Genomic DNA, 56,640 nt, shown 5'->3' with positions numbered 1-56,640 from the left:
GGGCAGGGGCTCGGCGACAACTCCAAGGCCTCGGTGATCACCCGCGGTCTCGCAGAGACCTCGCGGCTGGCCCTCGACATGGGTGCCGAGCTCCACACCCTGTCCGGCCTCGCCGGGCTCGGCGACCTCGTCGCGACCTGCGCCTCGCCGCTGTCGCGCAACCGCTCGTTCGGCCGGCTGCTCGGGGAGGGTCTCACCCTCGAGGAGGCCGCTGCCCGCACCCGGCAGACCGCCGAGGGCGTGAAGTCCGCCGCCGCAGTGCTCGAGCTCGGCCGCTCCCGCGGCGTCGAGCTGCCGATCACCCAGGCCGTCGTCGCGGTGCTCGGCGGGCGCCTGCGTGTTGACGAACTCGCCGGATTGCTATTGGCTCGGAAGAGGAAGACCGAAGGACCGACGCACTAGCCGACCGATACCCGAGGAGTCGCCATGACCGAATTCCACAACTCGCCGTTCGCCAACCTCAACGAGGTCCCGCGCTTCGAGCTCACCAGCGAGGACATCACCGAAGGCGGCGAGCTCGCCGCGGCGCAGCGCTCCGGGATCATGGGCGTGCCCGGCGGCGAGGACGTCTCCCCGCAGCTGTCCTGGTCCGGGTTCCCCGCGGAGACCAAGGCCTTCGCGGTGACCTGCTACGACCCCGAGGCGCCCACCGGCTCCGGCTTCTGGCACTGGGTCGTCGCCGACCTCCCCGCCGACGTCACCGCGCTCCCGACGAACGCCGGCGACCCCGACGCCGGGCTCCTGCCCGAGGCCGCGGTCACCATGCGCAACGACGCCGGGGAGCCCCGCTTCGTCGGCGCCGCCCCGCCGGAGGGCCACGGCCCGCACCGCTACTTCTTCATCGTCCACGCGCTGTCCGAGCCGCTCGGCCTCGACGACTCGGCGTCCCCGGCCTTCGTCGGCTTCAACCTGTTCTTCAAGTCCATCGGGCGCGCCTGGATCGAAACCACTTTCGAGGCGAAGTAATCTGGGGGGATGACTCCCGCAGACACCCGTCCGCTCGTCGCCGTGCTGTTCGGCGGCCGTTCGCCGGAGCACTCCGTCAGCTGCGTCACGGCTGCCGGGGTGCTCGCGGCGATCGACCCCGCGCAGTACCGGGCGCTGGCGATCGGCATCACCCAGGACGGCACGTGGCGGCTCGTCGAGGACTGGCAGGACATGCACTTCGACGCCGCGGCGATGCCGGAGGTCGCCGACGACGGCACCGCGGTGATCCCGCCGATCGCCGCCACCGGGGCCCCGCTGCTCCACCGGGACGCCGGCGGTGCGGTCACCGAGCTCGGCGCGGTCGATGTCTACTTCCCCATGCTCCACGGCCCGTTCGGCGAGGACGGCACGATCCAGGGCTTCTTCGAGCTCTCCGGCACCCCCTACGTGGGCTCGGGCGTCTACGCCTCCGCGGCGAGCATGGACAAGCACTTCATGAAGATCGTGCTCCGCGCCGCCGGCCTCGAGGTGTGCCCGTGGGAGCGGGTGACCGACCGTGAATGGCAGGCCGACCCCGCCGCCGTGACGGAGCGCGTCACCGGCCTCGGCTTCCCCGTTTTCGTCAAGCCCGCGCGCGCCGGCTCGAGCGTCGGCGTGTCCAAGGTCGCCGACGCCCCAGGACTCGCCGCGGCGTTCGCCGAGGCCTTCGCCCACGACCACAAGGTCATCGTCGAGCCCATGGTCACCGGCCGCGAGATCGAGTGCGGGGTGCTCGGCTCGATCCACCGCGAGCCCGCCCGGGCGAGCGAGCTCGGGGAGATCACCGTCGTCGGCGATCACGAGTTCTACGACTTCGAGGCGAAGTACCTCGACGGCGATGCCGTCGTCCTCAGCTGTCCCGCGGACCTCGACAGCGAGGTCGCCGACCGCGTGCGAGCCGCCTCGGTCCGGGCCTTCGAAGCCTTCGACTGCACCGGCCTGGCCCGCGTCGACACTTTCGTCACCCCCGCCGGCGAGGTCGTCATCAACGAGATCAACACCCTGCCCGGCATGACGCCGAGCTCGATGTTCCCCCGCATGTGGGAGGCGAGCGGCGTCGACTACCCGAGCGTCGTCGCCGAGCTCATCCGCACCGCGCTCGAGGACGTCCCCGCCGCCGCTCCCGGCATCTCCGCCTGAGCGGCAGCCGCCGGTCGGGCGGACAGCGCTCAGCTCTCGGGCGCCTCGGGCACCTGCTCGGCGTCCTGGGCGCCCACGCACTCACCGGTCTGCTCGAGCACGGTGACCGCGGGGGACACCGTGGACAGCACCGTCGCCCCGGACACCCGGGTCGGGTCGAGGATCACCTCGACGGCGGGCGTGCGCCCGTAGGTGACGAACGTCCACGACTCCTCGGACTCCTCGGTGGAGATCCAGTCCACTCCGTCGACGGTGACGCAGCGGTCCGTCGTGGGCGCCGGCGGCTCCATCCCGCAGCGCGCGATCGCGAGCGCCGGATCCCCCCAGGCCTCGGTGCCCTGCGCCGAGGTGTCGCGGTCCGGGGTCCCGTCGATCTCATCGGGCATCCGCAGCATGACCTCCGCACAGGCCGGGTCGTGCGCCTGCGGGGCCGGCTCGAGGACGAGGGCCGGGGTGCAGGCCGCGAGCACGGGTGCGAGGACGAGGAGCGGGAGGAGGCGACGGAGCATGCCTCCCAGGGTAGTCCGCTTGGCATACTGGGGGACTATGACCCCTCCTGCCGACTCCGTGAACTCCGCCGCGAACCCCACCCTCGAAGCGCTCGGGGAGGACGGGGTGCTCGCCCGGATCCTCGCGCGGCTGCCCGCCCCGGACCCCGCCCGGGTGCCGGTGGGGCCCGGCGACGACGCCGCGGTGTCCCGGATCGAGGGTCGTCTGGTCACCACCGCGGACATGCTCGTCGAGGGGGAGGACTTCCTGCCCGCCTGGTGCGATCCGGTGCGACTGGGCGTCAAGGCCGCCGCCCAGAATCTCGCCGACGTCCACGCGATGGGCGCCGCCCCGCACGGGCTCGTCATCTCCCTCGGTGCTCCCGGCACCACCCCGGTGGACGTGCTCACCGGGATCATGGACGGGTTCGCGGCCGAGGCGCGGCGCGCCGGGGCGAGCGTGCTCGGCGGCGACCTGTCCGGCGGCCCCTGCCTCATCGTGTCCGTCACCGCGCTCGGCACGCTGACCGGGCCCGCGGTGCTCCGCTCCGGAGCCCGGCCCGGCGATGCGGTCGTGCTCGCCGGCACCCTCGGCCGGGCGGCCGCCGGCCTCGACCTCCTCCTCGCCGGGTGCGCCCCCGAGGGCGCCCCGGCGGACCTCGCCGCTCTCATCGAGGTGCAGCGTGCCCCGCGCCCGGACTACGCCGCGGCCGCAACGATCGCCGGGTCCGCGCACGCCCTCATCGACGCCTCCGACGGACTCGCCGGCGATCTCGGCCGGGTCGCCCGCGCCTCGGGGGTGGCCGCCGCGCTCGACCGCGACGCCCTCACCGCGCTCGCCGCGCCCCTGGTCCCGGCGGCCCGCGCGCTCGGGGACCCCGACCCCGCGGCCCGCGCCCTCCACTGGGTGCTCACCGGGGGAGAGGACCACGGGTTCATCGCCACCGTGGATCCGGGGCGCATTCCGGTAGGCTGGACGCGCATCGGCACGTGCCGGGCGGGCGATTCCGGCGTCTCCCTCGACGGGGAGCCGGTCGCCGACACCGCATTCAGGCATTTCACGGGGGACAGGTGAGCACGGAGGAGGACCCGGTCCGACTCAACGGTCGGCTGGCCGCCCGCTGGGCCCGCCGCACCGTGGAGCGGCTGCGCCGCGAGCGCAACGACATCAACGCGCTCAATGTGTTCCCCGTCCCCGACGGCGACACCGGGTCGAACCTCTACCACACCGTGCGCAGCGCCTACCGCGCGGTGGAGAGCCTGTCCGGCTCCGTCACCCTCCCCGAGGTCATCGGCGCGATGGCCACCGGCGCGCTGCGCGGGGCGCGGGGCAACTCCGGCCTCATCCTGTCCGTCGCGCTGCGCGGCGTCGCCGACGCCCTCGAAGGCGTCACCGTGCTCGACGCGCCCGCCTTCGCCTCGGCCCTCGAGCTCGCCGCCCTCCGCGCCCGGGAGGCCGTCGCCGACCCCGTCGACGGCACCATGCTCACCGTGCTCGAGGCGATGGCCGCCGAAGCCCGCACGCGTGCCGAGGCCGGGGACACCCTCATCGCACAGATCGAGGCGGTCCGCGCCCGCTCCCGCGCCGCCCTGCGGGAGACCACCGGTCAGCTCGACGTGCTGTTCGAGGCGAACATCGTCGACGCCGGGTCCACCGGCATCGTCGAGCTGTTCGACCTCCTCTACCTCACCGTCACCGGGCGCGCCCCGACCTCCGAGCGCGGCATCGCCCACGACGCGTCCGCAGGCGTCGCCCTCCCGGTCCTCACCGGCGGCGGCCACGGCGACGGCGAGGACGCCCTCGAGCTCGTGTTCCACCTCGCGGAGGAGAAGGACCGCACCCGCCCGGTCAAGCGGCTGCTCGCCAAGGCGCGCGGCACCTCCGTCGTCGTGTCGTGGCCGATGGTCCACGTCCATGTCCCCGACGAGGAGCACGCGCTCGCGGTGCTCACCGCCTGCGACGCCTACGGGGTGTCCGACCTGCGTGTCGAGGACCTGTCGGTGACCGGGGGGAGCGACACCCGGACCACGGTGATCGCGTTCGCCAGCGGAGTCGGGCTGCTGTTCGCCTGCGGGCTGCAGGACGCGCTGGTCCTCGACTCCGACCACCCCGCCGTCCACGAGCGCCTCACCGAGCTCATCGCCGACGCCTCCTCCCCGGTCGTCGTCGTGCCCGACAGCGCCGCCGCGCTCAAGCGCGTGCAGGCCGCCCACGGCACGGCCGAGGACGTGAGCATCGTGCGCTCCCGCTCGGTCGCCGCAGTGCTCTCCGCGCTCGCCGTCCACGATGCGGCCGAGGACCCGCGCGTCATCCACGCCGACATGTCCGAGGCCGCCGCAGCCACCCGGGTGGGCGCGGTGGTGCAGGCCCGCACCGGTTCCGCCGGCCCCCTGATGTTCGAGACCGGCGATCTCCTCACCGTCATCGACGGCCGGATCCGCGCCGTCGAGACCGACCCCGTCGAGGCCGTCGTCGCGCTCGCCGAACGACTGCTCGGCGCGGGCGGGGAGCTCCTCACCGTCGTCACCGGCGCCCGGCTGCCGGAAACGGTGGGCGCCGCGCTGTCCGCGCACCTCGCGCACGCCCACCCGGAGATCTCCGTCGAGACCGTCCACAGCCTGCACCCGCGCGGCTACGCGGTGCTCGGCGTCGAATAGGACCGGGCGGACGGGAGGCACCCCATGAGCACCGACACCCCGCTGGCGAAGCTGATCTCCCGCAAGCGCGATCTCACCGACCTCGCGACCGTCGGCATCACCACCCTCGAGGACGCGCTGCGCCACTTCCCCCGCACCTACGTGGTGCCCGGGGAGGTCACCCCGCTCGATGCGCTCGTGCCCGACACCGTCGCCGTGGTGAGCGCCCGCGTGGTGCGCGTGACCGCCAAGCAGCTCGCGAACCGGAAGTCGCTCACCACCGTCGTGCTCTCCGACGGCCTGTCCGACGTCGAAGCGCCGTTCTTCAACCAGCCGTGGATCGCGAACACGCTCACCACCGGCCGGCACGTGGCGCTCACCGGCAAGGTCACCCTGTACCGCGGGACCGTGCAGATCGCCTCGCCGCGCTGGCTCAACCCGACCGGCACGGAATCGCTCGACGACGAGGACCTGTCCGTGCCGATCCCCGTCTACCGGGCGACGAGCACGATCGCGACGACCCGCATCCAGCGGCTCATCCGCGTCCTCCTCGACACCGCCCCGCCCGAGGCCTTCGCCGACCCGATCGCCGACGAGATCCGCGCCGTCAACGGCCTGCCCGACTACCGCACCGCGCTCGAATGGATGCACCGGCCCGTCGACGAGCACCAGCCGCAGCGCGCCCGACGGCGCTGGAAGTTCGAGGAGGCCTATGCGCTGCAGGCCGAGCTGCTGTCCCGCAAGGCGCTCGCCGCCGACGACCGGGCCATCGCCCTGCCCGGTGCCGGTGCCGGTGACGGGGACGAGGACGGGGCACCGCGCTCCGCCGGGCTGCTCGGCACCTTCGACGCGGGCCTGCCCTTCGCCCTCACCGGCTCCCAGCACGCGGTCGGCGACGCGATCGCGACCGACCTCGCCGGGGAGGAGCCGATGAACCGCCTGCTCCACGGCGACGTGGGCTCCGGCAAGACGCTCGTCGCCCTGCGCGCCATGCTCCAGGCCGTCGACTCCGGCGCCCAGGCCGCCCTCCTCGCCCCGACCGAGGTGCTCGCCGCCCAGCACCACCGCTCGCTCCTGCGCTACCTCGGCGGCCTCGCCGAACCCGACGGCCTGTTCGACCCGAGCGGAGCGGCGGGGGACCTCACCACGGTGTGGGCCGGGGCCGGCAGTCCGGGCGCGCGCCGGGTGCGCGTCGGGCTGCTCACCGGATCGCTGTCGACCGCCGAGCGCAAGCGGCTCCTCCTCGACCTCGTGTCCGGGCGGATCGACATCCTCGTCGGCACCCATGCCCTGCTGTCGGACACGACGATGTTCTCCCGCCTCGGCCTCGTCGTCGTCGACGAGCAGCACCGGTTCGGTGTGCGGCAGCGGGAGAGCCTGCGGGCCAAGGGCGGCGACCGGATCCCGCACACCCTCGTCATGACCGCGACCCCGATCCCGCGCACCGTCGCGATGACGGTGTTCGGCGACCTCGACGTGTCCGTGCTCTCCGACATGCCCGGCGGGACCCGGGAGATCACCAGCCACGCGGTGTCGCTCGACGCCCACCCCCGCTGGCTCGGCCGGATCCTCGAGATCGTGGGGGAGAGCGGGGCGCGCGGCGAGCAGACCTTCATCGTCGCCTCCCGGATCGAGACCCAGCCGCCGGAGATCGACGCCGAGGGCGAACCCGTGCCCGAGGTGCTCGGCGTCGACGACCTCGTCGCCCGCGTGCAGGAGCACCCGGCCGTCGCCGGCCTGCGGGTCGCGAGCCTCCACGGGCGGATGGACGCGGCCCACAAGGACACGGTGATGCGGCTGTTCGCCGCCGGGGAGATCGACGTCCTCGTCGCGACCACCGTCATCGAGGTCGGCATCGACGTGCCCAACGCCCGCACCATGGTCGTCTACGACGCCGATCGGTTCGGCGTCGCCCAGCTCCACCAGCTGCGCGGGCGGGTGGGCCGCGACGGCTCGGCCGCCACCTGCTTCCTCGTCACCCGCCGCGCCGCCGGATCCGAGGCGATGGAGCGGCTCGAGACGGTCGCTGCGACACTCGACGGCTTCGCGCTCGCCGAGTACGACGTCGAGCAGCGCCGCGAGGGCGACGTGCTCGGCCGCGCCCAGTCCGGCCGCGGCAGCTCCCTGCGCCACCTGTCGGTGATCCGCGACGTCGAGATCATCGAGCAGGCGCGCGAGGCCGCCCGGCAGGTCGTCGCCGCCGACCCGGGCCTGACCGGGCAGCCGGCCCTGCGGGCGGCCATCGACCGGATCCTCGGGGCGGCGGACGAGGACTGGATCGAGGCCGGCTGATGCGGATCATCGCAGGCACCCACCGCGGCCGGCCGCTGAGCGCGCCGCCCGGCGACGGCACCCGGCCGACCTCCGACCGGGTGCGCGAATCACTGTTCTCCTCCCTCGCCGCGCTGGGCGTGCTCGACGGAGCGCGGGTGCTCGACGTGTTCGCCGGCTCCGGGGCGCTCGGCCTCGAGGCGCTGAGCCGGGGGGCTGCGCGCGCGGTGTTCGTCGAGAAGGCGGCTTCGGTGGCCCGGGTCATCACCGGCAACATCCGCTCCCTCGGGTTCGACGACCGGGCCGAGGTGCTCACCCGGCAGGCGACGACGGCGCTGCGGGAGCGCCCGGCCCGCTCGGCCGATCTCGTGTTCGCCGACCCGCCCTATCCGCTGGGCGAGTCGGACGTCGCCGAGGTGCTCGCGCTCCTCGTGCCCGTCCTCGCCGGGGTGGACTCCCTCGTCGTGCTCGAGCGCTCCTCGCGCTCCCCGGCCCCCGCGCTGCCCGCCGATCTCGAGGTGTACCGCGAGAGGACGACGGGGGAGACCCGACTGTGGCTCCTCCAGCTCACCGAGGACGCCGCCCGGGAGGCCGCAGCGGGTGAGCATTAGGATGGCCGCATGAAGGTAGTCCTGCCCGGGTCCTACGATCCCGTCACCGTCGGCCACATCGACATCGCCGCGCGCGCCTCGGCCCTGTTCGACGAGGTCGTCGTCGCCGTCGTGCACAACCCCTCGAAGACGGGCAACTTCCCGCTGGCCCAGCGCATCGCGCTCATCACCGCCGGGCTCGAGGAGGACGCACGCACCGCGGCGGCTGAGAACATCGTCATCGACGACGTGCCCGGCGGCCTGCTCGTCGACTACTGCCGGGACATCGGGGCGCGCGCGGTGATCAAGGGCCTGCGCTCGGGCACCGACTTCGCCTACGAGCTGCCGATGGCGCTGATGAACCGCCACCTCACCGAGCTCGAGACGATCTTCGTCCCCGGCGACCCGCGCTTCGAGCACGTGTCCTCCTCCCTCATCCGGGAGGTCCACGCACTCGGCGGCGACGTCTCCGGCCTCGTGCCCGCCGCTGTCCTGGAGGCGATGGACGCGAAGCGCGGATGACCGCGAGCGCCGAACGCGCGCACTCCGGGCGGCGCGGACCCGGCTGGTTCACCGCGCTCATCGTCTACACCCTCATCGTCCACGCCGCCTACAACGGGCTGCGCGTGCTCATCTCCTACCGCACCCTCGAGCTCGGCGGCGGGGCGGGGGTGCTCGGCCTCGTCACCGCCACCTACTCGCTCGCCCCGCTGCTCGCCGCGATCCCGATCGGTCGCTGGGTGGACCGCGGCTACGCGATGCCGGTGATGTGGATCGGCACCGTGCTCACGATCCTCCCGGCCGCCGGCGCCGCCTGGTCCCCGGGGGTGGCGGTGCTGCTCGCGGCGAACATGGCGCTCGGCATGGGGCAGGTGCTCACCACCGTGTCCGGGCAGGCACTCATCCCGCAGTCCTTCGCGCAGTCCGACCTCAACCGTCGCTTCGGCACGCTCACCGTCGGGGTCTCCGCCGGGCAGGCGGTCGGCGTGCCGGTGGCCGGCCTCATCGCCGGCACCGGCGGGGCCGACGCCCACGTGCAGCCGGCGATGTGGGCGATGGCCGGGATCGCCGCGCTCGCGGTGCCGGCGATGGTCGGCATCACGCGCCGCCCGGCGGTGCGCCACGTACCCAGGGCGGAGGCGCGCTCGAGCGTCCGCTCGCCGCTCGCCATCCTCGGCACCCGGGGGATGAAGCCGGCGATCTTCGCCTCGATGGCCACGCTCGCCGCCGTCGACATCATGACCGCCTACCTGCCGCTCATCGGCCAGCGCTACGGCCTCGGGGTGCAGGCGGTGGCCGCGCTCCTCACCCTGCGCACGCTCGCCTCGATCGTGTCCCGGCTCTCCATCGGACGGCTCACCCGGCTCGTCCACTTCACCCGCCTGCTCGCGCTCGCCAGCCTGACCGGGGGGATCGCGCTCCTCCTCATCCCGGTGCAGCCGCGGTTCTGGGTGCTCGCGATCCTCATGGTCGCCGCCGGGTTCGCCTTCGGGCTCACGCAGCCGATGACGATGACCTGGGTGTCGACGCTCGCCGACCCCGCGAACCGGGCCGCGGTGCTCTCGATCCGGCTCGCCGGCAACCGGCTGAGCCAGGTCGTCATCCCCACCGCGGCGGCCGGGGTCGCGGCTTTCGGGCCGACCGGGGCGGTGTTCCTGCTGTCCGGTGCGCTCCTCCTCACTGCCGCCGGATCGACCGCGCTGCGCGGGGCTCCGCCGACTGGAAGTTCACCTCGGGAGCGTCTAGACTAGTGTCTCGCGTGTCATCCGCGGGGTCCGATCCCGGCGTGTGCGGCATCGACGATGGAGGTGAGACATGAGGAACCGATCCGAACTCGTGCTCGACCTCCGCAAGCTGGGTCTCATCGACAGGCCCGGGGAGTGGTCGAGGCTGGACACCACGGTACCGGCTCCCGAGGACCTGCGGATCGAGATGATCGGTGTGCCCGAGGGTTCGCCGATCGAGCTCGCACTGCAGCTCGAGAGCGTCGTCGAGGGGATCTACGTCTCCGGCAGCGTCCGCGCTGCGGCTCAGGGGCAGGATGCCCGGACGCTCGAGGATCTGGAGTTGCCGCTCGATGTGGCGATCACAGAGCTCTTCGTCTACGAGCGCGAGCCCGGGGACGAGGAGTCGTACACGGTCGATCGTGACCGGATCGACCTCGAACCGGCGATCCGGGACGCCGTCGTGATGGCCCTGCCGTTCCGCCCCGTCAAGGACGAGGACGAGGACGGCGAGGCCTTCCGGTACACGCTGGGCGAGGATCTGCCCGAGAGCGTGCCGGAGACGGACCCCCGCTGGTCGGCACTGAAGAACTTGTTGGACGAGAAGAAAGAGAGCTAGACGTGGCTGTTCCGAAGCGCAAGATGTCGCGCAGCAACACCCGCCACCGTCGTTCGCAGTGGAAGGCCCAGGTTCCGACCCTGGTCAAGACTGTGGAGAACGGTCGCGTTGTGTACTCGCGCCCCCACCAGGCCAAGGTCGTCGAGGACTCCGCCGGCACCCCGCTGTTCCTTGAGTACAAGGGACGCAAGGTCGCCGACATCTGATCACGCCCACCGGCTGATCAGTACGCGATCCGTGGAGTCCCACCCGGACCTGCACCATCTCAACGAGCGTCTCGGAGTCGATATCGACCCCGGGACGCTTCGTCTTGCCCTCACGCATCGGAGCTTCGCGTTCGAGAACGGGGGCATCCCGACGAACGAGCGGCTCGAGTTCCTCGGCGACGCGGTGCTCCAGCTCGTCGCCACCGAATCGCTCTTCCGCGACAACCCCGACCTGCCGGAGGGCCGCCTGGCGAAGATGCGCTCGGCCGTGGTCAACACCCGCGCCCTCGCCGCGATCGGCCGCGGGCTGGGGATCGGGGAGTTCATCTTCCTCGGCAAGGGGGAGGAGCTCACCGGCGGCCGCGACAAGGACTCGATCCTCGCCGACACCGTCGAATCGCTCATCGGGGCGACGTACATCGGCTGCGGGCCCGAGGACGCCTTCGCGCTCGTCCACCGGCTCGTCGACGACATGCTCTGCGACGCAGTGCAGCTCGGCGCCGGCATGGACTACAAGACGACGCTCCAGGAGGCCGCCGCGGACCTCGCGCTCGGGCCGGTGAGCTACGCGCTCGACTCCCGCGGGCCCGACCACGCGCGCGTCTTCACCGCCACCGTGCTGCTCGGCGACACCGAATGGGGCAGCGGCGAGGGCACCTCGAAGAAGAACGCCGAGGCGCGCGCCGCCGAGGCCGCCGTGCGCACCATCGCGGTGCAGCACCCCGACTACCGCCGCTGATGCGCTCGCCAGCCCCTGCCGCCCGGTCGCCCCGTGCCTGAGCTGCCCGAGGTCGAGAGCGTCGCGAGCGGCCTGCGGACCTGGGCCGCCGGCCGTCGGGTCACCGGGGTGCGGGTCCTCGATCCGCGGATCCTCGGCACCACCTCGAACCGGACCATCGCCGCCGGTGCGGTCGAGGAGTTCACGGAGCTCCTCACCGGGCGGGAGATCGCCGCGGTGGAGCGCCGGGGCAAGTTCCTCTGGCTGCCGTTGGCGCCCGAGCGGGGTCCGTGGCGCCCGGGCCGGGCCGTCGACCCGAGCGGCCCGCCGCTCGCGCTCTCCGTGCACCTCGGGATGAGCGGTCAGTTCCGCGTCCACACGCCGGCCGACCCGCTCCACCGCCACACCCGGGCGGTCCTCGACCTCGCCGGTCCGGGCCCGGCCGAAGCCGACCCCGCAGCTCCTCCCACCGAGCTCCGGTTCCTCGACCAGCGGATCTTCGGGCACCTCGGCGTCGAGCCCCTCGTTCCCGACCCGCACCGGCCCGGTGCGCAGCCGGACGGCAGCGCGGGACTCGTGCCCGGTTCGGCCGCGCACATCGCGCCCGACCCGCTCGAGCCCGGCTTCGACCTCGAGGCCGTCGCCCGCCGGATCCAGCGGAAGCGCACTGCGCTCAAGATCGCGCTCCTCGACCAGACGACGGTGAGCGGGATCGGCAACATCTACGCCGACGAGGCGCTGTTCGCCGCCGGCGTCCACCCGCTCGCCCCGGCGGACTCCACCCGGATCTCGCGCATCCGTGCCGTGCTCGCCGCGGCGGATGCGGTCATGCGGGCCTCGCTCGAGCAGGGCGGTACGAGCTTCGACGCGCTCTACGTCCACGTCAACGGCGAATCCGGCTATTTTGCCCGCAGCCTGAATGCCTACGGTCTTGCTGGCCAGCCTTGCATGCGCTGCGGGACGTCGATCGTGCGGGAGAAGTTCATGAACCGATCGAGTTTCTTCTGCCCTGTCTGCCAGCGGAAACGCTAGTTCGATCGGTCGCCTGCGACGCGATCACAAACAGGGGATCGGGCTACATCGCCATGGCGTCGCCTCGTTTCCCGATACGTCAATGTAGGACGATCACCGTCGCTCCAGAAGCGCTCCGGTCACGGTATTCTCTCGCACCGCGCGTGGGCGTCGATGCGGACACTGCAGTTCCACGGCACGAACCGGCAGTGGTGAGGACAGGGCGATTTGCCCAGTTCGGGGTGGGCACTGACTTGCAGCGGCGGTCCATGAGACCCGTTCAATCGACGAAGCCGTCGAGGCTGACTGACGGTCTTCCTTTCACAACTTTCGACGTCTGACGAGGACCTACAGGTAGCGACACACCTGATCGGCGCTGCAGGTCTCCGGCTCGGGGTGCGCTGCATCGTCCCGGAGGTCCGTGATGGTGTCGCGCAGTGCGGACAGCTGGGAGATCTGCTGCTCGATGTCGTGCAGGCGCGCGTCGAGCAGGTCGCGCACGTGGTCGCACGGGGCACGTCCGGCGTCGCGGATGTCCATGATCTGGCGGATCTGGGCGAGGGTGAGGCCGGCGGCCTGGCCGCGGTGGACGAAGTCGACACGTGCGATCGCGTCCGGCGGGTAGTCACGGTACCCCGACGACGTCCTGCCGGGCGGCGGTAGCAGCCCCTGCTCCTCGTAGAACCTCAGGGTCTTGGCCGTGGTGCCGGCCGCCTGTGCGAGCTCCCCGATCTTCACGCCGTCCTCCGATCGTGTCGCGGCCGTACTTGACCTTCCCCTGTACTGGAAGGTCCAGCATAGTTGATGACGGAACAGAAGACCAAGGACTGACAGGAGCAGGGATGCCTACGAAGTACGACCTCGCCATCATCGGATCGGGCGGCGGAGCGTTCGCCGCCGCGATCCGTGCGAACACGCTCGGCAAGTCGGTGGTGATGATCGAGCGCGGGACGCTCGGCGGAACCTGCGTGAACACCGGCTGCGTGCCGTCGAAGGCGCTCATCGCCGCCGCCGACGCGCGGCACTCCGCGGCCGACGCCGCCGACCGTTTCCCGGGGATCGAAACGTCGGCGGATCCGGTGGACATGCCGGCGCTGATCGGGAGCAAGCAGGACCTGGTCGAGGGCCTGCGAGGCGAGAAGTACGTCGATGTCGCCGAGGCGTACGGATGGCACGTCCGCAAGGGCGACGCCTCGTTCGCCGGCACCCCCGACGCGCCGGTCCTGGAGGTCGTCGGACCCGACGGGGCCGTCGGGACCATCGAGGCTGACCAGTACCTGGTCGCGACCGGATCCCGGCCATGGGCCCCGCCGATCGAGGGCCTGGAAGAGGCCGGGTACCTGACCTCGACCACGGCGATGGAGCTGACGGCGGTGCCGAAGTCGCTGCTGGTGCTCGGCGGCGGCTACGTGGCGCTGGAGCAGGCCCAGCTGTATGCGCGTCTCGGGGCGAAGGTGACCCTGCTGGTCCGTTCCCGGCTGGCGTCGAAGGAGGAGCTGGAGGTGTCCAATGCCCTGGCCGAGGTCTTCTCCGACGAGGGCATCCGAGTGGTCCGCCGAGTGGTCCCGACCCGCGTCGCCCGCGACGCGGACGGACAGGTCGTCGTCACCGCCGACGTGTCCGGCGGATCGCAGGACTTCCGCGCCGACCAGGTTCTGGTCGCGCTCGGCCGACGGCCGGTCACCGAGGGACTCAACCTCGAGGCGGTGGAGGTGAAGACTGGCGACGCCGGGCAGATCGTCGTCTCTGACCAGCTGCAGTCGTCCAACCCCCGGGTCTGGGCCGCGGGGGACGTCACCGGGCACCCCGAGTTCGTCTATGTCGCCGCCCACCACGGCACCCTCGTGGCTGAGAACGCGTTCACAGATGCCCAGAAGCCGGTGGACTACGCGAGGCTGCCCCGGGTGACGTTCACCTCTCCTGCCATCGGCGCGGTCGGGATGACCGAGAAGCAGGTCCTCGAGGCGGGGATCCGCTGCGACTGCCGCGTCCTGCCCCTGCACTACGTGCCCCGCGCGCTGGTCAATCGCGACACCCGCGGCTTCATCAAGATGGTCGCCGACGCGGACACCGGGGAGATCCTGGGGCTGACCGCGGTCGCCAAGGACGCGGGGGAGCTGGCCGCCGCCGGGGTCCACGTGCTCGGCAAGACCATCGCCGAGGTCGCCGACGCCTGGGCACCCTACCTGACCATGGCCGAGGGCATCCGGATCGTCGCCAAGGCCTTCACCGCCGACGTCGCCAAGCTGTCCTGCTGCGCATGACCCGTCCTGAAGACAGCGAATACCCGAACCCAGAACTGGAGGAATCCGCAATGACCGATCTCAGCACACGACTGCCCGAGCGGCTCAGCCGGACCGAGGAGACCGGCCTCGATCCCGGCCTGCTGATCCCGCTGCTTCGGCTTCTCGCCGACGGCGATCCCGTCACGGTCGAGCAGCTCGCCACGGCCGCGGGCCGCACACCCGAGCAGGTCAGGAGCGGGCTGGCAGCGGTGCCCGACACCGAGTACGACGACCTGGGTCGGATCGTCGGCCAGGGCCTCACCCTGCGGCCCACCCCGCACCGGTTCACCGCGTCAGGAGAAGGGCTCTACACCTGGTGCGCGCTGGACACCCTGGTCTTCCCGGCGCTTCTCGGCCGCCCAGCGCGCGTGGAGTCGGTCTCCCCGGCCAGCGGCGAGATGATCCGCGTCGCCGTCGATCCGGTCGCCGGAGCCATAAGCATCGAGCCCGCCACTGCCGTGGTCTCGCTGATGAATCCGGACCAGATCACCTCGATCCGATCGTCGTTCTGCAACCAGGTGCACTACTTCACCTCTGTTGGCGACGCTGCCGAGTGGCTCGCCGAGCATCCCGGGGCCGAGGCGGTGCCGGTGGCCGAGGCGCATCGGATCGGAGCCGAACTCGCCGCGCGCCTGCTCGACCGGTCCCAGGGTGATGTCTCGGCGGCCGACGACTGCCGCCGCTGCTGCTGACCCAAGGCTTCGAGAGATTCGAGATACAGATGACATCAGAACACTATGACCGGCCAGGTGGCGGAGGCCTGCTCTTCGGGGCAGGTGCAGTGCTGCTCATGGCCGTCTGCTGCGCACTGCCATTGCTCATAGCCGGGGGAGTGCTCGCCGGCGTCGGAGGCCTCCTCGGCAGCCCCTGGGTGATCGGTGCGGGCATCGCGCTCGTCGCGCTCGTCCTGCTGGTCGTCGCCCGCCGCCGAGCCCGCCACGGCCGCACCGGACCCGACTGCTGCCTGCCGACCGACCCCACCCACCCCGCCGACCCGAAGGACGACCAGAACCGATGACGATATCCCTCACCCGCCGCACAACCCTTTCGCTCGCAGGCCTCCTGATCGTGGGTTCTCTGGCCTTGAGTGCCTGTGGTAGCGCCGACGAGGACAGGTCCTCCGCAGACGCCGGCTCGCCCGCACCCGTGACCAGTATCGACGGCCAGCAAATCAGCCTGCCAGCCGCTGGGAAGCCCACCGCCGTGTTCTTCTTCTCCGTCGGCTGCGGCGAATGCGTCGGCGGCGTCCGGTCCCTCGGTGAAGCCGCCGCCAGCGCCGAGGACAACGGCACTGATGCACAGTTCCTCGCCGTCGACATGGATCCGCGCGAGCCCAAGGAGACCATTGAGGGCTTCATGGAGTACGTCGAGGCCGAACACGTCCCCGCCGCCATCGACGAGGGCGCGGTCCTGTCGCAGCGCTTCGACGTCGCCGCGCTGTCCACCCTGATCATCGTCGACGCCGACGGCAAGGTGACATTCCGCGCCACCGACCCCGCCGCCGACACGATCGTCGCCGAGCTCGAGAAGGCCGGGGCCTGAGCCATGGGTGGACTTCTCGCGCTCGCTTTCGCCGCCGGGATGATCGCCCCGGTCAATCCCTGCGGCTTTGCCCTGCTCCCGGCGTGGATCACCCACGCGCTGGGCGACGCCGCATCCTCCCCGGCCCCGGTGCGCCTCCTGCGATCGCTGCGGGCAGGCCTCGCCGTGACGATCGGGTTCGCAGGCACGCTGGCGCTGGCGGGTATCGCTGTGAGCGCCGGAGCGCGGAGCCTGATCCAGGCCGCTCCAGCACTGGGGCTCGCCGTCGGCGTCGTGCTCGTCCTGTTCGGCGCGGCGATGCTGGCCGGTCGCTCGTTCTCGCTCCGGCTGCCCGGCATCCCCAGCCGGGTCACGGCGCGTCCGCCGAGCACCGCACGCATGGTCGTCTTCGGGGTCGGCTACGCCGCGGCGTCGCTGTCGTGCACCTTCGGCGTACTCCTGGCCGTCATCGCGCAGGCCCAGGCCACAGCCAGCTTCGCAGGGCTGCTCCTCGTGTTCGGCGTGTACGCCGCGGGCTCTGCCACCGTCTTGCTGATCGTCGCCGTTGCCGCCGCCGCAGCAGGTTCGGCGCTGTCGCGACGCATCGCATCGCTGGCGCGCTATGGGCCCAGGATTACTGCCTTCGTCCTCGTACTCACCGGTGCCTATCTGGCCTGGTACTGGTACCCGGCCGCCACCGGCGACGCTGCCGCCTCCAGTCGCACCAACGCCGTCGCCGGAGTCGCCACTGCGGTGTCGGGCTGGGTCCAAGGACACGTCGGTGTCGTCACCGGAGTGTCCGTCGCCGCCGTGATCGTCGTGCTGCTGATCGGGACCCTCAGCCGTCGCCGCCGCGCCAGCCTCCGGAAGACTGAGGCAGACTGCTGCGCCCCGGAGCCAGCGCGCTCTGCCGACGACCGGCAGAGCGCAGAAACCGAGTGACCACAACCCTGGCCGATGGCCGTGGACGAATGGCTCGACGTCGCCGCCTCGGCAGAGCGCCACGGCTGCAGCAAGAGCAGCTGGCGGCGCGTCTGGCAGGGCAGGCTCCCCGCCCGGACCGAGAAGGTGGACGGACGCGACGGACGCATGGTCATCAAGACGCTGATCCGGGTCTCCGACCTGGACCCGGGCGTTCGGCCTGACCGCGCACGCCGAGCACGTCCGGAAGATCCGCCAGGCCGCGCCGCCGCTGACGCGGGAGCAGACGACGTTCATCGCCAAGGTCTTCACGGACCACCTGCTCGAACAGGACGCCAAGAGAAGAAGAGAAGGGGAGGCCGGGACTGCGTCGTAGCCGACGCAGTGCCCATCTTCGTTGGCGGAGGCATCCTGTGCCCACGGTCACGGATGCCCGATTCTTCCTTCGACCGGGCCGTTGACATGTTGAAGTCCTGAGGCCGTACTCTGGTGTGTAGGCAGTGCGCGTCCTTCACGCGTCGTCTCACCGTGAAGTATCCTCTGACCAGCGGAAACGCCACCTTCAGAGGCTCCCAGTTTTTCAATGTATCTATCGTGGGAAGTTGGGGTACTTCGCGCGCAGCCTCCAGGTCTACGGCCGCACCGGGCAGCCCTGCCCGCGCTGCGGCACCCCGATCACCCGGCTCACCGTCGGCGGCCGCTCGTCGCACGTGTGCCCCGCATGCCAGCGGCCGCCGCGTCGGGCCCGGACAGGCTGAGTCCACCGTTCGGGTGCGGCGCACTGACGAGTCCGGTGAGTCGGCCACCAGCAGGGTCGTCCACGCGTCATCCAGCACTCGTCGTGCGCTGGGCGCGCCTCTCACCAGGGATCCGTGCAGTCCCGTCCACCACTGCCGCCGGCGCGGACACCTCGATGTGCGCCATTAGAATGCCGAGGATACTCGTCACAGTATCATGATGTGCGTGCTATTCTCGTCATTGACAGGAGGTGGCGGAATGCCTGGGTATCGGATCGACCGCGAGCTCGCGGAGTTCGGTGAGCACGTGCGCGGTTGGCGCATGGTGCTGGGGCTCACCGCTCAGCAGGTGGCGGAGCGCGCCGGCATCACCCGGGATACCCTGCGCAGGGTCGAGTCCGGGGACGCAGGTGTGGGCTTCGGCAACGTCGCACAGGTGCTGCGCGCCCTCGGGGTCCTTGAGAAGGCCGTCGATGCGGTCGACCCGCTCGAGAGCGATATCGGCAGGCTTCGCGCCGGCAAGCTCGTGAGGAAGCGTGCGCGATGACCACCGTCGAGATCTTCGTCGATCGGGCCGGGGAGCCCGCACTGGTGGGCCAGGCGCACTTCAGCAGACGGCGCGGCCGGATCTCCACCACGTTCCTCTACGACCCGGGCTATCTGGCGGGGGGCGGCAGCAGCATCGACCCGGCCCTGCCGGTGACGGCGGGCGCGCAGCACCAGTCCGGGCTGGTGCGAGCCTTCGCGGACAGTGCTCCCGACCGCTGGGGGCGGAACCTCATCGAGAAGGCGGAGCGCGTCCGGGCCCGTGAGGCACACCGAGCGCCGCGCCGACTCGATGACCTCGACTTCCTCCTGGGTGTCAGCGACGACACGCGCCAGGGAGCCCTGCGGTATCGGCTCGCAGGCAGCACGGAGTTCCTCGGCGAGCCGTCTCACGTGCCGCAGCTGGTCTCGCTCCCGGAGCTGCTGCGCGCCTCCGACGAGCTCACCTCGGACGAGGACCCCGCTGCCGCAGTGAAGCAGCTGCTCGACACGGGGACGACCGGGCTGGGCGGGGCCCGCCCCAAGGCCTCGGTGCGCCTCGAGGACGGCGCACTGGCGATCGCCAAGTTCCCGCACGGCAGCGACCAGTGGGACGTCATGGCCTGGGAGGCGACGGCCTTGGATCTACTGGACGCCGCGGGGATCAGAACACCCGATCGACGGCTCACCCGAGTAGGAGAGCGCAGCGTGCTCCTCCTGAGACGGTTCGACCGCACGCCCCGTGGGCACCGCGTCGGCTACATCAGTGCGATGACGGCGCTCGCCGCATCCGACGGCGACCACCGCGACTATGGCGAGATCGCCGGATCCATGAGGGATCTCTCGCGTTCCCTCTCGACAGACCACCACGAGCTCTTCGATCGCGCAGTCGCCGGCGTCGCCCTGGGAAACACCGACGATCACCTGCGCAACCACGGGTTCCTCGCCGACCGAGGATTCTGGACGCTCAGCCCCGCGTTCGACGTCAACCCGAGCCCTGACCCATGGCGAACGCGCGCCACCTCGATCATGGGCGCCGATGCGCTTCCCGATGAAGCCGAGGCCCTGCTCGCACTGGCGCAGGAGTGCAGCCTGACGGTCGATCAGGCGCGTGAGCGGATCCGTGCCGTCTCCGCGGCACTGGCGGCATGGAGAGAGGCTGCGCGTTCGAACGGGATCCGGGAACGCGAGATCACAGAGATGGCTGAATCGATCGAGACCCGCTTGGGCGCTGTGGCTGCCGCCGCAGGCACGACATGATGTCAGGAGAGCCGCCGCTGTGCCCGTTGACGAGTGGGAGCGTCCGACCGTCGGCGGCCGGTCGAGCCACATCTGCCCCGCACACCCGCGGCCCCCGCGCCGGGCCCGGATAGGCTGAGGCCACCATGTACCTCAAGTCCCTGTCCCTGCGCGGCTTCAAGTCCTTCGCGTCCGCCACGCGCATCGACCTCGAGCCCGGGATCACCTGCGTCGTCGGCCCGAACGGCTCGGGCAAGTCGAACGTCGTCGACGCGCTCGCCTGGGTGATGGGGGAGCAGGGGGCGAAGAACCTGCGCGGCGGCAAGATGGACGACGTGATCTTCGCCGGGACCTCGCAGCGCCAGGCGCTCGGCCGCGCCGAGGTCAGCCTGACGATCGACAACACCGACGGAGCGATCCCGATCGAGTACACCGAGGTGACGATCTCCCGCACGCTGTTCCGCACCGGCGGCAGCGAGTACGCCGTCAACGGCGCCCCGGCCCGCCTGCTCGACATCCAGGAGCTCCTCAACGACTCCGGGCTCGGCAAGGAGATGCACGTCATCGTCGGGCAGGGGCGCCTCGACCAGATCCTCCACGCCGACCCGCTCGAGCGGCGCGGCTTCATCGAGGAGGCCGCCGGCGTCCTCAAGCACCGCCGCCGCAAGGACAAGGCCCTGCGCAAGCTCACCGGCCTGCAGACCAACCTCGACCGTCTCTCCGACCTCCGCGCCGAGCTCGCCCGCCAGCTCGGACCGCTCGGACGGCAGGCGAAGGCCGCGAAGCGCGCCGCCGTCGTCCAGGCGACCCTGCGCGACACCGCCGCCCGCCTGCTCGCCGACGACATCGTCCAGGCCCAGGCGCGGCTCGCCTCCGCGGCCGGCCCCGAGAGCGCCCCGGAGCGCACCGCCGCCCTCGTAGCCGAGCTCGCCGGGCTGGATACCCGGATCGCGGAGCTCGAATCGGAGATCACCGGGCACGAATCCGGCACCGAGGAGATCCGTCGTCGGCTCCGCACCGCCGGCACCCTGGCCGCCCGCGCCGCCGCCCTCGCCGAACGGGCCGGCGACCGCGTCCACTACCTCCAGCAGGCCCCGCCGGAGCGCACCGGCGAGACCCCGGCCGCGCTGCGCGAACGCGCCGAGCGCTACGCCGCCGAACTCGACGAGGTGCGCGGCGAGGTCGAGGACCGCACCGGAACGCTGACCACCCTCACCGAGCGCCGCGAGGAGACCCAGGCCCGGCTCACCGAGGCCGAAACCGCCCTCACCGCGCAGCGCGCCCGGATCTCCGCCCAGCTGCGCTCCCGGGCCGACCTGCAGAGCTCCCGCGAGGTCGCCCACAAGACGCTCACCGACGCGCAGACCGGGCTGACCGCCCTCGACACCGCGGAGACCGACCTCACCGAGCGGCTCACCACCGCCCGCACCCGGCTCACCGCAGCGCAGGCCGCGGCGGAGGCCTCCGAATCCGGGGAGAGCGAGCTCGACGCCGCCCATGAATCCGCGCTCGCCGAACAGACGGCGCTCGAGGAGCGCACCGCGGCCGTGCGCGCCGAGCTCCGTGAGGTCGACACCGAGCTCGGCCAGGCCGAGGCCCGCGCCGAGGCGCTGCGGATCGGCACCCGGCTCGCCGCCGCGACCGCGGACATCCTCGCCGCCGGCATCCCCGGCGTGCGCGCGGCCGTCGGCGAGCTCCTCACCATCGAGGCCGGGTACGAGACCGCGGTCACCGCCGTCCTCGACCACGCGGCCGAGGCGATCCTCGCCGACGACCCGCAGGCCGCCCTCGCCGTGCTCGAACACGTCGGCCCCGACACCCTCGTCGACGTCGTCATCGCCGACCCCGCCGACTCCGCGCCCGATGCCTCCGCGCCCGCGGCCTCCCCGGCCGCCGCCTCGGCCGCGGGGTCACGCCCGCTGCGCGGACTCGTCACCACCCCGGACCCCGGCCTCGCCGCCCTCCTCGACACCGCACTCGCCGGTGTCACGACCGCCCCGGACCTCACCGCCGCGGTCGCCGCCCTGCGCGTGGACCCGCAGACCGTGTCCGTCACCCCGGCCGGTGAGGTCGTCAGCGCCTGCGGCATCCGCCGGGCCGGTTCCGCGGAGGCCGCCCGGATCGCCACCCGCGCCGCGCTCGCGGAGACCGAGGAGCTCATGGCCGGGCTGCGGTCCCGCCGGGAGGAGCTCGCCGCCGCGCTCGCCGCCCTCGCCCCGGAGCAGGAGCGGGCCCGGGTCGCCGTCGAGGCCGCGCTCGGCGCCCTCCACGAATCCGATGCCCGCATCGTCACCGCCGGCGAGGAGCTGTCTCGTGCCGCCGCCGCCCTCGACGCGCTCGACACCCGGCTGAGCGAGCTCGCGGCCTCCCGCGAGCGCCTCGGTGCGGAGGCCGAAGCCGCCCGCACCGCGCTCGAGGCCGCCGACGCAGCGCTCGCGGAGAACTCCGAGACCGTCGACGCCGAACCCGACACCGAGGAGCGCGACGCACTCGCCGCGACCGCCCGCCGGCTCGGCGAGGAGGTCATGGAGGCGCGGATCGCGCTGCGCTCGATCGAGGACCGGGCCGGCTTCCTCACCGACCGGGTCGCCGCGCTGCGCCGCCAGGCCGAGACCGAGGAGGCCGCCCGGGAGCAGGCCGCGCGCGCCGCTGCCCGCCGCCGCGCCCAGGCCGACAGCGCCGGCGAGCTCGCCCGCGTCGCCGCGGCCCTCGCCACCCACCTCAGCGCGCTCGAATCCGGGGCCGAGGAGGAGCTCGCCGCCTCCCGCGCCCACCGCGGCGGGCTCGAATCCGCGCTCGCCGAGGCGCGCACCCGCCGCACGGAGCGGGCCGACGACCTCGCCGCGCTCACCCGGGCCGAGCACGAGGCCCAGCTCACCCGGGAGCGTCACGTCATCCACCTCGACGAGCTCACCCGCCGCGCCCAGGCGGAGATCGGCCTGTCCGCCGACCACCTCGTCGAGCAGTTCGGCCCCCACCTGCCGGTGCCCGGACCGGCGGAGGAGGACGCGCCGGAGCCGTTCGTCCGCGCCGCGGTGGAGAATGCCCACGCCGCCGCGGAGCGGACGCTCAAGTCGATCGGCGCGGTCAATCCGCTCGCGCTCGAGGAGTACGCCGCGCTCACCGAGCGCCACGACTTCCTCGAGAAGCAGATCAACGACATCGAGACGAGCCGCCGCGACCTCATGGGACTCGTGCGCGAGGTCGACGACCACGTCAAAGAGGTGTTCGCCGCCGCCTTCGCGGACACCCAGCGGGAGTTCGCCGACATCTTCACCCGCCTGTTCCCCGGGGGCGAGGGCTCGCTCACCCTCACCGACCCCGAGGACATGCTCGCCACCGGCGTCGAGGTCCACGCCCGCCCGGCCGGCAAGAAGGTCAAGCGGCTCTCCCTGCTGTCGGGCGGGGAGCGCTCGCTCGTCGCGGTCGCGATGCTCGTCGCGATCTTCAAGGCCCGGCCCAGCCCGTTCTACGTCATGGACGAGGTCGAGGCCGCCCTCGACGACGTCAACCTGTCCCGCCTCCTCACCGTGTTCCGCGAGCTGCGCGAGTCCTCGCAGCTCATCGTCATCACCCACCAGAAGCGGACGATGGAGATCGCCGACGCCCTCTACGGCGTGACGATGTCCGGTGACGGCATCTCCCGCGTGATCTCCCAGCGAATTCACCAGCCGTCCTGACGCGCGCCCGTCCGGCGGCCCCCGCGCGGGCGGATACACTGGTCCGAGACCTCGCGGGAGAACGCCCGCGACCCAACCCAGCGAAGGAGCGACCGGCCGATGTCCTCACCTACCGCCACGCGGGGTACCCGATGGATGTAGGCGCCGGGATCGTCATCCTCATCGGGCTCGGTGTCTCGTTCGGCATCGGGCTCGTCATCGTCCTCCTCGTCGCTCTGCCCGGCCTCCGTGCCGAGGGCCGGATCAAGCCCGCAGGCCGCCAGCGCTTCCGCCTGCCCTCGGAATGGACCGGCTTCGACGACGACGTCCACGGCTTCTTCGGCCACGACGGGGACACCTCGCACCTCGCGACCCGCGAGCAGGCGGCCGTGACCGCGATGCAGGAGCACTCCTACGCCCTGCGCCCGCAGCCCCGCCGCCACGCCTCGCCGCCCTGGCTGACGTTCCGGCCGCGCACCCGGCACTGGAAGGTGCCGGAGACCGGCACCGGCTTCCGCACCGCCGTCGTCCTGCTCTTCGGCTGACCCGCCGCGCCGGCCGGCTGCCGCAGCTCGTCGGACCGGACCCGCCACCCCACAGCAACCCACTTAGGAGCTGATCGTGGATCCCATCAGTCTCATCGCTCTCCTCGGCGCCCTCGTCCTCGTGTTCGTCGTCTCCGGCATCGCCCTCTACGGGCCGCCGAAGACCCGCCGCCGGCGCCACCTGCCGCCGACCACCCCGGATCTCACCACCGCGCCGGACCGCGGTGTAGGCACCGACACGCTCGAGGCGCCGCCGGTCACCGCCCCCGAGGTCGAGGGCGAGGTCGTCGTCGAGACCGTGCCCGAGGTCCCCGCCCGGGAGCTCGAGACCCCCACCGAGCCGCGCACCCGGCTGGCGAAGCTCCGCGCGCGGCTGGCGAAGTCGAACTCCTCCCTCGGCCGCGGCCTGCTCTCCCTGCTCTCCCGCGACACCCTCGACGAGTCGACCTGGGAGGAGATCGAGGACACGCTGATCATGGCCGACCTCGGCGTCGACCCGGCCACCGAGCTCGTCGACCGGCTGCGCGAGCGGGTGCGCGTGCTCGGCACGCGCGACCCGCAGACCGTCCGCGACCTCCTGCGCGAGGAGCTCATCGCCGTCGTCGACCCGACGATGGACCGCAGCCTGCAGGTCGAGCGCGCCGACAGCGACCCCGCCGTCGTCCTCGTCGTCGGCGTCAACGGCGCCGGCAAGACGACGACCGTCGGCAAGATCGCCCGCGTGCTCGTCGCCGAGGACCGCTCGGTGCTGCTCGGTGCCGCCGACACCTTCCGCGCCGCCGCCGCCGAACAGCTCACCACCTGGGGTGAGCGCGTGGGCGTCGAGACCGTGCGCGGTCTCGAGGGCGCCGACCCGGCCTCCGTGGCCTACACCGCGGTCGAGCGCGGGATGCAGGAGGGCACCGACGTCGTCCTCATCGACACCGCCGGGCGCCTGCAGAACAAGAAGGGGCTCATGGACGAGCTCGGCAAGGTCAAGCGCGTCGCCGCCCGTCCCCTGTCGCCGGAGCACGATTCCCTCGACGAGGTGCTCCTCGTCCTCGACGCGACCACCGGGCAGAACGGCATGCAGCAGGCGAAGGTGTTCTCCGAGGCCGTGAACATCACCGGCATCGTGCTCACCAAGCTCGACGGCACCGCGAAGGGCGGCATCGTCGTCGCCGTGCAGCGTGCGCTCGGCGTGCCGGTCAAGCTCATCGGGCTCGGCGAGGGTGCCGACGACCTCGCGCCCTTCGACGCCGCCGGCTTCGTCGACGCCCTGCTCGCCGAGCAGTGACCTGAAACCGGTCGCGATCAGGCGGCCGGCCCCTGCCGCCGGGTCGTGGATGTGACCCGAAACACGGTCGTAACGCCGCCGCCGCACCCGTAACGCAGCCGAAACCTGGGACGTTCCGTCTCGAAACACCGGGATTCGAGAATGTTCACCAGCGGAGCCACAGATCTCCGCGGAACGGGCAGCCCGACCTCGAGGTCGGCCACCCGTCCTGAACATCTCACGGCTGGAACGAAACCATGGAAATCACTGCAGTGGACGTATGGGTGATGGTGAGCGCCGCACTCGTGCTGCTCATGACGCCCGGCGTCGCCTTCCTGTACGGCGGCATGACCCGCGCCAAGTCCGTCCTCAACATGCTCATGATGAGCTTCGCATCGATGGCCGTCGTCGGCGTGGTGTGGGTCCTCTGGGGCTTCTCGATGAGCGGATCGACCGGAGTCGCGCAGCTGTTCGGCAACCCGTTCGAGGCCTTCGGCCTCAGCGGTCTCGTCGGCACCACCGACCTCATCGGCGCCGGCTTCGGCGCGACCTTCGCGATCATCACCGTCGCCCTGATCTCCGGCGGCATCGCCGACCGGACGAAATTCTCCGCCTGGATGGTCTTCGTGCCCGTCTGGGTCACGCTCGTCTACTGCCCGATGGCCTTCATGGTGTGGGGCGGCGGCCTGCTGTCCGCCGACGGCCTCATCGGCAGCACCTTCGGAGAGGCGATCGACTACGCCGGCGGCACCGTCGTCCACATCAACGCCGGCATCGCCGCCCTCGTCCTCGCCCTCATCATCGGCAAGCGCAAGGGCTTCGGCACCGATCCCTCCCATCGCCCGCACAACATCCCGTTCGTCATGCTCGGCGCCACCCTCCTGTGGTTCGGCTGGTTCGGCTTCAACGGCGGCGCGGCGACCGATCCCGCCGAGGCCGGCCTGATCTGGGTCAACACCATGGCCGCCCCGGCCGCGGCGTTCATCGCCTGGATCCTCGTCGAGTGGATGCGCGACGGCAAGCCCACCAGCCTCGGCGGCGCCTCGGGCATCGTCGCCGGCCTCGTGGCGATCACCCCGGCCTGTGCGAACGTGTCCCCGCTCGGCGCGATCGCGATCGGCATCATCGCCGGCATCTGCTCCGCGCTGGCCGTCGGACTCAAGTACCGCCTCGGCTACGACGACTCGCTCGACGTCGTCGGCGTCCACCTCGTGTCCGGTCTCGTCGGCACCCTGGCCCTGGGCCTCTTCGCGCTGCCGGTCGAGGGCGAGGGCGGCGGCCTGTTCTACGGCGGCGGCCTCGGTCAGCTCGTCGCGCAGACGGTGGCGGCGGTCTTCGCGATCCTCTTCACCGCGATCGTCACCTTCATCATCGGTATGGTGATCCACAAGACCATCGGCATGCGGGCCGCCGAGGAGGACGAGGTCACCGGCATCGACCTCACCGAGCACGCGGAGACGGCCTACGAGTACGGCGGTCTGGGCACCGGCGGCGCCTTCCGACCGCACCCCTCGTCGCCGGCCGCGCACCGCAGGACGACCACCCTCGACGAAAGTGTGAACGCATGAAGCTCATCACCGCCATCGTCCGACCCGACAAGCTCGCGGACATCCGCGACGGCCTGGAGGAGTTCGGAGTCCAGGGTCTGACCGTCTCCGAGGCCAGCGGCTACGGACGGCAGAAGGGCCACAAGCAGTTCTACCGAGGTGCCGCGTACACGCAGGACCTCGTCCCCAAGCTGCGGATCGAGGTGCTCGCCTCGGCGGAGGACGCGCCGCGGATCTGCGATGTGCTCCTCGCCCGGGCCACGACCGGACAGCCCGGCGACGGCAAGATCTGGATCACCGCGGTCGACCAGATCATCCGGGTCTCCGACCGGAGCGAGGGAGAGGCTGCCCTGTAGTCCCAGCCGGCTGCATGGCAGAGAAGTCCCGGGGCGGGTGCCGATCACGGCTCCCGCCCCGGGATCATTCATGCACCGGGACTTGGTACCCTGGGAGGTCGAACTGCTCGGCCTCCCTCGACGAAAGCTGCGAAACCTCGTGTTCAACTCCCTCTCCGATCGGCTGACGACGACCTTCAAGAACCTGCGCGGCAAGGGCAGGCTCTCCGAAGCCGACGTCGACGCCACGATCCGGGAAATCCGGCGTGCGCTGCTCGACGCCGACGTCGCGCTGCCGGTGGTGCGCACGTTCACCGGGAAGGTCCGCGAGCGGGCGCTGTCCTCGGAGGTGTCGCAGGCGCTCAACCCCGGCCAGCAGGTCGTCAAGATCGTCAACGACGAGCTCGTCGGGATCCTCGGCGGGCAGACCCGTCGCCTGCAGTTCGCCAAGCGCCCGCCGACCGTGATCATGCTCGCCGGACTCCAGGGCGCGGGCAAGACGACGCTCGCCGGCAAGCTCGCCCATTGGCTCAAGTCCGAGGGCCACCGGCCGATGCTCGTCGCCGCCGACCTCCAGCGGCCCAATGCCGTCAACCAGCTCCAGGTCGTCGGCGAGCGCGCCGGCGCCTTCACCTACGCACCCGAGCCCGGCAACGGCGTCGGCGATCCGGTCAAGGTCGCGACGGACGCGATGGACGTCGCCCGCTCGAAGCTCTACGACGTCGTCATCGTCGACACCGCCGGCCGCCTCGGCATCGACGAGGTGCTCATGCAGCAGGCCGCGGACATCCGCGCCGCCGTGAACCCCGACGAGGTGCTCTTCGTCATCGACGCGATGATCGGCCAGGACGCGGTCACCACCGCCGAGGCCTTCCTCGCCGGCGTCGACTTCACCGGCGTCGTGCTCTCCAAGCTCGACGGCGACTCCCGCGGCGGCGCCGCGCTGTCCGTCGCCCAGGTCACCGGCCGGCCGATCATGTTCGCCTCCACCGGTGAAGGGCTGCGGGACTTCGAGCAGTTCCACCCGGACCGGATGGCCGACCGCATCCTCGACATGGGCGACATCCTCACGCTCATCGAGCAGGCGGAGAAGACCTTCGACCAGAAGGAGACGGAGAAGCTCGCCAAGAAGGTCGAGTCCGGCGAGGACTTCGACCTCGACGACTTCCTCACCCAGATGGCCGCCATCAAGAAGATGGGGTCGCTGAAGAAGATGCTCGGCATGATGCCGGGCATGTCCCAGTACAAGGAGCAGCTCGAGGCGTTCGACGAGCGCGAGATCGACCGCGTCGAGGCGATCGTGCGCTCGATGACCCCGTACGAGCGGGCGAACCCGCGGATCCTCAACGGCTCGCGCCGCCAGCGCATCGCCAAGGGCTCCGGCACCACCGTGACCCAGGTCAATCAGCTCATGGAGCGGTTCGTGCAGGCGCAGAAGATGATGCGCCAGATGCGCAAGGGCGGCGGCGGCCGCGGCGGCCAGATGCCGGGCATGCCCCAGATGCCGGGGATGCCGCAGATGCCCGGCGGTGGTGGACCCGGCGGCGGCTCGCGGAACAAGAAGAAGGGCAAGAAGAAGCCCGCCGGCAAGTCGGGCAACCCGGCCAAGCGCGCCGAGCAGGCGCGTCTCGCCGAGCAGCGGAAGCAGGGTCAGGCGCCCGATCCCGCGGGCTCCGCGTTCGGCGGCATCGACCTCGGCGGCGACGAGGAGCTCGACCTCAGCAAGCTGCCCAAGGGCTTCGGCGGTATGTTCGGCTCAGGTGGCAGCAAGTAGCACTTTCTGGCACAATGGTCCCTTGTACTCGACCGGCCGGGGACCCTCTCAACCTCGGGCCGGTTCAGTCCACGCGATCATGCCCGCACCGTCCTGCCCCACGGACCCGCGAGCGGATCGCGACACCTATCTTCCAAAGGAGACACCACTACAGTGGCAGTCAAGATTCGCCTCACCCGCCTGGGCAAGGTCCATGCACCCTTCTACCGCGTCGTCGTCGCCGACTCGCGGACCCGCCGCGATGGCAAGACCATCGAGGACATCGGCAAGTATCACCCGCTCGAGGAGCCCTCGCTCGTCGAGATCGACTCCGAGCGCGCGCTCTACTGGCTGTCCGTCGGCGCCCAGCCGACCGACCAGGTCCGCGCCCTGCTCAAGCTCACCGGCGACTGGCAGAAGTTCACCGGTGAGGGCGAGGCCGTCAGCACCGTGAAGCCGCAGCAGGAGAAGGCGGCCTTCGAGGCCCCGGCCACCGGCTCGGTCATCAAGGAGGCGACGACGCCCAAGGGCGGCGACAAGGCCGAGGAGCCCGCAGCCGAGGCCCCCGCCGAGGAGCCCGCGGCCGCTGAGTCGACCGACGAGGAGAAGGCGGAAGCCTGATCATGCTCGCCAACGCTCTCGAACACCTGGTCCGCGGCATCGTCGACAACCCCGAGGACGTCTCGGTGCGCAGTCGCAGCGGACACCGCGGCACCTCGCTCGAGGTGCGCGTGCACCCCGACGACCTCGGTCGGGTGATCGGCCGGTCCGGTCGCACCGCGAAGGCGCTGCGGACCGTGATCGGAGCACTCGCCGGGCGCGAGAGCGTCCGCGTCGACCTCGTCGAGGCCTGACGCCCGCCGCGCACCCGGCCCCCCGCGACAATGCGATTTCCCAAGGTTTCTGTGAACAGAACCTTGGGATTTCGCATTCTCGGCACAGTTCCGCCGGATCCCGCGCGCCCGCCCCGGCGGGATCCGGTACCCGCGCACCGCCGCGCGGACCTGCGAGCAGTCCCTCGAACAGCCCCTCGAACCAGGAGTGAAGCGTGAGCACAGTCGTCGCCCGTCTGGGCAAGCCGCACGGCATCCGCGGAGAGTGCACCGTGGAGGTCCGCACCGACGCCCCCGAGGAGCGCTTCGTCCCCGGTGCAGTGTTCTCCACCGAGCCCGATATCGGCGCGCTCACGCTGTCCCGCGCGCGCTGGCACCGCGACCGGCTCCTGCTGACCTTCGAGGAGATTGCCGACCGCACCCGCGCCGAAGAGGTCCGCAACACCCTGATCTCCGTCGCGGAGACCCTCGAGGACGACGACGCCTGGTACATCGACGACCTCGTGGGCGCTCAGGCGTTCGTCGGGGACGTCCGGATCGGCACCGTCTCCGCAGTCACCCCGGGCGCGGCCCAGGACCTCCTCCACATCACGCTGGCCTCCGGCGCCGAGGTGCTCGTCCCCTTCGTCGAACAGATCGTGCCCGAGGTCGACCTCAAGGCCGGTCGCATCGTCCTCGACCCGCCGCCCGGACTCATCGAGGACGCCTGATGCGCCTCGACGTCGTCTCGATCTTCCCCGAGTATCTCGCGCCGCTGCGGCTCTCGCTCATCGGCCGGGCGGTGGAGAAGGGGCTCATCGACCTCGGTGTCCACGACCTGCGCGACTGGACCCACGATCGGCACCGCACCGTCGACGACACCCCGTACGGCGGGGGAGCGGGCATGGTGATGAAGCCCGAGCCCTGGGCCGAGGCGCTCACCGCGCTCCTCGCCGAACCGGCCGCAGCCGGTACCGATGCGACCGGTGCCGAACCGGCCGCACCTGCAGAGCGCTCGGTGCTCATCGTCCCGAGTCCCGCCGGCACCCCCTTCACCCAGGCCGCGGCCGCCGAGCTCGCCGGCCGGGAGCACCTCGTGTTCGCGTGCGGCCGCTATGAGGGCATCGACCAGCGCGTCGTCGACTGGGCCCGTGACCGCGCCGAGGTCCGCCTGTACTCGATCGGCGATTACGTGCTCAACGGCGGCGAGGTCGCAGCTCTCGTCATGACCGAGGCGATCGCCCGCCTCATCCCCGGCATCATCGGGAACCCGGAGTCGCTCACGGAGGAGTCCCACGAGGACGGCCTCCTCGAGTACCCCGTCTACACGAAGCCCGCCGACTGGCGCGGACACCCGGTGCCGGAGATCCTGCTCAGCGGCAACCACGCCGCGATCGCACGCTGGCGGCGGGACGAGCGCCTGCGCCGCACCGCCGCCGTCCGCCCCGACCTCCTCGCCGGGCTCGACCCGCACACCCTCGACGCCCGCGACTGGGCGGTGCTCGCCGAGGCCGCCGCCGATCCCGCGGCACCCGCGCACGACCCCGGGTGACCGCCTCGATCTCCGGATTGGCGCCTCGGCCCCGGTCCGACTAGACTGGGTTCTTGCGTTTGCTGGCACCGTCCTGCCTCGGGGGGAGCGATGCCGCCAGGAGCGTCCGCGCCGCCGTGACACGGCAGCCGCGCTCCGGCAGACGACCTCATCTCATCCGGCCACCGGCCGGTCCGAGCAATGTCGTGCCGACCCGGGGCGCGCACACAGGAGAATGACGAATCATGCAGAAGCTTGATGCACTCAACGCCCAGTCGTTGAAGCCCGACGTCCCGGAGTTCCGCGCCGGCGACACCCTCAACGTCCACGTCCGCGTGGTCGAGGGCAACCGCACCCGTACCCAGGTCTTCAAGGGCATCGTCATCCGTCGCCACGGCGGCGGCATCGGCGAGACCTTCACCGTCCGCAAGATCAGCTTCGGCGTCGGCGTGGAGCGCACCTTCCCGGTGCACTCCCCGATCATCGAGAAGATCGAGGTCCTCACCCGCGGCGATGTCCGCCGGGCGAAGCTCTACTACCTCCGCAAGCTGCGCGGCAAGGCCGCTCGCATCCGCGAGAAGCGCTGAGCGCAGCCACGTTCCGGACGCCCGCAGGGCACCGGGCCGCCGAGGTGATCGGCGTGCGGCAATGACCGAACAGTCGAGGACAGGCGCGGCCCCGCGAGGGCCGCGCCTTCTTCGTGCCCGCAGGGCGCTGCGCGCCCTCGGCATCGTCCTCGTGTGCGCGCTGCTCGCCGCCGGACTCATCCGCGCCGTCGGCGTCCAGAGCTTCGGCATCCCCTCGGCGTCGATGGAGCCCACCCTGCCCGTCGGCGGGACCGTGACCGTGTGGCGCCCGGACGCGCTGGCCGACTCCGTCGACCGCGGCGACGTCGTCGTGTTCGACGGTCGCGGGTCCTTCATCGCGAGCGCCCCGCCGAGCGGCGCCGAGCAGCTCGGCTCCTGGTTCGGGGTCGGCCCGCGGGACGTCTACTACGTCAAGCGGATCCTCGCCGTCGGCGGCGACACCCTCGAGTGCTGCGACGCCGAAGGCCGCCTGCTCCTCAACGGGGAGCCGCTCGAGGAGCCGTACGTGCCTCACGGGATGCGCGCCTCGGACACCGACTTCGCCATCGAGGTGCCGGCCGGGCGGGTGTGGATGATGGGGGACAACCGCGCGGACTCGACCGACTCCCGCGCGCTGCTCGGCGGCCCCGGCGGCGGGATGATCCCCGTCGACCGGATCCTCGGCACGGTGATCGGCCACGGTTCCGCGGTCGATTCCGTGATCGGCTGAGGATCGTGTCCGGCCCGGTCCTGCTGTCGGCCCGGAGCCCCGAACGGGTTCAGTGGGCGGCTGGGAATCACGGCCGGGGCCGGGGGATAGACTGCCAGGCGTGACCCAGGACAGTGCACCGCCCCGCCGACCGAGTCGGATCCCGGCCCTCCTCAAGGAGGCCGCGATCATCATCATCGTGGCGCTCGTCATCTCCACCGTCGTGCGCACCTGGGTCATGCGCTCCTTCTACATTCCCTCGGCCTCGATGGAGGACACCCTCCAGGTCGACGACCGGATCCTCGTCAACCAGCTGCCCTGGCCCGGCGCCGACCGCGGCACGATCATCGTCTTCGACGATCCCGGCGGCTGGCTCGACACCTCGGTGACCCAGCAGTACACGCCCAACCCCGTCCTCGAGTTCCTCGGTCTCGTACCGGCCGACGCCGGCACCCAGCTCATCAAGCGGGTCATCGGGGTCGGCGGCGACACCGTGGAGTGCTGCGACGACCAGGGCCGGCTCATGGTCAACGGCGAACCGATCGACGAACCGTACCTCGCCGAGGGCGCCACACCCTCCGACATCCCGTTCGAGGTCACCGTGCCGGACGGCCACTACTGGGTGATGGGCGACAACCGCTCGAACTCGCTCGATTCCCGTTTCAACACCGATTCCGCCGGTGGACCGTTCGTGCCCGAGGACGCCGTGGTCGGCACGGTGTTCTTCATCAACTGGCCGCTCGACCGGATCCGCCCGATGGGCACCCCGGACGAGGTGTTCGCCGGGGTCCCCGCCCCGTGACCGCCGGCACCGGGCGCGCCACGGCACCGGCCCGCCGGGCGGCGCGGAAGCCGTTCGCCGGGCTCACCGACCTCAGCCTCGAGCGCGAGCTGCTCGCTTCCGGGATGCGCACGCTCATCGGGATGGACGAGGTGGGGCGCGGCTGCCTCGCCGGTCCGGTCGGAGTGGGCGCCGTGCACTTCGACCTCGCCGCCCTCACCGCTGCCGAGGTGCCCGCCGGCATCCACGACTCCAAGCAGCTCTCCATCCCGGCCCGTGCTCGGATCGCCGAGGTGGTCGCCGCCTGGCAGCCGCACCGCGCCGTGGCCTATGCGAGCCCGGCGGAGATCGACGCGCTGGGTCTGAGCTCGGCGCTGTGCCTTGCCGGCCGGCGGGCGCTCGCCGGGCTGCCGGGTGCCGACCTCGTGCTCCTCGACGGGTCCTTCGACTGGCTCTCCCTGCCGCTGACCTTCGACGCGCTCGAGCACTACGGGGATGCGGCCGAGGTCGTCGTGCCGCCGGTGCGCACGGTGGTCAAGGGGGACGGGACGCACGTGACGATCGCGGCGGCGAGCGTGCTCGCGAAGGTCGGCCGCGACGGGCTCATGGCCGAGCTCGCCGAACAGTTCCCCGCCTACGGCTGGGAGCGCAACGCCGGCTACCCCGCTCCGGTGCACAGGGCCGCGATCGCCGAGCACGGAGCGACGGTGCACCACCGCCGGTCCTTCCGCCTGGGGTGAGGGCGGTCTGTTCTAGGATGGGCGCATGAGTGCCGAGGACCTGGAAGACTACGAAGCCGAACTGGAACTCCAGCTCTACCGGGAGTACCGGGACGTGGTGGGACTGTTCACCTACGTGGTGGAGACCGAGCGGCGCTTCTATCTGGCGAACTCCGTCGATCTCAAGGCGCACCACGATTCCGGGGATGTGTACTTCGAGCTCACCCTCCGCGACGCCTGGGTGTGGGACACCTACCGCACCGCCCGCTTCGTCAAGCAGGTGCACGTGCTGTCCTTCAAGGACGTCAACATCGAGGAGATCGCCAAGTCCGATCTCGAACCGCCGTCCTCCCTGCCGCGCTGAGCGGAGACGTGTGACCGCTGACCCGTGATCGCCTGCTCGTGACCACTGGCCGGAGGCCCGTGACCGCCGGACGATGATCGCGCGCCCCTGAGTGCAAGCCCCAGATCGCGGGGGCGCGCACTTCGGGTCACAGGCCCACCCCACCTCTGGTCCACAGATGCATCCGCGGACGCCCACGCATGCGGTCGCCGGCTGTGGAGACGTGCGCCGCCGTCCACAGGGGGAACCGAGCCGCTGACCCCGCCGCCCCAGCCTGGTTCGGTGGGCGCATGGACACGATGACATTGGGCCGCCGCGGCGAAGCGTGCGCGAAGGAATACCTCATCGAGCACGGCTGGGAGATCCTCGCGCTCAACTGGCGCTGCCGGCACGGGGAGATCGACATCGTCGCCCGGGAGGCGGACACCGTCGTCTTCGTCGAGGTCAAGACCCGCGCGAACGCCCGCGCCGGGCACCCGCTCGAGGCGATCACCTATCGCAAGCTCTCCACGCTGCGCGGGCTCGCCCTGCGCTGGCTCGCGGCGCAGGAGGAGTGGATCCCCGCGTTCCGCCTCGACGTCATCGGCATCCTGTGGAACAACGGGCTGCCGGACATCACCCACGTCAGGGCCGCACAATGAGCGCCCCGCCCCCGCCCGTCGATCTCGACACCGCACGATCCCGGAAGCGCGGCCGCAGTACCGCATCCGCGTCGCGGAGCTTCGGGCGCACCACGGCCGTCGCGCTCCACGGCATCTCCGGGACCCCGGTGTCGATCGAGGCGAGCGTCAACGACGGCCTGCCGGGGATCGACATTGTCGGACTGCCCGACGCCTCGGTGACGGAATCGCGCAAGCGGATCCGCGCCGCGATCTCCAACCTCGGCATCACCCTGACCTCCCGCCGGGTCACGGTCAACCTCTCGCCCGGCGGGGTGAAGAAGGTCGGCACCGCATTCGACCTCGGCATCGCCGTGGCGATCCTCGAGGCGGAGGGCAAGATCCCCGCCGACCGCGCCCGCGGCATCGTCCACATCGGCGAGCTCGGCCTCGACGGCCGGATCCACCCCGTGCGCGGGGTGCTCCCGAGTGTGCTCGCCGGACTGCGCGCCGGGGCCACCCGGTTCGTCGTCCCGGCGGCGAACGCGGAGGAGGCCGGTCTCGTCGACGGCGCCGAGGTGCGGGGTGCGGCGAACCTCGCCGACGTGGTGACCATGCTCGGCGGGGAGATCGACGACCCCGGGCTCCCGGCGATCGAACTGCCGGAGGCCGCCGCGCTGCCGCCGCCGGACGTCCACGATCTCGCAGAGGTGCAGGGCCAGGACGATGCCCGCTTCGCGCTCGAGGTCGCCGCCGCCGGCGGACACCATCTGCTCATGACCGGGACTCCCGGTGCCGGCAAGACTCTCCTCGCCGGTTGCCTGCCGGGTCTCCTGCCGCCGCTCGACGTCGACGAGGCGTGCGAGGTCGTGGCGCTGCGCTCGCTCGACGGCACTCTCGACCCGGCCGCGGGCCTCGACCGGACCCCGCCCTTCGAAGCACCCCACCACCGGACTAGCGCCTCGGCCATGGTGGGCGGTTCCCGGCCGGGCAGCATCGGTGTGTTCTCCCGCGCCCACCGGGGAGTCCTCTTCATGGACGAGGCGCCGGAGTTCCGCCGCGACGTGCTCGAAGCGCTGCGGCAGCCGCTCGAGAACGGGCGCTGCGACATCCACCGCGCCTGGGGCTCGGTGGTGCTGCCCTCGCGGTTCCAGCTCGTGCTGGCCTCGAACCCCTGCCCGTGCGGGGCCGGGGTCGGCGGCTCCACCCGCTGCCGGTGCACCCCGCTCGACCGGCGCCGCTACCGGGGCCGGCTGTCCGGACCGCTGCTCGACCGGATCGACATCCAGCTCGAGATGCTCCCGCTCGTCGCCGCCGACCTCCACGCCACGTCCCCGCGCGAGGACACCGCGACAGTCGCCGCACGGGTGGCCCGCGCCCGTGAGATCCAGGCGCACCGCTACGCCGGACTGCCGTGGTCGCTCAACGCCCAGGCACCGGGCGCGTGGCTGCGGGAGACTTTCGACTTCCGGCGCACGGAGACCGCGCCGCTCGACACCGCGCTCGAACGCGGCGGGATCACCATGCGCGGCTACGACCGGGTGGTGCGCATCGCGACGACACTGGCCGACCTCGCCGGGCGCACCCGTCCGCAGGGCGACGACCTGCTCTCCGCTCTCGTCCTGCGCATCCGGGAGACATCGTGAGCATCGAGCCGGCCCCCGTCGAGCACACGGACACCGCGGATCCCGTCGCAGTGGCCGACATCCTGCGGATCTCCGAACCGGGGGACCGGCTGCTCCGTGCGGCCGTGCTCCATACCGGGGCGGAAGCGCTGCGCGGCCTCCTCGACGGCCCTCGGACGGAGCTCCACCGCACACTGCGCGAGGCCGCGGTCAAAGCTGGGCTCACGGCACGGGACGACGACGTGGGCAAAGCCATCGACCGGTGGATGCTCCGGGTGCCCGACCTCGACGGCGCTCGCGATCTGCGGATCATGCGCAGGCTCGACGCCCGCCTCGTCCAGGCCGGCGACCCCGAGTGGCCGGCCGGGCTCCGGGAGCTCGGGCTCGACGAGCCGGTGGGCCTGTGGGTACGCGGGAGCGGTGACCTGGCCGCACTGTGCGCCGGATCGATCGCACTCGTCGGATCGCGCGCCGCGGATTCCTACGGCCTCCACCTCGCCCGGTCCATCGGCTACGACCTCGTCGGGGCCGGACACAGCGTGATCTCCGGCGGCGCCTACGGCATCGACGCCGCCGCGCACGACGGCGCACTCCGCGCGATCGACGGCCCCGGTGCCGCCACCGTCGCGTTCATGGCTGGGGGAGTGGATCGCTACTATCCCCGCGGCAACGCCGAACTCCTGGGCGCGGTCGCACGGGCGGGCGCTGTGGTCTCCGAGGCCGCGCCCGGCAGCACCGCGATGCGCCACCGCTTCCTCATGCGCAATCGCCTCATCGCCGCGACCGCGGCCGCCACCGTCGTCGTGCAGGCGGGCTGGCGCTCCGGTGCGCTCAACACCGCGAATCGGGCCGCCGAACTCCTCCGGCCGGTCGGTGCGGTGCCGGGTCCGGTCACCGCGCACGATTCCGCCGGCTGCCACCGATTGATCCGAGAGGGAGCCGCGGTGCTCGTCACCTCGTCGGAGGAGGTACGCGAACTCGTCGAGCCGTTGAGCAGCGCTGCGAATCCTGCCGTTGCTGCGGCAGCGGACGATCCGGGCGGGCGAGGCGCGGCCTCCCCGGAGCAGGGGCGGCTGCAGATCACCGATGCGCTCAGCGAGGAGCAGGCCCGGGTGTACAGCGCGCTGCCCCAGCGCAGGGGCGCGGAGGCCGCGGCGCTCGCCGCCCGCACCGGCCTCGACACGGCAACGGCGATGGCCGCGCTCGCCGCGCTCGAGCTCACCGGCCTCGCCGAGCGTCGCGATCACGGGTGGGTGAAGCTGCGGCACCCGTGAACCGCCCCGCCATACCTGGGACCCGGACTTCAGCTCGCAGACCCCGGGCGCTCACCCGGACATCAGTGCAACGAACCGGACCCCGGGGAGTCGTACGGCGACCCCGGGGAGACGCACACCGCTCCGGAGTGACACGAAGCTTCGGAGTCACACGGCGCTCCGGAGTCGGGTGCTCGGCTCCCGGGAGCTGTGCTCGTGGTGCTCTACAGTGAAAGCATGTCGGCTTCCCACCCGCACGCCCCTCCGTTGACAGCGGACCAGCTGTCGCCGGAGTACGCGGATGCGCTCGAGGCGTTCGTCGAGGACCTCCGCATCCAGCGCAACGCCTCCGTGCACACGGTGCGCAACTACTCCGCGGATGTGCGCTCCCTCATGACCTTCCTCACCGAGGCCGACGGTCACGCACTCGCACTCATCGACATCGAGCTCGGGAACCTGCGACAGTGGCTCATGGACCAGTCGCGTCGCGGCGTGGCACCGGGGACCATTGCCCGGCGGATCGCCGCCATCCGCTCGTTCTGCGCGTTCTGCACCCGCACCGGGCGCATGGAGCACAACCCGGCGGCCCGCCTGGCCAGCCCCCGCAAAGGATCCCGGCTGCCGGCCGTGCTCCAGCAGTCGCAGACCGCCGCCGTCATGAATCGCGCGGCCCGAGCCGGCGCCGACACCGATCCCACCCGTACCGAGCCCACCCGCACCGAGCCCGACCCAGCCGACGCCACCACCCCACCCTCGCCTCGGGACCGCGCGATCGCTCTCCGCGACGCGGCGATCCTCGAGGTCCTCTACGCCACCGGGGTGCGGGTGTCCGAGCTCGCCGCGATGGACGTCTCCGACCTCGACCCGGAGCGCCGGCTCATCACCGTGCTCGGCAAGGGGGACAAGGAGCGCCGCGTGCCCTACGGCCTGCCGGCGGCGCGCGCTCTCGAGGCCTGGATCGCCGCCGGGCGGCCCGAACTCTCCGCCCCTGCCCCCGCCCCCGCTTCCGACTCCGCAGGCTCGGCTGATCGCCGCAGCCCGGCCCTGTTCCTCGGGGTCCGTGGCGGGCGGATCAATGTGCGCCAAGTGCGCGAGATCGTCCACCGGGCGACCGCCGCCGTCGACGGGGTCGCCGAGCTCTCCCCGCACGGCCTGCGCCATTCCGCCGCGACGCACATGGTGGAGAACGGTGCCGATCTCCGCCAGGTGCAGGAATACCTCGGTCATTCGACCCTGAGCTCGACCCAGATCTACACCCACGTCTCGCTCGGCCGGCTCTCCGAGAGCTACTACCGGGCACACCCCCGCGCCTGACGCGCCCGCTCACCCGGCCCGGAACTCCCAGTGCCAGGCCTCGGGCAGCGAGCCGCCGCCGCGGGCCCACGCCGGGTGGATCCACCCGAACCGGGGACCGTTCGACCGCATCCACTCGTGCTGCACCGTGCCGAAGGAGTTGATGCCGCCGCCGAGGTCCACGGCGAGCCCCCAGCCGTGGTTCGACCTCCCGGGAGTCGCAGCCATCCGGCCCTTGCGGCGCTTGAGGACGACCTGCGTCTCGTAATCCCGGTAGGAATCCGTCACCGAGATCCCGCGACCGAACTCCTCACGGTAGGCCGCATCGAGCGCGTCGAAGGCCTTCGCCGCATCGCAGCGCAGCCGGTGACCGGGTGCGGAGGCGAGCGGACACATCGCGACCGCCGGGATCCGGCCGTTCTGATGACCTCCCCACTGGCCGGCCCCGCTCGCCCCGTCGTCACCGGCCGGTACCGCGGGGAGCTCGGAGGGGGCTTCGGCCTCGGGCAGGAGGATCGTCGAATCCGCGGCGAAGAACGACGCCGGGTTGAGGTAGTCCTTCTCCGCATCCGCCCGCCACACGCCCACGTGGACGCATCCGGTCTCGCAGTGCGCAGGCTCCGCCACCGTGCCCACCGGCTGGCCGGCGAACACCGCACCCCCGGCCGTGAGATCCGAGGCCACGGGCTCGAAGGACACGACGTAGCCCGCGACCTCGAGGCTGAGCACCGGCCGTCCGGCGACCGTCCCGGCGAACCGCACGGTCCCGGCATCCGGCGCTCGGATCGCCTCGCCGGGCAGCGCACCGACATCGATCCCGCGGTGCCCGGACTCCCAGTTCTGCGCCGGTTTGTCGAACGGCCGGGTGACGGTGAAACCGGGCACCGGGGTGAACCAGTCCGCAGGCCGGTCCGCCGCCCGGGCGTTGAGGGGGAGCGCGGTGACGAGCAGCAGCGCGACGAGCGCCGCGCCCAGCGAGCGGAGGGCACGGTTCCGGTGGAGCATGCGAGCCGGGCGCACGATGCCGGCCGGGCGCACGATGCCGGCCGGGCGGAGAATGCGAGCGGGGTCGAGGGGAGGGGAGACGAGCGGATCGGCCATGGCCCCACCCTCGGCGCCCACTGCGGCTCCCGCCAGAGCGCCGCCACACCTGTGGACGAGACGGCGTCCGTCCCCAGCGGGCACCCGCAACCGATGGCGCACCGTCCACAGCCGCTTCCCGCAGCACCCGCCCCAGACCCTCCACCCGCGGGTTTGGCGCCTTTCGCCGCCCGACGTAGAATGGCGCCAGCGGGAGTGTGACCACTTCCGACTACGCGTATCCGATGAACCGACGAGTGCCACCGGTGCGAATCCACAGCCGCGAGCAGCGCAGAAGCGCTCGCGCGGTGCCGTGCGATTCGTGGGCACTCGGCCGCGGATACCAGGAATCAACCGAATCGTCGCAGCCGGCAGTGCCGCGCGCTGGGAACAGCGTCGGACACCGCCGGGGGACCGCGACCTGAAGCGTGCCGGCCCGATGGCCTGCACCATGAAAGGAGGGCGTCGGCATGGCCGTCGTCACCATTCGCCAGCTGCTCGACAGCGGCGTCCACTTCGGACACCAGACCCGCCGTTGGAACCCGAAGATGAAGCGCTTCATCTTCACCGAGCGCAACGGCATCTACATCATCGACCTCCAGCAGACCCTGGGCTACATCGACTCGGCCTTCGAGTTCGTCAAGGAGACCGTGGCCCACGGCGGCTCGATCCTCTTCGTCGGCACCAAGAAGCAGGCGCAGGAGGCCATCCAGGAGCAGTCCAAGCGCGTCGGACAGCCCTTCGTCAACCAGCGCTGGCTGGGCGGCATGCTCACGAACTTCCAGACGATCTCCGGGCGGCTGCGTCGCCTCAAGGAGCTCGAGGAGATCGACTTCGACGATGTCGCCGGCTCCGGCCACACGAAGAAGGAGCTCCTCATCCTCCGTCGTGAGAAGGACAAGCTCGAGCGCACCCTCGGCGGTATCCGCGACATGTCGCGCACCCCGTCCGCCGTGTGGATCGTCGACACCAAGAAGGAGCACCTCGCCGTCGACGAGGCGAAGAAGCTCGGGATCCCGATCATCGGCATCCTCGACACCAACTGCGACCCCGACGAGGTCGACTTCCCGATCCCGGGCAACGACGACTCGATCCGCTCGGTCGGACTCCTCACCCGCGTCATCGCCGATGCCGTGGCCGAGGGCCTGATTAAGCGCCACTCGTCCGGCGACGAGGGCGGCGAGAAGAACGTCTCCGCCGTCGAGGTCGAGCCGATGCCGGAGTGGGAGCGCGAGCTCCTCGAGGGCAAGGGCACCGACGAGGCCGCAGCCGAGGCACCCGCCGCCTCGACCACCGAGGCCCCCGCCGAGGCAGCGACCGAGGCCCCGGCCGAGAAGCCGGCCGAGGAGGCCCCCGCAGCGGACACCCCGGCCGAGGAGACCCCTGCCGCCGAGTCCACCGAGACCGCCGAGGCCGAGAAGACCGCCGAGGCCTGATCCGTACCCCTCCCGGCCCGCACCACCGTGCGGGCCGGGACACCACACGTCGCGTGACGTAAAGGAGATCCCATGGCAAACTACACCGCTGCTGACATCAAGGCGCTGCGTGAGAAGACCGGCGCCGGCATGATGGACGTCAAGAAGGCTCTCGAGGAGGCACAGGGCGACCAGGCCAAGGCCATCGAGATCCTGCGCGTCAAGGGCCTCAAGGGCGCCACCAAGCGCGAGGGCCGCTCGACCTCCGACGGACTCGTCGCCACCCGCGTCGAGGACGGCGTCGGCACCATGATCGAGTTCAACTCGGAGACCGACTTCGTCGCCAAGTCCGACAAGTTCGTCCAGCTCGCCGACGAGGTCCTCGACCTCGCGGTGAAGAACGGCGCCGAGTCCGCCGAGGCGCTGCTCGCCGCCGAGGTCGACGGCAAGTCCGTCGAGCAGTTCATCACCGAGGGCGGAGCCGCGCTCGGCGAGAAGGTGGCCCTGCGCCGCGTCGGCCGCATCACCGGCGCGCACGTCGAGTCCTACCTCCACCGCACGAACAAGGACCTGCCCCCGCAGGTCGGCGTGCTCCTCGCCTACGAGGGCGACAACGCCGAGGTCGCGCACGACGTCGCCGTGCACATCGCCGCGATGTCGCCGAAGTACTTCTCCCGCGAGGACGTCCCGGCGGAGCTCGTGGAGAAGGAGCGCGAGATCGCGCTCGAGACCGCGAAGAACGAGGGCAAGCCCGAGCAGGCGCTGCCGAAGATCGTCGAGGGTCGCGTGGGCGGCTTCTTCAAGGAGAACTGCCTCCTCGACCAGGGCTTCGCCAAGGAGCCCAAGAAGTCGGTGGCCTCGGTGCTCGAGGAGGCCGGCGTCACGGCGACCGGTTTCCTGCGCTTCCGTGTGGGCAGCTGACACACCGCACCACCGAAACACCGCACCACCGCGGACCGTCGCAGCACACGCTGAGCGCCGATCCGCCGCCGCAGGGCGGGGCCTCGTGCCCCGCCCTGCGCGCGTCTGCGGGCACCCCGGTTCCCGCCCGTTGTGAACCGGTGGGTAGCGCTAGACTGGTCCACGGCTCCCATGCCCACCCGCGCGCCGGCACCCCGGCGGGCGGCAGACGTTCCGCTCAGCAGGAAGGCAGCCATGTCGGACTCCCACGTGCACACCTCGTCCCGCCAGGACAACCCCACCCGGACCCACCGCCGGCGGGTGCTCCTCAAACTCTCCGGCGAGGTGTTCGGCGGCGGTGAGGTGGGCGTCAACCCCGACGTGGTGTCGGCCGTGGCGCGGGAGATCGCCGGAGCCGTGCCCGAGGTCGAGGTGAGCATCGTCGTCGGCGGCGGCAACTTCTTCCGCGGCGCGGAGCTCTCGCAGCGCGGTATGGACCGCACCCGCGCCGACTACATGGGCATGCTCGGCACCATGATGAACTGCCTGGCGCTCCAGGACTTCCTCGAGCAGGCCGGGGTCGACACCCGCGTGCAGTCGGCGATCCCGATGACCCAGGTCGCAGAGACCTACATCCCGCGCCGCGCGATGCGCCACATGGAGAAGGAGCGGGTCGTGATCTTCGGCGCCGGTGCCGGGCTGCCGTTCTTCTCCACCGACACCGTCGCCGCCCAGCGCGCGCTCGAGATCCGCGCCGACGCGGTGCTCATCGCCAAGAACGGCGTCGACGGCGTCTACACCGCCGACCCCAAGGTCGACCCGACGGCGGAGAAGATCGATCGCATCACCTACCAGGACGCGCTCACCCGCGGGCTCAAGGTCGTCGACGCGACCGCGTTCTCCCTGTGCATGGACAACAGGCTCCCGATGGTGGTGTTCGGCATGGAGGGCGACCACAACCTGCGCCGCGCGATCGCCGGCGAGCGGATCGGCACGATCGTCACCGGCGACTGAGCGTCCCCGGCCCCTCGCCGCCCGCACGCTCACCCGACCCGGCCCGCACCTCGGGCCCGGTGCTGTGCGCCGTGTCCGTGCGGCGCGCCTAGAATGGCACTACGAGACCAGCACCATCCCCCGACCCACCGAAAGGGCACGCAGTGATCAAGGAAACCCTGACCGAAGCCCGGCAGAAGATGGACAAGGCCATCGAGGTCACCAAGGACGACTTCGGCAATGTGCGCACCGGCCGGGCGAACCCCGCGCTGTTCGCGAGCATCCTCGTCGACTACTACGGTTCCCCGACGCCGCTCCAGCAGCTCGCCTCCTTCCAGGTGCCCGAGGCGCGCACCCTGCTCATCACCCCCTACGACCGCGGGGCGCTCGGAGACATCGAGACCGCGCTGCGCAAGTCCGACATCGGCGCGAACCCGGCCAACGACGGCAACATCATCCGTGTCGTGCTCCCGGAGCTCACCGAGGAGCGCCGGCGCGAGTACGTCAAGGTCGTCAAGGGCGATGCGGAGGACGGCAAGGTGTCCATCCGCAACATCCGCCGCAAGGCGAAGGAGACCCTGGAGAAGATCCAGAAGGACGGCGAGGCGGGCGAGGACGAGGTGCGCAGCGCCATCCACGAGCTCGAGGACCTGACGAAGAAGAAGGTCGAGGAGATCGACTCGCTCCTCGCCGCCAAGGAGGCCGAGCTCCTCGAGGTCTGATCGTCCGGTGAGACGCACGACCAGGGCGGAGCGCCCGTCATGACCGAGGACCAGCAGGGCACCGGGGGCCAGCAGGGCCGAGCACCGGCAGGGGAGGCATCCCCTGCCGGTTCCGGCGCGCCCTCCACCGGTGCCGCTCCCGCCGCGATCCCGGACCCGGCGCCGTTCCCACGGCGCCGCGACCTGCGCCTCGGCCGCGCGGCGCCCCCCGCACCGACCGGGCCCACGCCGACCGTCGAGGAGGCGCCCGGAAGCACCGCCCACCCCGTTCCGGGGGTGCAGACCGTTCCCGAGGCACCCGCCGCCGGAGCCTCGGCCCGCACCGACTCGCCGCGTCGGCAGGCCGCGGAGCGCCGCCGGGTGGAGGCCGAGGCCGAGCGCGTGTCCGGCCCGATCCCGATCGTCACCCCCGCGATGGTCGGGGCAGGCGTCGCCGCGCGCGGGGAGACCGCCTCGGTAGCGGCCGGGGTGCCTGCCGTCCGCACCGGGTCCACGGCCCACCCGCCCGGCGCCGATTCATCGGATGCAGCGTCCACCGGCCCCGGGTCCACCGATCCGGATCCTGGCGCACCGGCCGCCGACCTCCCCGAATCCGCCTACGGGCACGGCTTCGTCACCCCCATCGCCGCGCCCGAGGCACCGCCGGCCGGCAAGGACTACGGCCGGGCCGGGCGCAACCTGCCGGCCGCGATCGGCGTCGGCGTGCTGCTCGGCGGCGGTGTGTTCGCCTCCCTGCTGTTCTACCCGCCCTCCTTCCTCATCATCGCCCTCGCCGGCATCCTCGCCGCGATGTGGGAGCTCGCCAACGCGCTCTCCCGCTCGGGCTCCGTGGTGGCACGGGTGCCCACGATCACCGCTGCCAGCTGCATGCTGCTCGCGACCTACCTCGGAGGCCGGGAGGCGCTCTGGGTGACCTTCACCGTGGGCGCCGGCGCGATCCTCCTCTTCACCCTGTTCGAGCGCCGCCCCAACCCGGTCAAGGACGTGTGTCTCAGTCTCTTCGCGCTGACCTACGTCGGGCTCATGGCGGCGTTCGTCGTCCACATGCTCACCTTCGAGCAGGGCAATCTCCTCGTCATCTGCTTCCTCTCCCTCGTCGTCGCCTCCGATGTCGGGGGGTATGCCTTCGGCGTGCTCTGGGGCAAGCACCCGATCGCCCCGCGGATCTCGCCCAAGAAGTCGTGGGAGGGCTATGCGGGCTCGGCGATCATCGCGACGGCCGTCGGCATGTGCATGGCCGGGTTCGTGTTCGATGCCCCGCTGTGGACCGGCGCGGTGCTCGGCTTCGTCATCCCCGCCTTCGCCACCCTCGGCGACTTCTCCGAGTCGATGATCAAGCGCGACCTCGACCTCAAGGACATGGGCACCCTGCTGCCCGGCCACGGCGGCGTCATGGACCGGCTCGACTCGATCCTGCCCACCGCGCCCATCGCGCTCATCCTGTTCAGCTTCCTGCCCGGCTACATCACCTGAAAAGAGCACCGTTCGTGTCCCTCATCGATTCGCTGTCCCGCGCCGTCCCGGACGACATCATCATCACCGACCCCGATGTCATGGACCGGTACCTCCACGACGACGCCGAATGGGCGCCCTACGAGCAGGCGGCCGCCGTGATCCGCCCGCGGGACACCGCACAGGTCGCCGCAGCGGTGAACTGGTGCATCGAGAACCGGGTGGCCGTGGTGCCGCGCGGCTCGGGCACCGGTCTGTCCGGGGGAGCGAATGCGCTCGCCGGCTGCCTGGTGATCTCGCTCGACGCGATGGACCGGGTGCTCGCGGTCGATCCCGTCGAGCGCACCGCACGGGTGCAGCCCGGCGTCATCAACAACGACCTGCGCGCCCGGGTCGCGGAGGACGGCCTGTGGTATCCGCCGGACCCGGCCTCGGCCCCGTGGTCGTCGATCGGCGGCAACGTCGCGACGAACGCCGGCGGCCTGTGCTGCGTGAAGTACGGGGTGACGAGCGAGTACGTGCTCAGCCTCGAGGTCGTCACCGGCACCGGGAAGATCGTGCGGGTGGGCAAGCGGACCGCCAAGGACGTCGCCGGCTACGACCTGCGCGCGCTCGTCGTCGGCTCCGAGGGCACGCTCGGCATCATCACCGAGGTCACCGTCAGGCTCCTCCCGCTGCCGCCGGCGGCCACCGCGATCGTCGGCTACTTCGACAGCCTCGTCGAAGCCGGGCAGGGCGTCGCCAACGTCACTGCCGCCGGCGTCATCCCGTCGGCCCTCGAACTCGTCGACTCCTACTGCCTCAAGGCCGTCGACGACTGGAAGAACATGGGGCTGTCCGCCGAGGCCGAGGTCATCCTCCTCGCATCGACCGACGTGCCGGGGGCGGCCGGGGAGGCCGAGGCCGCCGCGATCGTCGCCGCCTTCGAATCCGCCGGGGCGACCTTCGCCGCGGTGAGCGAGAACGCCGAGGAGGCCGAGGCGTTCTTCGCCGCCCGCCGCCTGGCCTACCCGGCGCTCGAACGGCTGGGCCCGGTGCTCACCGAGGACATCTGCGTGGCCCGCTCGAAGGTGCCCGAGGTGCTCCGCCGGATCCAGGAGATCGGGGAGGCCCACGACACCGTGCTCGCGCAGATCGCCCACGCCGGCGACGGCAACCTCCACCCGCTCCTCGTCACCCCGGTCGGGGACGAGGACGCCAAGCGGCGCGCGCAGGCGGCGTTCGAGGACATCATCGCGGTCGCCCTCGAGGCCGGAGGCACGGTGAGCGGCGAGCACGGGATCGGGCTGCTCAAGGCCGACGGGCTCGCCTCCCAGCTCTCCGCCGAGGTCATCGACATGCACGTCGCGGTCAAGCGGGCGCTCGACCCGCACGGCATCATGAATCCCGGGAAGGTGTTCGCAGTCCCGGGTGAGGAGTGAGGCTCGTGCGATACTGGAGGGCACATGACTGAGAACCCGCCCCGCAGACAGGTCCGCCCCGTCGTCGAGAACCCCGACGGGACGACCTCGCGCACGCCCACCCGCGACGGCCGGCCGCTGCTGAACTTCCGGTCCCCGCGCGTCAGCCAGCCGCCACAGCACCTCGCCGACATGACGATGGACGAGCGGACCGCCGTGGTCAAGGAGATGGGACTGCCCGGCTTCCGCGCCAAGCAGCTCTCCACCCACTACTTCGTCCACCACACCACGGACCCCGAGGCGATGACCGACCTGCCCAAGGACCGCCGGGCCGAGCTCGTCGAACGCTTCTTCCCGCCACTGCTCACCGAGGTCCACCGGCTGCGGACCAAGAACGGCGACACGATCAAGTTCCTGTGGCGGCTGTTCGACGGTGCGCTCGTCGAATCGGTGCTCATGCGCTACCGCAACCGGATCACCCTGTGCGTGTCCTCGCAGTGCGGCTGCGGCATGAACTGCCCGTTCTGCGCCACCGGCCAGCAGGGGCTCACCCGCAACATGTCGAGTGCGGAGATCGTCGAACAGGTCATCCGCGCCAATCAGGTCATCGCCGCCGGCGAGCTGGCCGACACCTCCGGTGAGGACTCCGACATGCTCGGCAACCCGGCTGCCGCCGTCGGCTCCGAGGCCGACGAGGAGCAGGGCCGGGAGCCCGCGGGCGCCCCGGGTCCGGGATCCGGTCCCGGCGCCGCCGAACGGGTGACGAACATCGTGTTCATGGGGATGGGCGAGCCGCTCGCCAACTACAAGCGCGTCATGGGTGCGGTGCGCCGGTTCGTCGAGCCGGCCCCGGCGGGTCTGGGGATGGGTGCCAGGCGCATCACGATCTCCACGGTGGGACTCGTGCCCGGCATCAACAAGCTCGCCGCGGAGGAGATCCCGGTGACCTTCGCGCTCAGCCTCCACGCTCCGGACGACGGCCTGCGCGACGAGATGATCCCGGTGAACACCCGGTGGAAGGCCGACGAGGCGATCGACGCGGCCTACAACTACTATCGCACCACCGGGCGCCGGGTGAGCATCGAGTACGCGCTCATCAAGGACATGAACGACCACGCCTGGCGGGCCGAGCTGCTGGCGAAGAAGCTCAACGCGCGCGGACGGGGCTGGGTGCACGTCAACCCGATCCCGCTCAACCCGACCCCCGGCTCGGTGTGGACGGCCTCCGAGCCGGCCGTCGCCGCCGAGTTCGTACGACGCCTGCAGGACGCCGGCGTGCCGACGACGATCCGGGACACGCGCGGCAAGGACATCGACGGGGCGTGCGGGCAGCTGGCCGCGGCGCAGTGAGCTAGGACTGAGGAGAGGACCACGGTGGACACGAACTTCCCCAGGATGTCGGGGTGGAAGAACGGCTACGACCCGGTGCAGGTCGACAGCTTCTTCAAGCGCGCCCGCGAATCCTTCGAGCGCGAGTCGCCGCAGCCCGGCGATCTCGATGCGCGTGCGGTGCGCACCGTGGGCTTCGATCTCACCCGCAAGGGCTACCACGTGGGCGTCGTCGATGCCGCCCTCGACCGGCTCGAGGACGCCTTCGCCAAGCGGGCGCGCGACCGGCTGGTCGAGCGCTCCGGTCAGGACTCCTGGGTGCAGGAGCTCACCCGCGCCGCCGCTTCCCTGCGCGGCCGTCTCACCCGCCCGGCAGGGGAGCGCTTCAACCACCCGGAGAAGGGCATCATCGGCTACGACATCGCCGAGGTCGACGAGCTCTGCGACCGCATCAACGGCTACTTCACGCAGGGGCAGGCGATGAGCGTCGACGAGGTGCGGCGCGTGCTGTTCCGGGTGCGCAAGGGCGAGCGGGCCTACGACGAGGACCAGGTCGACGCGTTCATCGACCGGGTCGTCGAGGTCATGTCCAGTGTCGACTGAGATCCACTGGTTCCGCCGGCCCGGCGCGATCGCGCCCGATCACCCGGGCACCCTCAACCCTGTCTACGAGCTGCTCGACCATCCCATCGTCCTCGGCCGGGCCGACGAGCCCTTCCTCGAGTCGGAGCACGACGCAGAGGGGTTCTTCACCCATGAGGTGGCCCTCGACCGGGTCGCCAAGCTCGCCGGGATCCTGCGCCTGCTCGGCGTCGGACCGGACGTGCCCGTGCGGATCGCCGCCGAGGTGCCCGAGCCCGCTGCGGTACTCGCCCGCCTCGCCGTCGTCCGGGTGGGCGGGAGACTCGTCGAGGACGCCTCCGCACCGGTCGACGTCGAGCTCGTGACAGGCCGGAGCGCATCGGTGCGCGACGTCCACCGGGCCTTCGACAAGCCGGTCCGTCGGTTGCTGAGCGGCTTCGAGGGAGTCGCCGTCGCCGCTCGCGGTGAGGACGGCGTGCTCGCCGCGCCCGTCGATCTCGACCCGGTGATGCGCGATGCCCGGATCGAACCGGCGGCGGCCGCCGAACTCCCGGCCGACCTCGTCGTCATCGCCCGTGAGGACGGGGCTCAGGTGCCGGCGCTTGCCGTCGCGGAGTCCCCGGCCTCTGTGCTCACTGTGCCGATCGCGAACTGATATTCCGGCGCCGTGCCGTTGACGGTGTGGTCCCCGACGAGGCGGGCCTTGTAGACCCACGGGTTGTGGGAGCCGACCGTGCGCGCATTGCGCCAGTGGCGGTCGAGCCCGGCCGCCTCCCGCACCGCGGAGGACCCGAGCGCGTCGAACACCCTGCCGGCCGCCTCCGGCACCAGCCGGGTGAGGGCGACCTGGGCCTGGGAGACGGCGAGTGTCGCCGCGTGATTCGCCGCGGTGTCCGCGTCGGAGCTCTGCTCGGTGTCGGTTTCCGAGGCTGTCTTGGGGACTCCGGGGAGGGCGGTGTCGTGTGCGCGCTGGACGGCTTCGGCCGCGCTCGCGACCACCGCGCGGGCGGTGAAGGCTGCGGCCTCGGCCTCGCCGATGATCTGGAGGATCTGCGGGTCGTCGCGCACCCGGTCAGCATTCCCGTGGCTGTAGGAGCGCTCGCGCGCGGCGACGGCGCAGGCGGCATCTCGGGCGACCGCCGTCGCGATCCCGGCCTGGGTGGCAAGGAGCACGAGCTGGTAGAGCGCGGACTGGTAGCGGAAGCGGTCGGAGAAGGGGATGACATCGCGCGGATCGAGGCGGGTTGCAGTGAAGCGGGTGGTACCGGTGCCGGTGAGACGCTGGCCGAACCCGTCCCAGTCGTCGCTCACCTCGACCCCGGGCTGGTCGAGCGGGATGAGCGCGACGTGGCGCACACCGGCGTCATCGGCGACGGTGGTGTCCGCGTAGTCGGCGTAGATCGAGCCAGTGGAGTAGAACTTCTCCCCGGTGACCTCGGCGACCTCATCGCGGGTGCGGATGCGGGTGCGCAGGGTGCCGCGCTCGACGTCCCCGATCTCCGTCCACGCGTTGCCGATCACCGCACCCGCAGTGATCCGGGGGAGCCAGCGGTCGCGGAACCCGGTGTGCGGGGTGACGAGCAGGTCCTCGACGAAGGCGATGTGCCCGCGCCAGATCTGGGCGCAGTTCGAATCCGCGGTGGCGAGGTCGACGAGCAGCGCGGCGAGCTGCGGGATCGAGGCGCCGAAGCCGCCGACATCGTGCGGCAGCCGGAGCCGGCCGAACCCCGCCTCGGCGAGCGCGCGGATCTCCGCGTGCGGCAGCGTGCGCGTCCGCTCGCGCTCGAGCGCACCGGCGGCGATCTGCTCGAACACCGGGGCGAAGCGTGCGCGCAGCTCTGTGGTCGTCGCTGTGGGAGGAACGGCTGGGGGACCGTCGCTCACCGGGGAACGGTCAGCAGTCGGGGAGCCGGTGGTAGGGATACCAGGGGCATGCGGGGCAGTGGAGCGTGATTCGGGGGAGCGGACTGTGGTGGTCGAGGCGGTCATGATGACGGGATCCTTTCGCAGCGGTTGCCGCCACGTTAGGATCCCGTGCGCCCGGACCGCCGGCCCGCCGTCATCCGCCGACCCGGGCCGACGCGCCCATTCACATCACGTCATCCGCTGACACGCGTCATCGGGGCCAGATGATCCCTTATTCGAAGAAGTCCTCGTCGACCTCGACCACGTGGTAGGTCTGAGTGGTCTGCACTCCCACCCGATACGCGACCATGAGCGAGACCAGCCGTGTCCCATCGACGAGCACGATCCGAGTGGGAATCTGCTCCGCATAATCCAATGCCTGACGTGTGAAAGTGCTCGTGGTGAGGAAGATCCCGCGATTCGCACCCAGACCATGCAGTGCCCCGATGAATGCCTGGATCGCTTCGCGCCCGACCGAGTTGTGCGCCGCATAGCGCTTCGCTTGGACATAGATCCGTTCCAGGCCCAGCGCATCCTGATCGATGACGCCGTCGACCCCGCCGTCGCCTGTTCCGCCGATGCGTTTCCCCCGCTGCTCGGCGCCGCCGTAACCCATCGCGAGGAGCAGCCGGACGACGGCGTCCTCGAAGAAGGAGGGATCACTGTCCCGAAGGCGCGTCAACAAATCGTCGGCGACCTCCTCCGTGATGCGTGCTATCCCCGACTCGATCTGTTCGATCGGCGAGATCTCGGATTCGGTGGCTGCGTCTGCAATGATGCCGGCAGATTCGCCGTGCTGCGGCTGAGTGTGAGGCCAGTACTCCTTGAAGAGCCGGTTCGCATCTCCGAAATCCGGTTCGGCGTCGGGGTTCTCGCGCAACCACTTCAGTCCGTCGGGAGTGATGCGGTACTTCGCCCGTTCCGGGCGTTCGACCCATCCCGCTTTGAAGAGGTTGGTCAGAGCCCAGCCGACACGGTTGTCTGCGCGACCATCACCGACTGCGATGCGTTCTGCCCGAGCACTTTCGGAGAGTTCTGCGGAGTCGAGAACACGTGCGACGAGATCGCGTCGACGAACGATCGACCCGTCGGACAGGACCTGCAAGACGTGCGGGATGAACCTCGGCCAGATCGGGACCTCGGACTGTTCGGGCAGCTCGGTCATTGTTCTCGTGTCGGCCTTCCAGCTCGATCGTGCGGTGACTTCATCACGGCCGCTCGGCGTCCCAGCCGAGGGCACCGCGGATGAAGGCCGCCTGGCCGGTGTGCTGGGCGGCGTCGTCGATGATCGACACGATGCGCACTCCGCGGGTGACCGGTGGGTCGTAGGAGTCGTCGATGACCTCGGCGAGGTCGTCCGCCGTGAGCGTGCGGAGGTAGGCGACGGCCGCCTCGCGCACGGCATCGAGGTAGCCGAGCAGCTCCTCCGGCCCGTCGGCGCGGAACGCCGCCACCTGCTCCGGGGAGTCCCCGAAGCCGAAGTCCTCGGCCCCGCGGTCGAACCGCTTCGCCCAGCCCGCGGCGGTCCACACCTGCTCGCGGCCGGCGAGGTGGGCGATCTGCAGGTCCTGCTCGCGCGCGATGTGCCACACGAGCCATGCGATCGAGTTGCTGTTCTCGGTGAGTCGGGCATGCAGGGTGTCGGTGTCGATCCCCTCGAGGATCCCCCGGCACCCGGTGACGGCGCGGTCGTAGGCGTCGATGAGCAGTGCGCTGATGTCCACAGTGATCTCCTTCGTGGAACGGGTGGTGGGGACCGGACCGGGGCGCCGACCCGGAGGTCGACGCCCCGGTCGGGTGCGGTGCGAGTGCTGGTCCGCAGGTGCGGATCAGCGCTGGGCGGGTGCGCGCGGTGCGAGCCGCGGATCAGTTCGCGAAGGCGTTGATCCCGGTCATCGCGCGACCCAGCGTGAGCTGGTGGACCTCGTGCGTACCCTCGTAGGTGAGGACGGTCTCGAGGTTGATCGCGTGGCGCAGCGGCGGGTACTCGCTCGTGATGCCCGAGCCGCCGAACAGCGCGCGGAGGTCGCGGCAGATGTTCATCGCGGTGTCCACGGTGACCATCTTGCCGAGGCTGATCTGCTCCGGGCGCACGCCGACGGTGTCCTTGAGCTCGCCGATGTGCTTGGCGAGCAGAGTGATCTGCGAGTACTGGCCGAGCGCCTTCGCGAGCTTCTGCTGGGTGATCTGGAACGAGGACAGCGGGCGCTCGAACTGGATGCGGGTGCCGGTGTACTCGATCGCGGACTGGAGGGCGTCGCGGGCGGCGCCGGTGACGCCGAACACGATCCCGAACCGCGCCTCGGACAGGCAGGACAGCGGACCGCGCAGGCCCTTGGCCTTCGGCAGCATCGCGGATTCCGGCAGGCGCACGTTGTCGAGCACGATCTCACCGGTGATCGAGGCGCGCAGCGAGAGCTTGCGCTGGATCTTGGGCACCTCGACGCCGGGGGTGTTCGTCGGGATGACGAACCCGCGGACGATGTTCTTGCCCTTGTCGTCGAGCTCCTCGGTCTTCGCCCACACGACCATGACGTCGGACACCGGGGAGTTGGTGATCCACATCTTGGCGCCGTTGAGCACCCAGTCGCTGCCGTCCTTCTTCGCCGTGGTCTTCATGCCGGCCGGATCGGAGCCGACGTCGGGCTCGGTGAGGCCGAAGCAGCCGATCGCCTTGCCGGCGGCCATCTGCGGCAGCCACTCGTTCTTCTGGTCCTCGGAGCCCCAGTGGTGGATGGCGAACATCGCGAGCGAGCCCTGCACGCTCACGAGCGAGCGCAGACCGGAGTCGATCGCCTCGAGCTCGCGGCACGCCAGCCCGTACTGGGTGGCGGTGGTGCCGGCGCAGCCGTAGCCCTCGAGGTGCATGCCGAGCACACCGAGCTCGCCCAGGCCCTCGGCGAGCTCGCGGGCCGGGATGGTCCCCTCGAGGTAGTAGTCGCCGATCTTGTCGCGCACGTTCTCGTCGAGCCACTTGCGGAGGACACCGGCGAACTCGCGATCCTCCTTGGAGAAGACGGAATCGATGCCGAGGATCTGATCGGGGGTCTGCACTGTGCTCATCACGGGGTCCTTCTGTTCGACGATCGGGGCGGAACACACTCGGCTCACGACATGCATGACGCAGGGACTTCACTGTCCTCTAAGGATTCAGTGACATCATCGGTCAGCGTGAGCGTTCGTACTATCAGTGTAATCGGGACCACAGGGTCCGTGGGCACCCAGGCCATCGACGTCGTCACCGCGAACCCGGACCGGTTCGCGGTGAGCGCGCTGGCCGCCGGGTCGAACCGCGTGCTCCTCGTCGAGCAGGCGGTGCGCCTCGGTGCGCGCCGGATCGGACTCGCCGACCCCGGGGACGCCGGCGAGGCGACGATCCGGGACATGCTCGCCCACGAGGCCGCCCGCCAGGGCCTGCCCGACCGGGTCGAAGCGATCGAGCTCGGGCCCGAGGCGAGCGAGCGGATCGCCGCCGCGGACGCCGACGTCGTGCTCAACGCCGTCACCGGTGCCGTGGGTCTGCGCAGCACGCTCGCCGCACTCGAGGCCGGCACGGACGTCGCGCTCGCGAACAAGGAGTCGCTCATCGTCGGCGGCCCGGTCGTGCTCGACGCCGCCGCCCGCTCCGGGGCCCGGCTCATCCCGGTCGACAGCGAGCACTCCGCGATCGCCCAGGCCCTGCGCGCCGGCCGGGCCGGCGAGGTCGAGCGCCTCGTCATCACCGCTTCGGGCGGGCCCTTCCGCGGTATGAGCCCCACCGAGCTCGAATCCGTCACCCCCGCTCAGGCGCTCGTCCACCCGACGTGGAACATGGGCACCGTCATCACCACGAACTCCGCGACGCTCGTCAACAAGGGCCTCGAGGTCATCGAGGCCCACCTGCTGTTCGGCATCGACTACGACCGGATCGACGTCGTCGTCCACCCGCAGTCCCAGATCCACTCGATGGTCGAGTACATCGACGGCTCGACGCTCGCCCAGGTGTCGCCGCCGGACATGCGCCTGCCCATCGCCTACGCGCTCGGCACCGGCACCGACGGCACGACCCGCCGCGTCCCGGGCGCGACCGCGCCCAACGACTGGACGACGCCCACCTCCTGGACCTTCGAACCCGTCGACTCCGCCGCGTTCCCGGCCCTCGACCTCGCTTACCGCGCCGGCCGCCTCGGGCACACCGCCCCGGCGGTGTACAACGCCGCGAACGAGGTGCTCGTCGAGGCCTTCCATGCCGGCCGGGTGACGTTCCCGCAGATCTCGGCCGGGATCGCCGCCGCGCTCGACGCGCTCACCGGGGACGCGCCCGCGGCCGCCGGCGTGCTCACCGTGGACTCCGTGCTCGCCGCCGACTCCCGCGCCCGGGACCACGCCCGGGACTGGATCGCCCAGGCCGGGGCCGAGCAGGAGCGGGCCGTCCGATGACACCGCTGCTCTACGCCCTCGGTGTCGTCCTCTTCATCGTCGGGATCAGCCTCTCGATCGCGCTCCACGAGCTCGGCCACCTCATCCCCGCCAAGCGGTTCGGGGTCAAGGTCACCCACTACATGGTCGGCTTCGGCCCCACCCTGTTCTCGCGCCGGCGCGGGGAGACCGAGTACGGGATCAAGGCGTTCCCGCTCGGCGGCTTCATCGCGATGCCCGGCATGTACCCGCCGCTCGAGGCGACGAGCGCCCGCGCCGAGCAGCTGGGCGGGGCCGACGACGCCGAGGAGATCGTCACCGCCGACGCCAGCCTCAGGGAGAGCGCCGAGGGCTCCGTGGAGACCGGGGCAGGCGCTTCCGGGCACCCCGGCACCGCGCTCACCGCGGGGGACCCACCGCGCCGGGAGTGCCGGCGCCGCGGTCGGCTGTTCGAGCGGAGCATGGCCGACGCCCGCGAGTTCTCCAACCAGGAGATCGGACCCGGCGAGGAGCGTCGCACCTTCTACGCGCTGTCCGTCCCCAAACGCCTCGTCGTGATGTTCGGCGGCCCGGCGGTCAACCTCGTCCTCGGCATCCTCATCATGGCGGTCGTGATGCTGGGGTTCGGCGTCGTCCAGCCGACGACCACGGTGGCGACCGTCGTCGAGTGCGCAGTGCCCGCCTCGGAGGCGGCGAAGCGCCCCGCCGAGGAGCGCAGCACCTGCCGCGAGGGCGATCCGCTCACTCCGGCCTGGGAGGTCGGCATCAAGCCCGGCGACGTGATCGTCGCGATCGACGGGGAGGCCACGCAGTCGTGGGAGGAGCTGTCCGCGGCGGTCCGCGCCTCCGCAGGGGACACCGTGCCGGTCCGCGTCATGCGCGACGGCCACCAGTCCGACATCGAGGTGCCGATCATCGCCACCGAGCGCCCCGTCCTCGACGAATCCGGTGCCCCGATCGTCGACGAGACCGGCACCCCGGCCACGGAGACCACCGGCTTCCTCGGCGTGAGCCCGACACAGGAGCGCCGCCCGATGGCGCTCGCCGAGTTCCCCGGTGAGATGGCCGGCATGATCGGCCAGACCTTCACCGCGCTCTTCACCCTGCCGGAGAAGCTCGTCGAGATCGGCGGGGTCGCCTTCAGCGATGCCGAGCGCGACCCGGAGGGGCCGATCGGCATGGTCGGGGTGGGCCGCGTGGCCGGTGAGATCGTGAGCACCGAGCAGCTCGAGGTCGTCGAGAAGGCGCAGGTCGGGCTGTCGCTCCTGGGCTCCCTCAACCTCTTCCTCTTCGCGTTCAACATGGTGCCGCTGCTCCCGCTCGACGGCGGACACATCGCCGTCGCGCTCTACGAAGGGGCCCGGCGCCGGATCAACCTCGCACGCGGACGGGGGATCATCGGCCCCTTCGACACCGCCCGCCTGCTGCCGCTGACCTATGTCGTCGTCGGGGTGCTCCTGTGCATGACCGCGCTGCTCCTCTACGTCGACATCGTCAAACCGGTCATCCTGTTCGGCTAGCTGCTCCTCCGCGGCGTCATC

The 56,640-nt window shown here is 71.5% G+C and carries 58 protein-coding genes (1 of these 58 cut by a window edge); 51 read left to right on the top strand and 7 right to left on the bottom strand.

The window, feature by feature from the left end; genetic code table 11:
* The 3 genes in view from MTQ12_RS03135 to MTQ12_RS03125 are tightly spaced (at most 24 nt apart) and all read left to right on the top strand, a layout consistent with a single transcriptional unit that may run on beyond the window.
* Positions 1-402: the end of an NAD(P)H-dependent glycerol-3-phosphate dehydrogenase gene (locus MTQ12_RS03135; protein WP_137320172.1), read on the top strand. 606 nt of this gene lie to the left of the window's left edge; the window shows 402 of its 1,008 coding nt (coding positions 607-1,008); its start codon lies beyond the left edge, outside the window; its stop codon occupies positions 400-402.
* Positions 403-426: 24 nt separating this feature from the next.
* On the top strand, positions 427-966 hold the full coding sequence (locus MTQ12_RS03130) for a YbhB/YbcL family Raf kinase inhibitor-like protein (protein WP_247423858.1): 540 nt from the start codon (positions 427-429) through the stop codon (positions 964-966).
* A 9-nt stretch (positions 967-975) separates the two neighbouring features.
* Positions 976-2,106 carry a D-alanine--D-alanine ligase family protein gene (locus MTQ12_RS03125; protein ID WP_247423855.1) on the top strand — a complete coding sequence of 377 codons (1,131 nt, stop codon included), beginning with the start codon at positions 976-978 and terminating at the stop codon, positions 2,104-2,106.
* A 29-nt stretch (positions 2,107-2,135) separates the two neighbouring features.
* Here MTQ12_RS03125 and MTQ12_RS03120 read toward each other — a convergent pair whose 3' ends face one another.
* A complete protein-coding gene (locus MTQ12_RS03120) occupies positions 2,136-2,615 on the bottom strand; it encodes a DUF3515 family protein (RefSeq protein ID WP_137320169.1) in 480 nt (159 codons plus the stop codon).
* Between the two features lie 37 nt (positions 2,616-2,652).
* Between MTQ12_RS03120 and thiL the strand changes: the two genes are divergently transcribed.
* The 10 genes from thiL (at position 2,653) to mutM (ending at position 12,391) form a co-directional block, all read left to right on the top strand.
* On the top strand, positions 2,653-3,669 hold the full coding sequence (gene thiL, locus MTQ12_RS03115) for a thiamine-phosphate kinase (protein ID WP_137320168.1): 1,017 nt from the start codon (positions 2,653-2,655) through the stop codon (positions 3,667-3,669).
* A complete protein-coding gene (locus MTQ12_RS03110; protein ID WP_175406989.1) occupies positions 3,666-5,252 on the top strand; it encodes a DAK2 domain-containing protein in 1,587 nt (528 codons plus the stop codon). The genes thiL and MTQ12_RS03110 overlap by 4 nt, the downstream gene beginning before the upstream one ends.
* Positions 5,253-5,276: 24 nt before the next feature.
* The gene (locus MTQ12_RS03105; protein ID WP_137320166.1) at positions 5,277-7,523 is read left to right on the top strand and encodes an ATP-dependent DNA helicase RecG; all 2,247 of its coding nucleotides are present in this window, start codon (positions 5,277-5,279) and stop codon (positions 7,521-7,523) included.
* Complete coding sequence (gene rsmD / locus MTQ12_RS03100) at positions 7,523-8,113, top strand: 16S rRNA (guanine(966)-N(2))-methyltransferase RsmD (RefSeq protein ID WP_137320165.1); 591 nt, start codon at positions 7,523-7,525, stop codon at positions 8,111-8,113. The genes MTQ12_RS03105 and rsmD overlap by 1 nt, the downstream gene beginning before the upstream one ends.
* 9 nt (positions 8,114-8,122) lie before the next feature.
* Positions 8,123-8,614, top strand: coding sequence for a pantetheine-phosphate adenylyltransferase (gene coaD, locus MTQ12_RS03095; RefSeq protein ID WP_137320164.1), 492 nt, complete (start codon positions 8,123-8,125; stop codon positions 8,612-8,614).
* A complete protein-coding gene (locus MTQ12_RS03090) occupies positions 8,611-9,843 on the top strand; it encodes an MFS transporter (RefSeq protein WP_247423853.1) in 1,233 nt (410 codons plus the stop codon). The genes coaD and MTQ12_RS03090 overlap by 4 nt, the downstream gene beginning before the upstream one ends.
* A 64-nt stretch (positions 9,844-9,907) precedes the next feature.
* Positions 9,908-10,435, top strand: coding sequence for a DUF177 domain-containing protein (locus tag MTQ12_RS03085; RefSeq protein WP_137320162.1), 528 nt, complete (start codon positions 9,908-9,910; stop codon positions 10,433-10,435).
* 2 nt (positions 10,436-10,437) lie between these two features.
* Positions 10,438-10,641, top strand: coding sequence for a 50S ribosomal protein L32 (gene rpmF / locus MTQ12_RS03080; protein WP_101651830.1), 204 nt, complete (start codon positions 10,438-10,440; stop codon positions 10,639-10,641).
* 31 nt (positions 10,642-10,672) lie between these two features.
* Positions 10,673-11,380 (top strand): ribonuclease III, encoded by a 708-nt coding sequence (gene rnc / locus MTQ12_RS03075; RefSeq protein ID WP_247423851.1) that lies wholly within the window; start codon positions 10,673-10,675, stop codon positions 11,378-11,380.
* Positions 11,381-11,413: 33 nt separating this feature from the next.
* Positions 11,414-12,391, top strand: coding sequence for a bifunctional DNA-formamidopyrimidine glycosylase/DNA-(apurinic or apyrimidinic site) lyase (mutM, locus tag MTQ12_RS03070; RefSeq protein WP_137320161.1), 978 nt, complete (start codon positions 11,414-11,416; stop codon positions 12,389-12,391).
* Positions 12,392-12,718: 327 nt separating this feature from the next.
* On the opposite strand, the gene MTQ12_RS03065 is transcribed toward mutM, so the two are convergent.
* Positions 12,719-13,108 carry a heavy metal-responsive transcriptional regulator gene (locus MTQ12_RS03065; RefSeq protein ID WP_070436137.1) on the bottom strand — a complete coding sequence of 130 codons (390 nt, stop codon included), beginning with the start codon at positions 13,106-13,108 and terminating at the stop codon, positions 12,719-12,721.
* Between the two features lie 104 nt (positions 13,109-13,212).
* Between MTQ12_RS03065 and merA the strand changes: the two genes are divergently transcribed.
* The 27 genes from merA (at position 13,213) to MTQ12_RS02930 (ending at position 38,944) form a co-directional block, all read left to right on the top strand.
* Positions 13,213-14,634: a mercury(II) reductase gene (merA, locus tag MTQ12_RS03060; protein WP_137320160.1), complete on the top strand. Its 1,422-nt coding sequence runs from the start codon at positions 13,213-13,215 to the stop codon at positions 14,632-14,634.
* 50 nt (positions 14,635-14,684) lie between these two features.
* Positions 14,685-15,347, top strand: coding sequence for an organomercurial lyase MerB (merB, locus tag MTQ12_RS03055; protein WP_137320159.1), 663 nt, complete (start codon positions 14,685-14,687; stop codon positions 15,345-15,347).
* 29 nt (positions 15,348-15,376) lie between these two features.
* Complete coding sequence (locus tag MTQ12_RS03050) at positions 15,377-15,673, top strand: hypothetical protein (protein WP_137320158.1); 297 nt, start codon at positions 15,377-15,379, stop codon at positions 15,671-15,673.
* Complete coding sequence (locus MTQ12_RS03045; protein ID WP_137320157.1) at positions 15,670-16,197, top strand: TlpA disulfide reductase family protein; 528 nt, start codon at positions 15,670-15,672, stop codon at positions 16,195-16,197. Before MTQ12_RS03050 ends, MTQ12_RS03045 begins: the two co-directional genes overlap by 4 nt.
* A gap of 3 nt (positions 16,198-16,200) precedes the next feature.
* Positions 16,201-17,118 (top strand): cytochrome c biogenesis protein CcdA, encoded by a 918-nt coding sequence (locus MTQ12_RS03040; protein ID WP_137320156.1) that lies wholly within the window; start codon positions 16,201-16,203, stop codon positions 17,116-17,118.
* A 479-nt stretch (positions 17,119-17,597) separates the two neighbouring features.
* Positions 17,598-17,855, top strand: coding sequence for a zinc finger domain-containing protein (locus MTQ12_RS15130; RefSeq protein ID WP_348983838.1), 258 nt, complete (start codon positions 17,598-17,600; stop codon positions 17,853-17,855).
* Positions 17,856-18,093: 238 nt separating this feature from the next.
* Positions 18,094-18,381 carry a helix-turn-helix transcriptional regulator gene (locus MTQ12_RS03030; RefSeq protein WP_247423847.1) on the top strand — a complete coding sequence of 96 codons (288 nt, stop codon included), beginning with the start codon at positions 18,094-18,096 and terminating at the stop codon, positions 18,379-18,381.
* Complete coding sequence (locus tag MTQ12_RS03025; RefSeq protein ID WP_247423844.1) at positions 18,378-19,619, top strand: type II toxin-antitoxin system HipA family toxin; 1,242 nt, start codon at positions 18,378-18,380, stop codon at positions 19,617-19,619. The genes MTQ12_RS03030 and MTQ12_RS03025 overlap by 4 nt, the downstream gene beginning before the upstream one ends.
* A 125-nt stretch (positions 19,620-19,744) precedes the next feature.
* Entirely contained in the window at positions 19,745-23,278 is a 3,534-nt protein-coding gene (smc, locus tag MTQ12_RS03020) for a chromosome segregation protein SMC (RefSeq protein WP_247423842.1), read from the top strand.
* A 131-nt stretch (positions 23,279-23,409) separates the two neighbouring features.
* On the top strand, positions 23,410-23,802 hold the full coding sequence (locus MTQ12_RS03015) for a hypothetical protein (protein WP_247423840.1): 393 nt from the start codon (positions 23,410-23,412) through the stop codon (positions 23,800-23,802).
* Between the two features lie 76 nt (positions 23,803-23,878).
* Positions 23,879-25,078 (top strand): signal recognition particle-docking protein FtsY, encoded by a 1,200-nt coding sequence (ftsY, locus tag MTQ12_RS03010; RefSeq protein WP_247423838.1) that lies wholly within the window; start codon positions 23,879-23,881, stop codon positions 25,076-25,078.
* A 236-nt stretch (positions 25,079-25,314) separates the two neighbouring features.
* Positions 25,315-26,625 (top strand): ammonium transporter, encoded by a 1,311-nt coding sequence (locus tag MTQ12_RS03005; protein ID WP_137320144.1) that lies wholly within the window; start codon positions 25,315-25,317, stop codon positions 26,623-26,625.
* The gene (locus MTQ12_RS03000) at positions 26,622-26,960 is read left to right on the top strand and encodes a P-II family nitrogen regulator (protein WP_247423836.1); all 339 of its coding nucleotides are present in this window, start codon (positions 26,622-26,624) and stop codon (positions 26,958-26,960) included. The genes MTQ12_RS03005 and MTQ12_RS03000 overlap by 4 nt, the downstream gene beginning before the upstream one ends.
* Positions 26,961-27,099: 139 nt before the next feature.
* Positions 27,100-28,713 carry a signal recognition particle protein gene (gene ffh / locus MTQ12_RS02995; RefSeq protein WP_137320142.1) on the top strand — a complete coding sequence of 538 codons (1,614 nt, stop codon included), beginning with the start codon at positions 27,100-27,102 and terminating at the stop codon, positions 28,711-28,713.
* A gap of 153 nt (positions 28,714-28,866) precedes the next feature.
* On the top strand, positions 28,867-29,313 hold the full coding sequence (gene rpsP / locus MTQ12_RS02990; RefSeq protein WP_137320141.1) for a 30S ribosomal protein S16: 447 nt from the start codon (positions 28,867-28,869) through the stop codon (positions 29,311-29,313).
* A 2-nt stretch (positions 29,314-29,315) separates the two neighbouring features.
* Positions 29,316-29,546 carry an RNA-binding protein gene (locus MTQ12_RS02985; protein WP_137320140.1) on the top strand — a complete coding sequence of 77 codons (231 nt, stop codon included), beginning with the start codon at positions 29,316-29,318 and terminating at the stop codon, positions 29,544-29,546.
* A gap of 194 nt (positions 29,547-29,740) precedes the next feature.
* Positions 29,741-30,235, top strand: coding sequence for a ribosome maturation factor RimM (rimM, locus tag MTQ12_RS02980; RefSeq protein ID WP_247423834.1), 495 nt, complete (start codon positions 29,741-29,743; stop codon positions 30,233-30,235).
* Entirely contained in the window at positions 30,235-31,056 is an 822-nt protein-coding gene (trmD, locus tag MTQ12_RS02975; protein WP_247423832.1) for a tRNA (guanosine(37)-N1)-methyltransferase TrmD, read from the top strand. Before rimM ends, trmD begins: the two co-directional genes overlap by 1 nt.
* Positions 31,057-31,280: 224 nt before the next feature.
* A complete protein-coding gene (gene rplS / locus MTQ12_RS02970; RefSeq protein ID WP_137320137.1) occupies positions 31,281-31,622 on the top strand; it encodes a 50S ribosomal protein L19 in 342 nt (113 codons plus the stop codon).
* Between the two features lie 61 nt (positions 31,623-31,683).
* Positions 31,684-32,331 (top strand): signal peptidase I, encoded by a 648-nt coding sequence (gene lepB, locus MTQ12_RS02965; RefSeq protein ID WP_247423830.1) that lies wholly within the window; start codon positions 31,684-31,686, stop codon positions 32,329-32,331.
* 100 nt (positions 32,332-32,431) lie between these two features.
* Complete coding sequence (gene lepB, locus MTQ12_RS02960; protein WP_247423828.1) at positions 32,432-33,112, top strand: signal peptidase I; 681 nt, start codon at positions 32,432-32,434, stop codon at positions 33,110-33,112.
* The gene (locus MTQ12_RS02955; RefSeq protein WP_247423825.1) at positions 33,109-33,831 is read left to right on the top strand and encodes a ribonuclease HII; all 723 of its coding nucleotides are present in this window, start codon (positions 33,109-33,111) and stop codon (positions 33,829-33,831) included. The genes lepB (MTQ12_RS02960) and MTQ12_RS02955 overlap by 4 nt, the downstream gene beginning before the upstream one ends.
* Positions 33,832-33,856: 25 nt before the next feature.
* The gene (locus tag MTQ12_RS02950; RefSeq protein ID WP_137320135.1) at positions 33,857-34,174 is read left to right on the top strand and encodes a DUF2469 domain-containing protein; all 318 of its coding nucleotides are present in this window, start codon (positions 33,857-33,859) and stop codon (positions 34,172-34,174) included.
* A 269-nt stretch (positions 34,175-34,443) separates the two neighbouring features.
* Complete coding sequence (locus MTQ12_RS02945) at positions 34,444-34,794, top strand: YraN family protein (protein WP_137320134.1); 351 nt, start codon at positions 34,444-34,446, stop codon at positions 34,792-34,794.
* Positions 34,791-36,398 carry a YifB family Mg chelatase-like AAA ATPase gene (locus MTQ12_RS02940; protein ID WP_247423823.1) on the top strand — a complete coding sequence of 536 codons (1,608 nt, stop codon included), beginning with the start codon at positions 34,791-34,793 and terminating at the stop codon, positions 36,396-36,398. The genes MTQ12_RS02945 and MTQ12_RS02940 overlap by 4 nt, the downstream gene beginning before the upstream one ends.
* On the top strand, positions 36,395-37,651 hold the full coding sequence (locus tag MTQ12_RS02935; protein WP_247423822.1) for a DNA-processing protein DprA: 1,257 nt from the start codon (positions 36,395-36,397) through the stop codon (positions 37,649-37,651). The genes MTQ12_RS02940 and MTQ12_RS02935 overlap by 4 nt, the downstream gene beginning before the upstream one ends.
* A gap of 216 nt (positions 37,652-37,867) precedes the next feature.
* Complete coding sequence (locus MTQ12_RS02930) at positions 37,868-38,944, top strand: tyrosine recombinase XerC (protein WP_247423820.1); 1,077 nt, start codon at positions 37,868-37,870, stop codon at positions 38,942-38,944.
* A 9-nt stretch (positions 38,945-38,953) separates the two neighbouring features.
* Here MTQ12_RS02930 and MTQ12_RS02925 read toward each other — a convergent pair whose 3' ends face one another.
* Positions 38,954-40,024, bottom strand: a complete 1,071-nt coding sequence (locus MTQ12_RS02925) for a D-alanyl-D-alanine carboxypeptidase family protein (protein WP_247423818.1) — start codon at positions 40,022-40,024, stop codon at positions 38,954-38,956.
* Between the two features lie 449 nt (positions 40,025-40,473).
* On the opposite strand from MTQ12_RS02925, the gene rpsB reads away from it, so the two are divergent.
* The 9 genes from rpsB to MTQ12_RS02880 all read left to right on the top strand — a co-directional run bounded on the left by rpsB (position 40,474) and on the right by MTQ12_RS02880 (position 49,451).
* Positions 40,474-41,439 carry a 30S ribosomal protein S2 gene (gene rpsB, locus MTQ12_RS02920; RefSeq protein WP_247423817.1) on the top strand — a complete coding sequence of 322 codons (966 nt, stop codon included), beginning with the start codon at positions 40,474-40,476 and terminating at the stop codon, positions 41,437-41,439.
* 72 nt (positions 41,440-41,511) lie between these two features.
* Complete coding sequence (tsf, locus tag MTQ12_RS02915; RefSeq protein WP_247423815.1) at positions 41,512-42,339, top strand: translation elongation factor Ts; 828 nt, start codon at positions 41,512-41,514, stop codon at positions 42,337-42,339.
* 234 nt (positions 42,340-42,573) lie between these two features.
* Positions 42,574-43,332 (top strand): UMP kinase, encoded by a 759-nt coding sequence (gene pyrH / locus MTQ12_RS02910; RefSeq protein WP_247423813.1) that lies wholly within the window; start codon positions 42,574-42,576, stop codon positions 43,330-43,332.
* Positions 43,333-43,475: 143 nt separating this feature from the next.
* A complete protein-coding gene (gene frr / locus MTQ12_RS02905) occupies positions 43,476-44,033 on the top strand; it encodes a ribosome recycling factor (RefSeq protein WP_247423811.1) in 558 nt (185 codons plus the stop codon).
* A gap of 39 nt (positions 44,034-44,072) precedes the next feature.
* Entirely contained in the window at positions 44,073-45,506 is a 1,434-nt protein-coding gene (locus MTQ12_RS02900) for a phosphatidate cytidylyltransferase (protein WP_247423809.1), read from the top strand.
* Between the two features lie 14 nt (positions 45,507-45,520).
* A complete protein-coding gene (locus tag MTQ12_RS02895; protein ID WP_247423807.1) occupies positions 45,521-46,906 on the top strand; it encodes an FAD-linked oxidase C-terminal domain-containing protein in 1,386 nt (461 codons plus the stop codon).
* 24 nt (positions 46,907-46,930) lie between these two features.
* Positions 46,931-48,235, top strand: a complete 1,305-nt coding sequence (gene rlmN, locus MTQ12_RS02890) for a 23S rRNA (adenine(2503)-C(2))-methyltransferase RlmN (RefSeq protein WP_247423805.1) — start codon at positions 46,931-46,933, stop codon at positions 48,233-48,235.
* Between the two features lie 24 nt (positions 48,236-48,259).
* On the top strand, positions 48,260-48,817 hold the full coding sequence (locus tag MTQ12_RS02885; RefSeq protein ID WP_137320126.1) for a DivIVA domain-containing protein: 558 nt from the start codon (positions 48,260-48,262) through the stop codon (positions 48,815-48,817).
* Positions 48,807-49,451 carry a hypothetical protein gene (locus MTQ12_RS02880; protein WP_247423803.1) on the top strand — a complete coding sequence of 215 codons (645 nt, stop codon included), beginning with the start codon at positions 48,807-48,809 and terminating at the stop codon, positions 49,449-49,451. The genes MTQ12_RS02885 and MTQ12_RS02880 overlap by 11 nt, the downstream gene beginning before the upstream one ends.
* On the opposite strand, the gene MTQ12_RS02875 is transcribed toward MTQ12_RS02880, so the two are convergent.
* The 4 genes from MTQ12_RS02875 to MTQ12_RS02860 form a co-directional block, all read right to left on the bottom strand.
* Positions 49,385-50,680, bottom strand: a complete 1,296-nt coding sequence (locus MTQ12_RS02875; RefSeq protein ID WP_247423801.1) for an acyl-CoA dehydrogenase family protein — start codon at positions 50,678-50,680, stop codon at positions 49,385-49,387. The genes MTQ12_RS02880 and MTQ12_RS02875 overlap by 67 nt on opposite strands.
* Positions 50,681-50,933: 253 nt before the next feature.
* Positions 50,934-51,866, bottom strand: a complete 933-nt coding sequence (locus MTQ12_RS02870) for a restriction endonuclease (protein ID WP_247423799.1) — start codon at positions 51,864-51,866, stop codon at positions 50,934-50,936.
* Between the two features lie 43 nt (positions 51,867-51,909).
* Positions 51,910-52,425 carry a DUF664 domain-containing protein gene (locus MTQ12_RS02865; RefSeq protein ID WP_247423798.1) on the bottom strand — a complete coding sequence of 172 codons (516 nt, stop codon included), beginning with the start codon at positions 52,423-52,425 and terminating at the stop codon, positions 51,910-51,912.
* A gap of 142 nt (positions 52,426-52,567) precedes the next feature.
* Positions 52,568-53,764 carry an acyl-CoA dehydrogenase family protein gene (locus tag MTQ12_RS02860; RefSeq protein WP_137320121.1) on the bottom strand — a complete coding sequence of 399 codons (1,197 nt, stop codon included), beginning with the start codon at positions 53,762-53,764 and terminating at the stop codon, positions 52,568-52,570.
* Between the two features lie 108 nt (positions 53,765-53,872).
* Between MTQ12_RS02860 and dxr the strand changes: the two genes are divergently transcribed.
* Together dxr and MTQ12_RS02850 are read left to right on the top strand one after the other, a co-directional pair.
* Entirely contained in the window at positions 53,873-55,120 is a 1,248-nt protein-coding gene (gene dxr / locus MTQ12_RS02855; protein WP_247423796.1) for a 1-deoxy-D-xylulose-5-phosphate reductoisomerase, read from the top strand.
* Positions 55,117-56,619: a site-2 protease family protein gene (locus tag MTQ12_RS02850; protein WP_282599126.1), complete on the top strand. Its 1,503-nt coding sequence runs from the start codon at positions 55,117-55,119 to the stop codon at positions 56,617-56,619. The genes dxr and MTQ12_RS02850 overlap by 4 nt, the downstream gene beginning before the upstream one ends.
* Positions 56,620-56,640: the final 21 nt, after the last annotated feature.

Source organism: Brevibacterium sp. R8603A2 (assembly GCF_023072605.1).
GTDB lineage: Bacteria > Actinomycetota > Actinomycetes > Actinomycetales > Brevibacteriaceae > Brevibacterium > Brevibacterium pityocampae.
This window is presented reverse-complemented; position numbering and strand designations above follow the sequence as displayed.

Excerpts from the sequence above, each read along its gene's own strand:
- MTQ12_RS03130 (WP_247423858.1), top strand. The coding sequence starts at position 427 with ATGACCGAATTCCACAACTCGCCGTTCGCCAACCTCAACGAGGTCCCG.
- MTQ12_RS03050 (WP_137320158.1), top strand. The coding sequence starts at position 15,377 with ATGACATCAGAACACTATGACCGGCCAGGTGGCGGAGGCCTGCTCTTC.
- MTQ12_RS03105 (WP_137320166.1), top strand. The coding sequence starts at position 5,277 with ATGAGCACCGACACCCCGCTGGCGAAGCTGATCTCCCGCAAGCGCGAT.
- MTQ12_RS02900 (WP_247423809.1), top strand. The coding sequence starts at position 44,073 with ATGACCGAGGACCAGCAGGGCACCGGGGGCCAGCAGGGCCGAGCACCG.
- MTQ12_RS03005 (WP_137320144.1), top strand. The coding sequence starts at position 25,315 with ATGGAAATCACTGCAGTGGACGTATGGGTGATGGTGAGCGCCGCACTC.
- MTQ12_RS03045 (WP_137320157.1), top strand. The coding sequence starts at position 15,670 with ATGACGATATCCCTCACCCGCCGCACAACCCTTTCGCTCGCAGGCCTC.
- MTQ12_RS02950 (WP_137320135.1), top strand. The coding sequence starts at position 33,857 with ATGAGTGCCGAGGACCTGGAAGACTACGAAGCCGAACTGGAACTCCAG.
- tsf (WP_247423815.1), top strand. The coding sequence starts at position 41,512 with ATGGCAAACTACACCGCTGCTGACATCAAGGCGCTGCGTGAGAAGACC.
- rsmD (WP_137320165.1), top strand. The coding sequence starts at position 7,523 with ATGCGGATCATCGCAGGCACCCACCGCGGCCGGCCGCTGAGCGCGCCG.
- rplS (WP_137320137.1), top strand. The coding sequence starts at position 31,281 with ATGCAGAAGCTTGATGCACTCAACGCCCAGTCGTTGAAGCCCGACGTC.
- MTQ12_RS03125 (WP_247423855.1), top strand. The coding sequence starts at position 976 with ATGACTCCCGCAGACACCCGTCCGCTCGTCGCCGTGCTGTTCGGCGGC.
- MTQ12_RS02850 (WP_282599126.1), top strand. The coding sequence starts at position 55,117 with ATGACACCGCTGCTCTACGCCCTCGGTGTCGTCCTCTTCATCGTCGGG.
- MTQ12_RS02940 (WP_247423823.1), top strand. The coding sequence starts at position 34,791 with ATGAGCGCCCCGCCCCCGCCCGTCGATCTCGACACCGCACGATCCCGG.
- MTQ12_RS02930 (WP_247423820.1), top strand. The coding sequence starts at position 37,868 with ATGTCGGCTTCCCACCCGCACGCCCCTCCGTTGACAGCGGACCAGCTG.
- smc (WP_247423842.1), top strand. The coding sequence starts at position 19,745 with ATGTACCTCAAGTCCCTGTCCCTGCGCGGCTTCAAGTCCTTCGCGTCC.
- MTQ12_RS02945 (WP_137320134.1), top strand. The coding sequence starts at position 34,444 with ATGGACACGATGACATTGGGCCGCCGCGGCGAAGCGTGCGCGAAGGAA.
- MTQ12_RS03120 (WP_137320169.1), bottom strand. The coding sequence starts at position 2,615 with ATGCTCCGTCGCCTCCTCCCGCTCCTCGTCCTCGCACCCGTGCTCGCG.
- coaD (WP_137320164.1), top strand. The coding sequence starts at position 8,123 with ATGAAGGTAGTCCTGCCCGGGTCCTACGATCCCGTCACCGTCGGCCAC.
- MTQ12_RS03030 (WP_247423847.1), top strand. The coding sequence starts at position 18,094 with ATGCCTGGGTATCGGATCGACCGCGAGCTCGCGGAGTTCGGTGAGCAC.
- MTQ12_RS02985 (WP_137320140.1), top strand. The coding sequence starts at position 29,316 with ATGCTCGCCAACGCTCTCGAACACCTGGTCCGCGGCATCGTCGACAAC.
- rlmN (WP_247423805.1), top strand. The coding sequence starts at position 46,931 with ATGACTGAGAACCCGCCCCGCAGACAGGTCCGCCCCGTCGTCGAGAAC.
- merB (WP_137320159.1), top strand. The coding sequence starts at position 14,685 with ATGACCGATCTCAGCACACGACTGCCCGAGCGGCTCAGCCGGACCGAG.
- MTQ12_RS02860 (WP_137320121.1), bottom strand. The coding sequence starts at position 53,764 with ATGAGCACAGTGCAGACCCCCGATCAGATCCTCGGCATCGATTCCGTC.
- MTQ12_RS03085 (WP_137320162.1), top strand. The coding sequence starts at position 9,908 with ATGAGGAACCGATCCGAACTCGTGCTCGACCTCCGCAAGCTGGGTCTC.
- merA (WP_137320160.1), top strand. The coding sequence starts at position 13,213 with ATGCCTACGAAGTACGACCTCGCCATCATCGGATCGGGCGGCGGAGCG.
- MTQ12_RS03090 (WP_247423853.1), top strand. The coding sequence starts at position 8,611 with ATGACCGCGAGCGCCGAACGCGCGCACTCCGGGCGGCGCGGACCCGGC.
- trmD (WP_247423832.1), top strand. The coding sequence starts at position 30,235 with ATGCGCCTCGACGTCGTCTCGATCTTCCCCGAGTATCTCGCGCCGCTG.
- MTQ12_RS02870 (WP_247423799.1), bottom strand. The coding sequence starts at position 51,866 with ATGACCGAGCTGCCCGAACAGTCCGAGGTCCCGATCTGGCCGAGGTTC.
- MTQ12_RS03000 (WP_247423836.1), top strand. The coding sequence starts at position 26,622 with ATGAAGCTCATCACCGCCATCGTCCGACCCGACAAGCTCGCGGACATC.
- lepB (WP_247423830.1), top strand. The coding sequence starts at position 31,684 with ATGACCGAACAGTCGAGGACAGGCGCGGCCCCGCGAGGGCCGCGCCTT.
- MTQ12_RS03025 (WP_247423844.1), top strand. The coding sequence starts at position 18,378 with ATGACCACCGTCGAGATCTTCGTCGATCGGGCCGGGGAGCCCGCACTG.
- rpsB (WP_247423817.1), top strand. The coding sequence starts at position 40,474 with ATGGCCGTCGTCACCATTCGCCAGCTGCTCGACAGCGGCGTCCACTTC.
- pyrH (WP_247423813.1), top strand. The coding sequence starts at position 42,574 with ATGTCGGACTCCCACGTGCACACCTCGTCCCGCCAGGACAACCCCACC.
- MTQ12_RS03040 (WP_137320156.1), top strand. The coding sequence starts at position 16,201 with ATGGGTGGACTTCTCGCGCTCGCTTTCGCCGCCGGGATGATCGCCCCG.
- MTQ12_RS02925 (WP_247423818.1), bottom strand. The coding sequence starts at position 40,024 with ATGGCCGATCCGCTCGTCTCCCCTCCCCTCGACCCCGCTCGCATTCTC.
- thiL (WP_137320168.1), top strand. The coding sequence starts at position 2,653 with ATGACCCCTCCTGCCGACTCCGTGAACTCCGCCGCGAACCCCACCCTC.
- MTQ12_RS03015 (WP_247423840.1), top strand. The coding sequence starts at position 23,410 with ATGGATGTAGGCGCCGGGATCGTCATCCTCATCGGGCTCGGTGTCTCG.